Origin of the sequence: Yersinia kristensenii (assembly GCF_900460525.1) — a bacterium.
In the GTDB taxonomy this organism is placed as follows: Bacteria; Pseudomonadota; Gammaproteobacteria; order Enterobacterales; family Enterobacteriaceae; genus Yersinia; species Yersinia kristensenii.
This window is the reverse complement of record NZ_UHIY01000001.1, coordinates 3862197-3916369: the sequence shown is the minus strand read 5'-3', so window position 1 is coordinate 3916369 and position 54173 is coordinate 3862197. Positions and strand designations below refer to the sequence as shown.

Below are 54173 nucleotides of genomic sequence, written 5' to 3'. Positions count from 1 at the left end.
TAGGTCTTGCTAAGCACTTTTTCGTCACCAGCATAGGCGTGGATCTGCATACCATTTTCGTGCAGTGGCAAGTTATCACTGCGGAATACCATCCCGCCCTCGCGTGGGAAGTCAACTTCATGCAAGCCGTTGGCTAACATCAATTTTTGACGTAATTCTACATCCCGAATAAACGCGGGGATACTGTCGATATCCACGGTATCTGGCATGTTACCCGCTAACCCCATAATAATGGCGATATCAGTGTGGTGGCCTTTCCCGGTCAGTGACAGTGAGCCATAAACATCGACGGCTACTCGCGTGATCGACGGCATTAACCCTTTAGTGACCAGCAAATCAGCAAACTCTTTGCCAGCTTTCATTGGCCCAACAGTATGAGAACTGGAGGGGCCGATACCAATCTTGAACATATCAAAAACGCTAATCACGCTAAACTCCTTAACAAAGCTTTTTGTTATTCCCGGTGCATATGAATGTGGCCGAGAATATTTGTATTAAGTATAAGAACCCTGTAGATAGCTGCAGGCTACTTCGTATTAAGTATTGCTATCACCGAGCCCAATCAATGGGGGGCCTACTGGTGTTGGCGGTATCAATTTGATATCGCAACCATGACATTTCGCTACCAATGAATCATTATCACTATCAGCTTTTAACCTTACATTTTTAGTGGTTTATAGTGATGAAAGATATTTTACAGATATTTCATAACGCTGACAGGTCAGTTTACAGTTTTTTTAAAATGGTTGTGCAGGAAAAGTAGAGTAAAAATCGAGATGATGGGGTGATAGGGATCGCTTTATGCTGTAATTCAGCTTTTTTAACCGTCATGCTGTGAAGTGGGTCACTCATTAACCATGCTATTTATATGTCTATTGGTGTCAAATACTAACCTGTTGCGCCAGACGGCGAATAATCGCCGCGGTCAGGCCCCAGATAAATTGGCTTTCATACCACGAAAGATAGACCCGGTGATTGATTCCCCCGCGATGGATATCCAGCGAATAGTAGCGCGAGAGTCTGAGAGCTTCACATAAGGGAATTTCAAACAGCCCAGCGACTTCATCTTCATTAGCCAGAAAGGCGATATTGGCGGGAACCAAGCCGACGACCGGTGTGACCTGATAACCGCTGGAACTGTCGAGCGGAGCCAGTTGCCCTAATACATGTACCGCGGAGGTAGGGATCGCCACTTCCTCCTCAGCTTCGCGCAGCGCGGTATCAATCAGTGAAAAATCTTGCGGATCGGCTTTACCGCCGGGGAAGGCGACTTGACCGGCATGTTTGCGTAAATGATCGGAGCGCCGGGTTAGCAATAATGTGGGTTCTGGTCGACAAACAATAGGAATGAGTACCGCAGCATGGCGGCCATTGGCAGAAATACTACCAGGTTGAGGTCGTTGCAGCTGGAATCGGCTAATAAATTCCGACAAAGTTCGCCCCGATTGGCTGACAAATTTGTCATTTACAAACACATTACTCACAAAATCCACTCACTCATCAATTAACTCTTTCCCAGCAGGGGTAATATTCGGGCGATTTTATCAAATGTCTCTTGATATTCAGCTTGTTCCTGACTGTCAGCCACAATTCCTCCGCCAGCAGAGCAATATATCTTACCGTTTTCAGTTAATAGGGTGCGGATGGTGATATTGGTATCCATCGTGCCACAGCAACTAATATAGCCAATGTTGCCACAATAGGCGTTGCGGCGCTGGGGTTCCAGTTGCTCGATGATCTCCATGGCCCGAATTTTTGGTGCACCCGTGATGGAGCCACCGGGGAAACAGGCGCGCAATAATGCGGTCGGTGTTGATTCGGCGGGCAGAATCGCGGTAATGGTGCTGACCAAATGATGCACCGCCGGGAAAGGCTCGACCACAAACAGCTCCGGCACCCGCACGCTGCCCGGCTGTGCAACCCGGCCAATATCATTGCGCAGCAGGTCAACAATCATCAGGTTTTCAGCGCGATCTTTAGTGGAATTAGCTAATCGCTCCGCTTGCAAACTGTCCTGTTCGGGGTCATCCAGTCGCGGTAAAGTGCCTTTAATCGGGCGGGTTTGAATATGGCGATTTTCCAACCATAAAAAGCGTTCCGGTGACACACTCAAAATTGCGTTTTTTTCTAAGCGAATAAAAGCGGAAAAGGGCGCTCGATTACTGCGGCTCAATGACAGAAAAGCTTGCCATTCATCACCTTGATACTCCGCGCTGAATCTTTGGGCCAAATTAATCTGATAACAGTCGCCACTGTGTAGATATTCCTGAATTTGTCGGAATTTTTCACCATATTGCTCACGCGACATATTGGCCTGCCACGGGCCAGTTAACTTAAATGGCGTGACAGCTTGAGAGCACTGTTGCTGCTGTAACCAAAGCCAGCGCTGTTCAGCATCGCCATGGCATACCAGTGTCAGTTTTTGCAAATGATGATCGGCAATCAAGGCCCAGTCATACAGGCCGACCGCCATGTCCGGTAAAGCGATATCCTGCTCGGCCAGTACCGGTAATATCTCAACCCGCCGCCCCAAATCATAACCAAATAGCCCTAATGCACCGCCTAAAAAAGGCAGGTCAGGGTGGGGCGAGACCGGGGGAGAAAATTTATCCAATTGCTGTTGCAATAAAGAGAATGGGTCTTCGAGGGAGAGTTCCTGACCTTGCGCACTGATAATCTCGGTTTGCTCGCCCCGAGTAGTGAGGGTGACTTGCGGGTCGGCGACCAGAATATCAAAGCGGTTATGGGTGTGTTCAGCAAATCCGGAGTGCAGCAGCATGGCCCAAGGTTGCTGGGCAAGGGGGGCGAATTGCTGGAGCAGGGCATCTGGTTGATAAGGCAAGGTTTTGAAAGTCAGGGATTTCACACTCATGAGTCGCTATTCTTTTCTTTCGGCTGGACATATTAGGCGGCGTAAGGCTATTTTCACCACCAAAGTTGGGGAAGATTAGCATAAATTACCCGGTATTTGGGGGCTGTTCACCCGACGCGGTCAATTCACCGTAAATAGCGATTCACTTTAAATAACAATAAACAGGTATACTGAATCAATTATATGCAGGAGATAAATCAATGTTAGCGGGTATGCCTTCACTTTCTCATGAGGAACAGCAAGAAGCTGTCGAACGTATTCACCAATTCATGTCGGAAGGAATGAGCAGTGGCGAGGCGATTGCTTTGGTTGCCGCAGAGATTCGCGAGCGGCACCAGAATGATCCACAAGCCATGCCTATCTTTGAAGATTCTGACTTTGATGACAATGATGAGTCTGATTATCGTCGTGATAATGAGCAGGATGCGGACGAAATAGAAGATCCTTACGAGGGGTAAGTTCTCGTTTTTTGCTGTCCAATGCCAATAAACCCGTCGCGAAGGCGGGTTTATTGGCTGTTACGCATGACTGACCTGTTACCGCTATTTACCGGTCACGACCACCGCATCTGCGGCCCGTTTTGCCACTTCAATCGCGGTATCAATATCATCCGCTACCGCCAGCGCCACACCCAACCGCCGTTTACCTGCAATGTCGGGTTTACCAAATAAACGAATTTGTGTGTCACCGACCAGGGCGGTTTCCAACCCATGGTAAGCAATATTATGGCTGGTTAATTCGGGCAAAATAACCGCCGACGCGGCTGCGCCATACTGACGAATGGTGCCAATTGGCAAGCCGAGAAATGCGCGCACATGCAAGGCAAACTCAGACATATTCTGCGAAATCAAGGTCACCATGCCGGTATCGTGAGGGCGCGGTGAAACTTCACTGAAAATAACGTCATCACCGCAGACAAATAACTCCACACCAAATAGCCCATAGCCACCGAGCGCGGTGACCACTTGTGATGCAATCTCTTTCGCCCGCGCCAGCGCAATATCACTCATCATTTGTGGCTGCCAGGACTCACGGTAATCGCCATCCTCCTGACGGTGACCAATAGGCGCACAAAAATGGATGCCATCAACTGCGCTGATGGTCAGCAAGGTGATTTCAAAATCAAAGTGTACCAATCCCTCGACAATCACTTTGCCGCCGCCTGCCCGGCCACCTTGTTGCGCGTAATCCCATGCGGTTTGAAGTTGCTGTTCATTGCGAATCAAACTTTGGCCTTTACCGGAAGAACTCATCACCGGTTTGACAATGCACGGATAACCCATCTCACTCACTGCCTGACGGAATGCGTTCTCGGTAGCGGCAAAGCGGTAACTGGAGGTCGGCAATTGCAGTGTTTCAGCAGCCAGACGGCGAATTCCTTCGCGGTTCATGGTCAAGCGAGTCGCTTCGGCGCAGGGCACAACTTTGTGGCCCATATTCTCTAACTCAACCAGCATATCAGTGGCGATAGCTTCAATTTCCGGCACAATATAGTGCGGTTTTTCCTGCTCGACCAACTGCTTGAGCGCTGCGGCATCCAGCATGTTAATCACATGGCTACGATGAGCAACATGCATTGCAGGCGCATCCGCATAGCGATCAACCGCAATCACTTCCAGCCCCAGCCTTTGGCATTCAATCGCCACTTCTTTGCCTAGCTCGCCTGCGCCAAGCAACATGACACGGGTGGCGTTTGGGCGCAGTGCGGTTCCAATAGTCAGCATAGTTAGATACCTACATCAGTGGAAAAGTTACACAATAATTTGATACGCGATGAATTTTACGGGCATGAGTATACGGCAAAATAGCAACGAAAACGATTGCGTATCGGTGTCTACGCAGAGAATCACGGCATTTTGCCGGTATTGATGCAGTATAGTTCCGGCAATAGCCCTATATCTGGTATTATCGCGCCAAAATCTTGCGCTCGCCTTCAGGCCATCGCTGCCATTCCATTCCGTTATAAGAGTTACTGCCGTGAGCACAACGTCCTTTTCTTCCCTGACACTGCCTGCTGAGCAGTTGTCCAATCTTAATGAACTTGGTTATACCGAGATGACACCGGTACAGGCCGCAGCATTACCGGCCATCCTCAATGGGCAGGATGTTCGGGCAAAAGCCAAAACCGGCAGTGGTAAAACTGCGGCCTTCGGCATTGGTTTGCTGGACAAAATTGCTGTGGGTGAGTTTGTGACTCAAGCTTTGGTGCTGTGTCCCACTCGTGAACTGGCTGATCAGGTCAGCAAAGAGTTGCGCCGGTTAGCGCGCTTTACTCAGAATATTAAAATTCTGACCTTGTGTGGCGGCCAGCCGATGGGCCATCAGTTGGATTCCCTGGTGCATGCCCCGCATATCGTCGTCGGCACGCCGGGCCGTATTCAGGAGCATTTGCGCAAGAAAACCCTGGTGCTGGATGACCTCAAAATTCTGGTGCTGGATGAAGCCGATCGCATGTTGGACATGGGTTTTACCGATGCCATTGATGATGTGATTGCTTATACCCCGCCACAGCGCCAGACGTTGCTGTTCTCTGCGACTTATCCGGCAGGTATTGAACAGATCAGTGCACGGGTTCAGCGCCAGCCAGTCAATGTTGAAGTTGATGATGGTGATGAAGCTCCCGCGATTGAACAGGTATTTTTCGAAACCACGCGCGAAAAACGGTTGCCGCTGTTGATCTCGGCCCTCAGTTATTATCAGCCGGCCTCTTGTGTGGTGTTTTGTAACACCAAAAAAGATTGCCAGAGTGTCTATGAGGCGTTGGAGTCCCGTGGCATCAGCGTGTTGGCTTTGCACGGCGATTTAGAACAGCGCGATCGTGATCAAGTGCTGGTGCGTTTTGCCAACCGCAGTTGCCGGGTGTTAGTTGCAACAGATGTTGCTGCCCGTGGTCTGGACATTAAAGACTTGGAACTGGTGGTCAATTTCGAACTGGCGTTTGATCCGGAAATTCATGTGCACCGCATTGGCCGTACCGGGCGGGCAGGGATGAGCGGTCTGGCAGTCAGCCTGTGTACTCCACAGGAAATGACCCGTGCCCATGCCATTGAAGATTATATGCAAATGAAACTGAAATGGACGCCAGCCGAGCAGGTAAGCCGCAGTGCCAACACGATGCTGGAACCTGAAATGGTTACCTTATGCATTGATGGTGGGCGCAAAGCTAAAATTCGTCCTGGCGACATTCTGGGGGCCTTAACCGGTGAAGCCGGTCTGACCGCCGCAGATGTAGGTAAAATCGATATGTTCCCGGTCCATGCTTATGTTGCTATTCGCAAGGCGAGCGCCAAACGTGCTCTACAGCAGTTACAGCAAGGCAAGATCAAAGGCAAAAACTGCAAAGCCCGTTTATTAAAATAATCACAGTAAAGGGCGATGGTGGTTGCATCGCCCCAATAAATCACATTATACTGTGATTATGTACAGTAATCTGTAAGTGAAGAGGACGCGTATCAATGGCCGTTGAAATAAAATTCGTCGTGGTAAGACAGGGTGAGGAAAAAATGACTTTCACAACCAAAAAAGAAGCCGATGCCTACGATAAAATGCTGGATTTGGCTGACAATTTGTCTGAATGGTTGTCACAGTCACCTTTAACACTGGAAGAAGATCAACGCGAGGCCTTGAGTTTCTTCCTTGCAGAGAACAAAGACGCATTAGGGCAAATTCTGCGTGGTGCCCATCCAACGGCATCCGCCGAGGGGCAGCCGAAAGCGAAAGTTGAAAAGATCGCGCCAGAGAAAAAATCCAAACCTGAAGCAGATCAAGCCGCTTAATCTGCCTGATTTCGGCAGGAAGTGAAAAAGGCATCTAAAATGAATCGTGAAATCACCTTCTTTCGCCGGTTTGAGGCGGATATTCTGGCTGATCGCAAAACGATCACCATTCGGGATAGCAGTGAATCCGACTTTTGCCCAGGGGAAACCCTGCGCGTATGTCGCAATGAAGACGGCGTGTTTTTCTGCAATATTTTGGTTAAATCCGTCACTCCAGTCACCTTGGATGCACTGACGCAACGCCATGCCGAGCAAGAAAATATGTCGCTGGATGAACTGAAAAAAGTGATTAAGGAGATCTATCCGGGGTTGGAGCAGTTTTACGTGATTGAATTTACTCGGTGTTAATTAAATAGCGTTAATACTTTGATTCTGTAACGCTATTCACTCTGTAAGCCCCTTTCAATCATTGTTCCAACCAGAGGATAGAAATAAAAATATCTGGAGGAATGATGAGAAAGACAGGACTCGCCTTAATAGTGGCTGCGGCTTTGGTCGGTGTCATCAGTAGTGTACAGGCTCAGGAACCGCGGGTAGCAAAAGTCCCTACTTGCATGGGGTTAAATCAATCCCAGATTGCCACCCAAGTTAAACGGGATTTTCTACAAAATCGTATAACCCGTTGGGAAGCAGATAAAAAACTGTTGGGTACTGATAGCCCGGTGGCTTGGGTTAGCGCAGTAGACATTACTGGCAAAGATGATATCTGGCAGGTTCCATTGACCGCTCGTGGTAAAAAAGGCGATAAAACCTACCAAGTGGTGCTTGATTGTAAAGCTGGCACCATTACCTATACCTTGAGTACTTGAGCCGCAACAGTAGAATTAAGCTAATCACGTACCAAACAGGTGCTGGCGCAAATCTATCCTGCACCTGTTTATCATGTTGTTTATCATGTTGTTTATCATTGAATTATCCTCCTTCAACTCAAATTTAAGCAGATGCTGCCGCTTGGCATCAACAGGTATTCGTGTCACTCTCGGGATAACGAACACAGATGGATACTTCAACTAATGACCACACCTCCAAAGGCAGATAAACGCCCTTATCCGATGACGATGCATGGTGATATCCGTACAGATGACTATTATTGGCTACGTGATGATGAGCGCACTGATGCTGATGTTCTGAACTATCTGCAAGCTGAAAATGAGTTCACCGAGTCGGTGTTGAAACCGCAGCAACCGCTTCGCGAAACGTTGTATCAGGAAATGGTTTCCCGTATTCCACCCCAAGAAGAGTCCGTCCCCTATATTCGCAATGGTTACCGCTATCAAACACGTTTTGAACCAGGTAATGAATATGCCATTTACGTGCGCCAACCGGTTTGGGCTGATAGTAGTTGGGAAACATTACTCGATGGTAATCAACGTGCTGCGAAAAGCGAGTTCTACACTTTGGGGGGCTTGGATGTTAGCCCAGATAATCAACTACTGGCAGTGGCTGAAGATTTCTTATCACGGCGCCAATATGATATCCGGGTAAAACATTTACAAAGTGATAGCTGGCACGAGGAAGTGATCAGCAATACGTCGGGTAGCTTTGAGTGGGCCAATGATTCAAAAACATTGTATTACGTGCGTAAGCATGAAAAAACGTTGCTACCTTATCAAGTCTATCGTCATGTCGTGGGTACTGATCCGGCATCGGACCAGCTGATTTATCAGGAAGCGGACGATACATTCTATGTTGGTTTAGAAAAAACCACGTCTGAGCGCTTTATTGTCATCCATCTCAGTAGCACCACAACATCTGAAATTTTACTATTAGATGCTGATCAGCACGAGCCGCTGCCGCAAATGTTCGCGCCACGCCGCAAAGACCATGAATATGGTTTAGATCACTATAAGCAGCATTTTTATTTACGTTCGAATAAAGATGGCAAAAATTTCGGCCTATATAAAATCACCGATACAGCTAAAGTGCCGGTTGATTTCGCTGATGAATCTCAGTGGGTACCATTAATTGCGCCAAGAACAGATGTTATGTTGGAGGGGTTCAGCCTCTTTCGTGATTGGCTGGTGGTGGAAGAGCGGAGTGAAGGATTGACGCATTTGCGGCAAATTCACTGGCTTACCGATGAACAGAAATCGGTGACTTTTGATGACCCCACCTATGTCACTTGGTTGGCGTATAACCCAGAGCCAGAAACTGAACTCTTGCGCTATGGGTATTCCTCCCTGACCACGCCAAGTTCCATGTATGAGCTTAATATGGACACGGGTGCTCGTCAGTTGCTCAAGCAGCAGGAAGTTAAGAATTTCACGCCAGAAAAGTACCGTAGTGAGCGGATTTGGGTTACCGCATCAGATGGTGTCAAAGTACCCGTTTCATTGGTTTATCACCGTGATTACTTTACCCCGGGCAGTAATCCGCTGTTGGTCTATGGCTACGGGTCATATGGCAGCAGCATGGATCCTGTATTCAGTGGTAGCCGTTTAAGTCTGTTAGATCGCGGTTTTGTCTTCGCACTGGCACATATTCGAGGGGGCGGTGAACTGGGGCAGCAATGGTATGAAGATGGTAAGTTGCTCAAAAAATTAAATACATTCAATGACTTTATCGATGTTACCAAAACATTGGTTACCAAAGGCTATGGTGATGCTAACCGTGTTTTCGCTATGGGCGGCAGTGCAGGCGGCTTGTTGGTGGGGGCTGTTATTAATCAGGCGCCTGAACTCTACAAAGGTGTTGTAGCGCAGGTGCCATTTGTTGATGTGGTTACCACTATGCTGGATGAATCTATCCCTCTGACCACTGGCGAATATGATGAGTGGGGCAATCCAAACGATAAGGCCTATTACGATTACATCAAGCAATATAGCCCATACGATCAGGTTAAAGCCCAAGATTACCCGCACATGCTGGTGACTACCGGGTTGCATGACTCCCAAGTTCAATATTGGGAACCTGCAAAATGGGTCGCGAAACTGCGGGAAATGAAGACGGATGACCACCAATTATTGCTTTATACCGATATGGATTCGGGCCATGGGGGGAAATCAGGGCGTTTCAAAGCTTATGAAGATATTGCTTTGGAATATGCTTTTATTCTCTCTTTAGCTTGATTCACAAAATCGGTTACGCCAGATAATGTGTCAGGGTATGGCGCATATCGGGTGTAAGGTCTGCAATTGAGGTCAGCATCCAGCGCAGGTAGTCCGGATCTTGCCGGGCTATCTGTTCAATACTTTTTCCACGATATTTCCCGAACTTAAATGTTTGTAATAACAGCGGTTGTTGCGTTACTTCCACCATTTGCTCAGCATTCCATCCTGAGTCTCGCATGATGCGCTGCAACAGCGCGGCGGTGACATAACAATCATACAAAGCTCGATGTGGATAAAGATTATCTGGCACTGAAACATTCAGGCGCAAAGCGTAACGCAGATATTGATTACTGTGTTTAATATCAGGGTAGAGCATACGAGCAAGCTTTAACGTGCAAATCCATTGGCCACCCATTTCCGGCAACACACCGCGGTCAAAGGGGGCATTATGAGCGACGTAATAAGGGCTCCCTTGATATTTTCTAACCGCAACGGCAATTCGTGGTTTACCTTCCACCATTTCTTCCGTGATATGGTGAATTATCATGGCATCGAGACTGATTGGTCTATCTGGGCTAACCAGGTCACTCATAGGGTTGATTACGACCCCATTAACGACATCAACAGATGCGATTTCAACAATACCGCCCTCAAAGCCGCAAGTTTCAGTATCGATGACACGAAAACACATATTTATTCTCCCCCGCAATGCTTGAATATTAGCAACAAAAAACCCGCCTATCGTGGCGGGTTGACTGACGAGACGAAAAATCCGTTATTCTGCGCTAGTGGAAGATGACTTTTTAGCGCGTTTCTCAGCCTTTTTCTCAGCTGGCGTTTTTAGTGGTTTTTTCTTCGCGTTCTTTTTGCTGTCCATTCCCTTACTCATGGCTTGCCTCTCTTTACCTTCGGTTAGGTTGGTACGCCCACCTATTAACCACCTAATAGGGGTGAGTTGCAAGGAAAGAAAGTATGAATATACTTAATATATTGTTTAATAAAGATATTATTAAATATTAATATCTCTTGTTACGTTCTAATACACGCAATGTTTTGGGGTAAGACATGAAAATTAATTAAGTTATGGTGTATTTATCACCTGTTGATGGAATTAATGTGCTGATTGGCGTAAATGTAATGTTTTATCGTTGACCCTGCGGGCTGTATAGGCTTTGATAACTTGAGTGTCTTAACAAACATGGAAAAATAATGGAACAATTACGTGGGCTTTATCCAGCGTATGAGCCTTACGACAGTGGCTTACTAGACACGGGTGATGGTCACCAGATTTACTGGGAACTCTGTGGTAACCCTGAGGGTAAACCCGCGGTATTTATTCATGGTGGCCCTGGTGGCGGGATAGCACCTTATCATCGACAACTTTTCAACCCAAAGAAATACAAAGTATTACTGTTTGATCAACGCGGGTGCGGGCGATCGACTCCCCATGCCAGCTTGGATAACAACACGACCTGGCATTTAGTCGATGATATTGAACGGCTGCGTGAGATGGCCGGTGTAGATAATTGGTTGATATTTGGCGGTTCTTGGGGGTCAACACTGGCGTTGGCTTATGGTGAAACCTATCCCGAACGGGTTAGTGAAATGGTTTTACGCGGGATATTCACTCTGCGCAAAAAAGAGTTGGATTGGTACTATCAGGACGGGGCTTCCCGCTTCTTCCCAGATAAATGGCAGCGCGTGTTATCCCTGTTAGCACCAGAAGAGCAGGGCGATGTCACTGCTGCTTACCGCAAACGGCTAACCTCACCTGACAAAGCGGTACAATTGGAGGCCGCAAAAATTTGGAGCCTGTGGGAGGGCGAAACAGTCACTTTACTGCCAGCCAAAAGCGCAGCTTCTTTCGGTGAAGATAACTTTGCTCTGGCATTTGCTCGCATTGAAAATCACTATTTTACCCACTTGGGCTTTTTGGATAGTGATAACCAACTGCTTGATAACGTTACGCGTATTCGCCATATTCCTGCGGTAATTATTCATGGCAGATATGATATGGCTTGTCAGCCACAGAATGCGTGGGATTTAGCCAAAGCATGGCCGGAGGCTGAATTGCATATTGTTGAAGGTGCCGGACATTCCTTTGATGAACCCGGGATCTTGCACCAACTGATTCTTGCTACCGACAAGTTTGCCCGAAAATCCTAGCGATTCTCACCGCTAAACTCCCGCAGAACCTTGTGCGGGAGTCTCTTACTCAGGACTTCATTTTTGGCTCATACGGCAAGCGAGAGAATTTATTTGATTCACTACGGTAGTGTGCTAGCCGCTGTAAAAAGTATTCACGTAACTCATCCGGCTGTTCTCGAGCAACCATTTCAGGGATCACCGGCATATTGTAGCGCTCTTTAAATGCCACCCCAGAAGCGGCCAGATCGACATTCATTTTTGCTGTTTCTTCATCAGAAAGCTCAGCCAGATTATATCCCATTTTTTTTCTCCTTCATGGCGTGTCGGCGAGTATTGCGCAAAAGGTAATGCAGCTGGCAGATATTGGCAAGGGGCTAATGTGAACGAATAATGTCTAATTAAGTGTTTTAGCAGTGAGATAATATGACCTCAAAGTCATAAGGTTATTATTTATTGAAATAAATCTCAAATAAGAATCATTCTTTTTAGTATTCTGGTGTTAATGTGAATGATTCTTATAATAATTAATACCATATTTTATTTTAAAAATACCGATTATAATCAACAAGTTAAATTATTTAATGTTTTTATTAAATATTAATGTGAATAGGGTGTTCTTATTTTGTTTTTAACTTGGCATAATACGCCAAGTTAATCGTTGCTTACCTGCATTATAAAAATTAGGGAATTATTATGTTGAAAACAGAAATGGCTCAGAAGCTTAATGAACAGCTGAATCTGGAATTTTACTCTGCCAATCTTTATCTGCAGATGAGTGCCTGGTGCAGTGATAAAGGCTTTGAAGGCGCGGCAGCATTTTTAAAAGAGCATTCTCAAGAAGAGATGCAACATATGCAGCGTTTATTTGAATACTTGAGCGGAACGGGCGCTATGCCGGTATTGGGTACAATCAGTGCGCCGCCGACAGATTTCGCATCATTGGCTGATGTCTTCAAACTGACTTATGAGCATGAGCAACTTATTACAACTCAAATTAATGAGCTAGCCCATGTTGCAATGACCACTCACGATTACTCTACATTCAATTTCCTGCAATGGTATGTGTCTGAACAGCATGAAGAAGAAAAACTGTTCAAATCTATTCTGGACAAATTGGCACTGGTGGGTAACAGCGGTAGTTCATTGTTCTTTGTCGATAAAGATCTGAAAACCATGGCAGCACAGAACCACGTTCAGGCTTAATTTTTTTGGCTTGATTTGAACTCGCCGCAGTTTCTATTCACTCTTAGTGGAAATAGAAATTGCGGTTTTTTTATTGTTTCTTTTGCCATACTCGTCTGCCTTTTTTCGCCTTAATTTTATTGTTTCGTGCTAACAACATGTTGTTTAGCTATGGTTTCTCGACTTGTTATATTGAAATCGTTATCATTTTCTACCAAGCTAAAAGCGCTAACTGAGCTTAATTGCTGCTCAACTATTGGTTATATTTCAAGCGCCACTCATAATTTGGCGTTTTATTTTGTGCCCTACCTCACAGGTAGTGCAATTGACTGGAAGTGATAGGGGTTCGCGCTGCCAATATAGGATATGGTTGGTAGCAGACAGATTCTTCTCCCCATCGATTAAGGGATATTATGTTTATTCGCAAAGTACGTTCTTCTTGCCGCATGCTTTCGGCACTTATTGTGTTATTTGTTGGGCTATCCAGCCAACAAGCCTTGGCTCACGCCCACCTGAAACTTGAATCTCCTGCTGCTGATGCGACCATCGGTTCAGCGCCAGAGGCCGTAACACTTGGCTTTTCTGAAGGGATTGAATTGAATTTCAGTGGTGTGAAAGTGACTGGCCCAGACAATAATATTGTCAAAACCGGCGAGCTTAAATTGGATCCAGTTAATAACACACAATTAATCTTGCCGATCGATAGTGCATTGAAAGCTGGGAAATACGATGTTTCATGGCATGTAGTGTCTGTTGATGGTCATAAAACCAAAGGCACTTACAGCTTCACAGTGAAATAATATGTCTCTGGCGACTCTATTCGTTCTGTGTCGCTTTCTGCATTTTTTGGCGGTGATGTTGATGTTTGGCATCAGTGTTTTCACCGCCTTATTAGCACCGGACCGTTTCTCTTCAACACTCAAAAAACGCTTATCACCTCTCCTTATTTTCAGTACATTCTTGGGGTTAGCCTCCGCTATCGGGCTTCTGGCTATCCAGGCCGGCTTGATGGGCGATGGTTGGGCTGATACCTATAAACTAAATGTATGGTGGGCGGTATTAGGCACCCGTTTTGGTCAGATATGGCAATGGCATCTCGGTTTATCCATCTTGAGCATGTGGATAGTTTTGCTCAGCCCAACCCGTGTTTACTATCGGCTAGTGGTGGGCTGTTCAACGTTGTTATTAGCAAGCCTGGCCTTTATCGGTCACGCGGCGATGCACGAGGGTGTACTGGGATGGATTCATCAGATCAATCAAGTGATACATCTGCTCAGTGCAGGTTATTGGATAGGATGCTTGCCCGCATTACTGGTTTGCCTTGCATATACCCGCCATGGTGATGCTAAACGCGAAGCTATCACTACGTTAATTAGGTTTTCAAGTTGGGGCCATTTGGCAGTCGCACTGGTATTGGCCACCGGAATTATTAATAGCATTATTATACTGCGTGAGACTTCTTTAACGCTGACATCTGTCTATCAGATGCTATTACTCAGTAAAGTAATATTGGTACTGTTGATGATTGTCATTGCTGTGATCAACCGCTACCTGATTGTTCCTATGCTTCGGAAATTGCCGAAAAAAGCTCATTATTGGTTGGTTGTAAATAGCTGCGCAGAAATTATTGTTGGTGCGGCGGTACTCTTTTTGGTGAGTATTTTTGCGACGATAGCGCCAGTATAGTGTGAAATAATACCTGGCACATAGTGCCTGTAAGCTTGCATCGACGTCACGGTATACGCGAAAATCAAGGCAATCAGTTAATTGAGGATAATTTAAATGAAGGGTTTTGTGCTGACATTATCATTACTGATGTTATCGGTAAACGCTATTGCTGCCGGGAAGATAGTGACCGTCAGTAAGTTTGAGTTTGGCAAACAATGGGCATTTAATCGAGAAGAGGTGATGTTAGAGTGCCGCTCTGGCGGGGCTTTATTTGTGATAAACCCAAGTACATTAGCCCAATATCCACTCAATGATGTTGCGAATGAACAGATGAAAGCGGGGCATGTCCTGGCAAAGCCGTTAGATATTTTATTATTGGATGACAGTGAGAAGCCGGGCCAAAAGATGAGTTTGGAACCTTTCCTGCAGCGTGCCACGACTTTATGTCAAAAGTAAACTCGAAAATTTTGGTGGACACAGATATTTGTCTCTATCTAACAGACAATTACCTTGTTCAGTTTATGAGCTGATTTTTACTATCCCAAATAGTTTGCAACCGTGATTGATTAATTCTGTTGCTAAGTTGGCGAAACACATGTACTCGACTATTCTTAGAGAGTACGGCTGAACAAGCCTACGTTAATGCCAACTTTTAGCGCACGGCTCTCTCCCAAGAGCCATTTCCCTAGACCGAATATAGGAATCGTATTCGGTCTTTTTTTAATTTCATTTTAAATCAATTACTTAAGTGGACGATGTCCGAAAATGTCCGAAATTTGTCCGAAATTTCATATTCGGTCTTTTTGGCGAGGGGATAGCCCCGTCTTAAAAACGGGGGAAATGTTATAGCATCACGTATTCTTTGCCCCGTGTATCAAGGTATTTATCGGTCATTTTTTCTGATTTATGTCCCAGCAACTTTCGCGTAAATTCTTTCCCATATTCTTTTTCATACAAACGTCCCGACAGGCTTCGTATCTCATGAAATGATGGCGGAGAGTGGGAGAAAGATAATCCAGAATATCGCCTCGCTTTGACAAACCCCTTGGTCAATCCATCGGGATGAATAGAGCCGTCAGGACTGTTTTTTCTAATACCAGAACTGATGAGAAAATCTGTTCGGCTTACTTGTCGGCAGCGGTCAATAATGTTTGAAAGGCTTAAACCGACAGATTTCAGCGTCAGAGTCAGTGGAATAGCGATCATTGCCCCTGTTTTAGTTTGCTCTATGTATAGTCGGTTATCACGTACATCGATAAACTTCATTTTCACCACATCTTCACGGCGTTGGCCGGTGACGAGTGCTAAATCCATCGATAATGCAAACCACGCAGGTTGCTGTTCGGCAGCATTGCGGATAGCAATATATTGCTCGTATTCAAGACGTTCTCTCATGACGGTAATTTTAGGCGCTCTTGTTGGCGTTACCGGATTGACTTCTATTCGTCCGGCAACGATAGCTTCACGAAAGACATCAGAGAGAACAGAGCGTAATGTACCTGCCATTGCTGCCTTTCCTTGCTCAACCCATGACTCCAGAAATTCAGCAATATCAAGTGTTGTGATTTTACTAAGAACTTTATCGGCGAATTTATCTCTGATCGTATTGATATGACCTGCCCGCACCTTGTAAGTGTTGGCGGCTAGTTTTCTACGTTGCAGGATAATTTCATATCGCTCTAACCAGTTATCCATGGTGTATTCATGGACGCCTTTGAGCTGTTCCAGTAGAGCAATTGGCGAGTAATTTTTCTCAATATAATGATTTGCCTCTATAGCTTGAGCAATCGCATCTCTCCGGGATATTTGGCCTAATGCTATCTCTTTCCCGTTTAGAGGATTGCGCCAGTAGAACGATTTCCGTGATTTTCGGTAGGTTAGGTTGCGCGGCAGGTTGGCATCATATTTTGCCGGCCTTTTCTTCATCGATTATTTTCTCCACTAACGGGCAAGGTTTGGTTTTTATCTTGGTCGCTGGTCGAGTGGGGGCTGTTTTGCTGAATTTGTTGGGTTTGATATAGATTGCATCAGGGGAGACTTGATATTGCCTGCCATGAATTTCTGGAGGGGGATAAATATTCCCATTTCTGGCCCAACGTCTTAGGGTAGTGAGCGGTGGTGGGGCAGAGTAATGCAAGTCTGCCCATTCAGTTAGTGATATAGATTTCATCAAAAAAATCCTTAATTAACTTAATATGCTATTGCTTAGATATTGATTGTGGGGGAATCGAGTGTAAAAGATTAGTCGCCAAACCCACCGCGACCAGAAGTATTGCTGGTGCGGATGTATGATTGCCTGTTACTTTCGGGCAGTGATGCGAAATAGGCAGATATTGCTTTCCTGCGGGATGATTCTCTTTCCTCAGTCATCCATTTAGGTAGGGGCGGATTCATTGATGCAATGGTATTGATTCTGCGCAGCATCCCAGCATAAACATATCCGTGTTTATATATTCTGGGGTGCGATTGGCCTCGTTTGGCGCAGTCAAAAGCCTTCAAAGCATCAAGAGCAATTTCCTTAAGTATTCGTTCTCTTTCGGTCATTGTCACTTTGCCTTTGTCGGGGTCATGCCACTTTTTTCAATTCAGAAGCACGGAGCTTGTATACATCGATACATTTCTGTTGGTGTTCTGCTGACGATGCCATAGCATTCCACGCTGCTTTATAGATGGACTGCAATTCACTAACGTTTTGGCAGTCAGCAGCCTGAGCGGTGAAATCGGCCAGTATCTCGTCGCAAGTTCTTGGTGCTGGGTGGTGTGTTTCTGCGTCAGGGTCTGCTGCGGTTTCCTCCGTTGGAATACAGAATGTCTGAAACGCTGCGTATTTATAGGCTATCGACATAGCTTTGTTTGTTGCCTTGTCCCCTGAGTCCATAGCCTCGCCAAATGTTGTTACTGTATGAGTGCTACCGTCTTCCGTTGCGACAAAATCAAACTCAGCTTTAACAACAACGTAAAAAAGTGATGCGCCCTTTAATGTTGTTCGTTCTGAAACTGTTCGCTCAACAATACGCGGAAGGATCACCAATCTATTGCGAACCAGTGCAGGGGACAGGGCGTTGTAAACCGCATCTATACCTCTAAATTGAAATCCTTGCTGAGCATTCCGACTGTTCTTTGCGATACCGCTTTCTGATAAATCTTTTGCTACAGCAGCAATTGCTTTGTAAACCGCTTTAGTTTGCATAGTTCCCCCTAAAATGGTTGTTCACCCAAGAAATAGCGCTGGTTTAATCGCTCCAGCTTCGCCAGACTCAAGCACGACTGTTTTGCTTTTCTTAGTCCCTTTCTGCGGTAATACAAGGCATCCAGAATGTGTTCTTTTCGGTTTTCAATGCTTTCTTTTACTGTTCTTCCAATACTCATGATGGAAGTCTCCGACTTACGGCCTTAGCTACGCGTGCTCATACTTTTAAAGCCAAATGTTTGCTAGAGATCATGTATTTCACTGTTGAGAATTTGATATTTTTTATGGTAAAAGCTGAATTAATCGCGGGGCTTGAACATGATGTAATATCCTTAATATATTTAAAATTGATAAAGTTGCGTTTGTTATATATTTAGTGGTTAGAATATGAAGTTGATGAATATTGCTCTTCGTTTAATTAGTATTGTTGTTATTGTTCTTACGACTATTTCGTTAATGATTGCTGCGTGGATAATTAGTTAAGTTTTTTACTTTAGACTTCTAATACGGTCTAATTTTACCATTTTCATATATTTATGGTTCTAATCTCCGGTTAATTAATTCAATAAATTGTTGCCACAAGGTTTTAGAGGGCGGTGGTCTAAAGTTGTTTGAGGTCAAACAATTAGAAGGATGATGCTGGATATAAAGCAGATAGTTTTTTGAGGTAGCACCCATAGAGGTGCCACCCCTGATTGAAATAATCATGGGTGACTCCTGTTGCTATGAATTAGTAAGCTATTTTTTTCAGATCGTCGGGATTAATGACGAGCAGGCCTTTTCGTTTGAAAACTTCAATAAAAGTTTCTATAGGGCCGATGAAATAATTATCAGGTAGACGTTGAGAGCTAATAAGTTGCTCTCCATAAAATCGGAGAAGGACTTTGCTATGTTTGGATTGTTCGGTGGATGTTGCTAGTTGGCGCAGTTTCTTTTCACACTCTATAAAATATCGGCGTATTTGACGACCTTTTTCGTTGCGCTCAACCATCGCCAGTTCTTTAGCTGTATCGAGGGTGAGGTGGTAGTCAATGCTTGGACGCCCTCTACCTATTTTTTCCCGATTTTGGGAAAAAATCACATAGTCCTGATTTTCAACAAATTCATATTCAGGGATGCGCTCTGTAATCCATGAGGCAAAGCGTTTACCTACACCAAGGAAAGAATGTAAACAACACTCTATGCTATTCGACGCTGTTAGCGTCTGTTGCCTGCTTTTATCCACATCAGGCGAGGTGGCACCCGTCATACCCCTACAACGAGATTTTGTGATAGCATTTTGATACCCCTACAGTTTGCGAGTTTCAAAATGCCCGAATGGATCTCAGTCTGGATTGCCAAGATTTTTGGCAGCGAGCCAGTGGTGAAAGTCATGTATGTTCTTATCGGTTGGTGCCTTCTTATTCTATTTATGCCAGCAAGATTTACCGAGTCGATTTATGAGAAGTCGAACATTCCTTTTGCAGGGCAACTTTGTTTGTTCGCGCTGGCGTTCGTTATTGTTGATGCTGTTCAGCGGGGAATGAATAAGTGGAAGAAACATCAAGAAAAGATTGCCATGATTGATGAGAAGAATAAGCAAGCACAGCAAGCAAAGATTGCCATTATTCGCGATATTGAAAATCTAGATCCTATCGAAAGAAGCTTCTTGAAACATTTTGCTAACTCAAGTTCAGCGTGGTTATCGCCAGATAATGTGTCTGTCACAAGCTTATTAAGGAAGCGGTTTATCTCCTGCACCCATCATCGACGCCGCATTAAAGGGAGCTTGATAATGTCGTATGAAATCAATCAAAAATATGCAGCAGTGGTTAGAGAATATTTCAAGGAAGTTAACAAAAACTGATTTTTTGATGATGTACATCAGAAAGCAAAAAAAACCGAACTGGTGAGGAACGAGGGTTTTTGGTGCTCCATGCAAACTTATGACTGTTGACATCCTCCACGCCCTGAAGGACGGGGTTTTACGGCGCACCGGATAAATTTTTCAACAAAACATTCAGTGAATGACAACTTCGACAGCGCTAATTGGGTTATTTTGTTTTTTATTCAGACATTCAGTGCAGTTACATTCCTCTTCATCAGCTAATACTTCCAGTATCGCAGCGGCAGCAGAGGCTTTCTCAGCATTCTTAAGTTGCTTTTCCAAGAATTCTTTATTGGCTATGGCTTGTTTGAAGAGAAAAAAGAATGCTTTTGTGCGAAGGGACGCATTACCCATATTTTCACCAATTGTTTTGGCGGTCATTTCTGATTCGTGACCAGAACAAGTCAAAGTGATTTCGATTTTCATTGTTGGATTTTTCATGTTTATTTATCTCTGTAAATGCTATTTGAACGTTTATTGACTTCGCTTAAAATAAACCGAGTAAAGTCATCGTGGTCAGATATATAAGCACCGCCGATTGTGTTTTCGTCGAGGTTATTGTGTTTCACATATTTGCATTTCATATTAGCTATGAAAGTCATATAAGCAGCATTGCGCTCGGAATGAGAGCGCCAAACATTGTTGGTATTAATCCTCAGAAATGCGTCAAAACGTGGATTCATTGATTCCTCCAAATGAATTTAATAAAGCGCCTATACAGACGCTTGATAAATTCACTTTAAAGAACTCATTAGCCAGTCGATCCCTCTTCGGGGCTGGGAAGTGATTACGTCGCTCACTCCGTGGCGTAATACTTGTTGGTTTTTAGGTGTAGTAATCCCCTGCGCGAATTAATAAGAATTCACACATGTTTAATTGGGTAACTCACAGAGAAAGGCTCAGGGGTTAATACTGTACAAATTTATTCCACTGTTAATTGATGGAATCCTAAGCCTTTCTTTTTGAGTGCCTGACTTATTTATCCACCTCAGGCGGCGGTGGTCTTGTTATACCCCTACAACAAGTTCTGTGGTAATATATAAAAACCCCTTAACAAGTAATTTTTTATTTTATATGTTATCTAGTCTTACGATATTAGCTAAATCCTTTATTGAGAAATCATCTGAGCAATTTATGGTCACAGTTGTTATCTGGTCGGTAATATTGATTTTCGTCCCTGATAATTTCAGGGATTTAATCAATGCTAAAATCGGTATACCGTATGCTCTCCAAATTTGCAGTTTTGCTGTTGCATTCACCATCACGTTAATCCTGAAATACATATTCCAGATTGCTTTAGCGTTACTTCCTGATGTTTGTGACAGACACCGAGCTTCAGGAAAGGCAAAAAAGATTAACCGCGTTATTGATCAGCTCACTGATGAAGAGCGATACCTTCTTTCTTTTTGCCTTGCTCATTCCAACCGTCAGGTCATTAAAAAAATTAATAATCATGTAGCCAGAAGCCTTGTCAGCAAAGGCATATTGTTTCCTCCTGCCTTCATCCCCAAGGGGAATTCAGAGATTATCTTTACTGTTTCTCTTGATTACTGGCCATATCTCCAAAAAAGATGGGATATTTTGGCTCAAAAACTGAAATAACCTTATTCGGCGAATCCACGATAACGTTCTTCGCTATCAAGGAGTGCTTTCCTGGCTAACCAAATGCGGGCCTCAGTGCCTGCATTGGGTTCAATTTGTTGTAGACGCTCAACATTCTCAAGAAGCAGGGTAATTACATGTTTTAACTCGTTGCTATCCATCTTTCTTTAACCTCTATTCACTACCGGCAAATCATCCAGCTATTCATACGCCGCTGGCGGCTACTTCGTGGGCGTCCTGCCTGTTTGCTGTTGCCCTTAACGCTGGGCTGCGTGCTGCTGTAGTTTGTGATCAGATGTATTTCTGTGATGGTTATAGTAAACACCATTTTGATTTTGTTGTCAACAAAATGTTTATTTTCGTTCTTTTAAAAATACACTTTGTGTTGATTTTTAAAGAGGGAGGAGAGACTAAAACGATGAAAAAACCCTGCCTAGAAGCAGGGTTTGGTATTCGAATATATATCGTTACGACTAGATCGCCATTACTGACCAGTGAATAACTCGACCTATGATTTTTACTGATTTTAGATCTGCTTCTTCATCAGGATATTCGTCCCTGTTATAACTTCGTATGCTTAGGCGGTGACCAGGTAAACGGTAAAGAAGTTTTAGGCGATATAACTCATCTTGTTCTATGGCGTAGATAGCGCCATCTTTGATTATTTTATTACCCATATCGACCGTTACAGTCGCGCCGTTAGGGATTACAGGATCCATGCTTCCACCGTGGACACTAAATGCGACAACATTTTCTGCACATGCTCCTGCACGCCGTATAGTTGATTTAGAAAAGCGCAATTTAAAGCCATTGTAATCTTCTGACATGCAACAACCATGCCCTGCGGCTAGTTCGATACTTTTAAAAAATGGTATTTCTACTTCATCGTCATCCAGAGGAGTAGAGCTGTCCCAGGGTGAAATTGGGAGCTTTTCTGGATGTAAATCCGAAGTTTTTTTCTTCTTAGGTTCTCCATCGCCTTTTAAGAGCCAATCAAGAGAGTAGCCAAATGTTTCGCTAATCTGATTCGCTGCTTCACGGCTGATGGCATCCCTTTTTATCCAGTTATGGATTGTTTGCGGACTTGCATGAAGTTTTTCTGCTAGATCTTTTTGTTTCAATCCTTCTTGCTTAAGTAAGTATTTGATTCTTTCTGAAATTCTACTCATGAGTGTACCCCTCTGACTATAAATCTAAACATTATGTTTAGATTTTCCAACCCCCATTTTGTTGATTTTTGTGTTGATTTAAATTAACGTTGTGTTTATTTTGTTTATTAAGCGTAGGGCGTTATGAAAGAAACACCAATGACGCCGTTAGAGAAAGCAGTTCAGGCAGTAGGGGGGAAACAAAAAACCCTTGCTCAACGGCTAGGAGTATCTGAACAGGCGATTACGCTGATGAAGCAGCGTGGAAAGGGGTATTTACCCCGGAAACGGATTGAAGATTTTGTTCGGGTGACTGGATTGAAGAAAGAGGATCTTTACCCGGATGTATTCACAGATATTTAGACATATCGACATGCCAACCGCGTTCTGTAAAGACGATGAGGCATGGATTAGAGAGCAACTGCTACAGCTGCCACCTTCGCTGAGGCGAAGAGTCGCAGTTAAGTATGCGGCTGTTTATCAAGAAACGTTTGATTCTGAGCCTGTTTCATTCAGACGTGAAAACAGGGCAAGACGAGAGGCGAATACAAGGCTTCGTCTGTTTGTGAAGAATCAGGGCAGAGCATTACAGGGGTATACCGTTCCACCGCCCCTGGCAGGAACACCACGTTCCTGAGGAACACGCTGATTGAAAGATATCAGGTGTCGGTGGAACACCTCCCAATGATACAGGGTTGTTATGTTTGTTAATTTTTATTTAACAATGCCTGAGAGGGGGGTTGGGGGGACGTGCCTGCGGGGTAGTGGGGTGCAACCCCGCTGGTAAAGCTCTACCAGACAACACAGATGGTTAAGTAGATCACTGTATAGGGGTATACCCAAAACACGCAGACATATAGACGTCTAAATATCCAGAATGCTAATTGTTTAACTGCTAATGGGAGAAATTATCATGTCACTCAAAGAGAACCTGATAGCTCTGGTACAAGGGGCATTCCTGCCAGACGAAATCGAAAACAAGATCACTTTCCTGTATCTCTTTGAATCAAAGATCCGAAATGCGGGCTATAGCCTGACACCGAATTATCCTGCACCGATGCCTGGGAGTCGCAGTGGTTTTGGTCGGGTCGATTATCTCATTACCTGTCAGGAGGGTGAGAAATGCGTGGTGGAGATTGATGGTAATGCTCCTCGTAAGCGTTCGATTCGGAAAGTGTGTGCTCTGGAGACTCGAGGAGTAAAGGGATTCATTCTGCTCCGTTCTGGCAGAGCTGTCAGGTTCAGCGCCTCCGGTGTTGATGTGGTATCGGCGACTAACGGCAAGTGAGAGAGGGAGTATGTTGAATATTACTCCAAATTTTGCGCAGGAACGGGCACTGAATATGCTCAGAAGCGGTTGGAAGGATAACCGCACGTTCATGGTGTACTCACCTACTGGAAGCGGTAAAACGGGATTATCTGCGTTTATCACCAAGGGTTTTATTGATCGCGGTATGCGGGTTTTATTTATTGCCCCGTTTACCATCCTGATTAACCAGACGTCACAGCGTTTCATTGAGTACGGGTTGCCGGAAGATGAGATCAGCTTCATCTGGCGTGATCACCCAAACCATGACCTGAGTCGCCTGATCCAGATTGCCAGTGCGGACACCCTTATTCGCAGGGATTTTCCCGATAACATCGACCTTATCATCATCGATGAGGCGCATATGAAGCGCAGAGCTATTCTGGAAGTGATTAGAGACTCAGAAATAAAAACCATTGGGTTGTCAGGAACGCCGTTTTCTGCGTGGCTGGGGCGCTATTACGAACGCTTAATCAAGCCAACCACCATTGGTGAATTAATCAAACGTGGTGACTTGAGTCACTACGAATTTTACGCGCCGACCAAACCAGATTTAACCGGGGTAAAAACGCAGGAGACAGTGGCTTACGGACGTGATTACAACGAGGCGCAGTTGGCTGAAATCATGAATGGTTCAGCGCTGGTCGGAGATATCGTTGATAACTGGTTACAGCACGGTAAAGACCTGCCAACGGTAGCTTTTTGTGTGAATGTGGCCCATGCCAATCATGTGACATTGCAGTTTCGTCAGGCGGGGATTAATGCCGAGGTGATGGTAGCCGAAACACCACATGATGAGCGTCAGTTGATGATCCGCCGTTTCGAGTCAGGGGCGACAAAAATCATTGTCAGTGTGGGTGTTCTGGTTGCTGGTTTTGATAGTGATGTTCGCTGCCTGATTTATGCCCGACCAACGAAAAGCGAGATCCGCTGGTTACAGGCAATTGGCCGTGGATTGAGGAAGGCGGAAGGCAAAGAGTCCTGCCTGATATTCGATCACAGTGGCACCGTTCATCGTCTCGGTTTTCCTGATGCAATTGAGTATGACGAACTCCCGGGCAAGAACGATGGCATGAAACCTTCGTCCAGTGCTCAGGCGAAAGAAAAGGCCGAAAAACTCCCGAAGGAGTGTCCTTCCTGCCATTTCATGAAACCTGCGGCTGTCTATGTTTGCCCTAAATGTGGGTTTAAGCCGCTGGCCGGTGAAGATGTTGATACGGATACAAACCGTGGACTGAATAAACTCAACAAGAAAGAGCGTGTATACACTCAGTCCCAAAAGCAGGCGTGGTGGTCACAGATTAAGTTTTATCAGCGTCAGCGCGAGGCGATGGGGAAACCTGTTTCAGATGGTTGGTGTGCTCATACCTACAAAGACAAGTTTGGTGTCTGGCCTCGTGGACTCAGTGATTTTCCAATGGAATTAACGCCGGAAGTGAGTAACTACATCAAACACAAACAGATTGCTTATGCCAAGTGGCGACAGAAACACGGCAAGATGAGTAACGCAGCATGAAGACACTGGAAGCCGCAAAAGGCCACTGGCCTAAAATTTTCGAATACTTTGGGTTGCCCCCAGTGACAGGGAAAAGACATTACAAGGGGGAGTGTCCGGTCTGTGGAAGTCAGGGAAAATTCCGCATAGACGACCGAAACGGTGAAGGAACATGGATTTGCTGTTGTGGCAGTGGCAATGGGATGAAACTGTTAATCCGAACACAGAACAAGCCATTTAGTGAACTGTGTGCGGAAATAGACAAACTGATTGGTAATGATTACCGACATGTTTGTGTTCCCAATAATGATGAGAGACAAAATCAACGCCAGAAAGTGATTAACCGATATGTAAATCTTTCCCGTTTAAGAGGAACAACCGGAGAAGGGTACTTAAGAAATCGCGGAATTAATGTTTTACCGACTGATGCCATTAAGTTTGACGATAATCAACTTCATGCCGGACGTGTTTATCAGACGCTTTATTCATTGGCGACAGATTGCTACGGTGAATTATGTTATTTACACAGAACATTGTTGGACGGAGATAAAAAAGCACAACTGGGAAATATCAGTACCAAACGAATGAAGGCGTTACAACAGGAAAATTATTTGGAATATACGCGCTCGGTTGCAATACGGATGTTTCCGGTATCGTCCACGCTGGGAATAGCAGAAGGTATTGAAACTGCATTATCTGCTTATCAGATTTATGGTGTAAATACATGGGCGACAATTAACAGTGGTTTTATGAGTAAGTTTATTGTTCCCGCAGGCGTTAAACATTTAATTATTTTTGCAGATAAGGATAAGAGTTCAGCAACAGGGCAATATGCGGCCTTTTCCTGTGCTCATGCTAACCTTCTGGCAAAGAATGATTTGATTGATGTCACAATACGTTATCCCGACGAAGGGGATTTTAATGACGTCTTAATGAAAGGTGAGTTGGTACGAGAAGAGAATTTTATAAAAAAAAGGCAAGCAGCTTAAATTTATTATTCCTTGCGATATAATATATCGGATTGATATATGGAAAAGATAGAGTTTTGTTTCCATGAAACCACACGGCTATCATTTTGGCAATTATTGAAAGAACTCGTCTCCACGAAGAAAAGATATCGGGTCGTCATTACCGAGTGGCGGGATAAAAGAAGTATAAGTCAAAATAGTCTTAGTCATTTGTGGTATTCAGAAATAAGCCATTACCTGAAAAAGAACGGGAATTCATTTGCCACGCCAGAATGGGTCAAGGACAGTATGAAGCATATGTTTCTCGGTTATGAAGAAAAGGAAATTATAGACCTTCGAACGGGGGAGGTGACGGTTATTTCTGTTTTGAAGAAAACCTCGAATTTAAATACGGGGGATATGCATTTCTATTTAAATCAGATTGAAGCTTGGGCATTTGGAATAGGTTGTCATTTGACTATTCCAGAGCGCTGCGAATATCAGAAACTCAAACAACAGCAGGTTGCGTAATGAAGCCTCGCAAACCCAAAAACTGCAAAATGTGCGGAGATGAATTTACTCCGTTACGCCCGTTTCAACATGTTTGCGGAGGAAAGTGTGCCATTGCTTTTGTTCGTAAAAATGAGGCTGAGAAAAAGGCCAAAGAAAGAGCGGATAAGTTGAAAATCCGTCGCAGGAATGCCCGGCCCTTATCACATTGGATTGCGTTAACTCAGCGAGTGGTGAACGACTTGCGACGGGAAACCTGTTTAGCCAATGGTGATGGCTGTATTTCATGTGGGACTCACAACGCCAGTTCATGGCATGCGGGACATTTCAGAACGACAGCATCAGCCAGTCATTTACGGTTCACCCACGACAATATCTGGCTTCAATGTTCCTCCTGTAACGTCTACAAATCAGGAAATATCGGACGTTATCGGCGCAATCTCGTTAGAAAAATTGGTGAGGAACGGGTTTTAGCATTAGAGAACGATAATCGAACCCACAGATGGACAGTTGAAGAGCTGGAACAGATAAGAAAACAGGCCAGAGCAGATTTGAGAGTTTTAAAAAAGGGCCAGATGAGTAAGGTGGCATAATGCGTGACATTCAAATGGTATTGGAACGTTGGGGGGCATGGGTTGCCAATAATCATGAAGATGTGGATTGGTCGCCAATTGCAGCAGGTTTTAAAGGACTTATTCCTTCTAAGGTCAAATCACGGCCAGCATGTTGTGATGATGATGCGCTGGTTATTTGCGGCTGTATGGCTAGGTTGAACAAGAATAATTCAGACCTCCATGATTTGCTGATTGATTATTATGTGTTTGGCATGACCTTTATGTCACTGGCGCGTAAGCATGAAGTGTCGGACGGAACGATTGGTAAATGGCTCCAAAAAGCTGAAGGTGTCATACAGGGAATGTTATTAATGCTGGGTATTTCATTGGAGATGGACAGATATGTTCAGCGTGAGCCTGTAGCGATGAAATTAACGGGAACAGGGGAATAAAAAATGTATGGGATCGGGTTGATGGTTGGACTTGCCTCTGTAGTGGTTCTGGCTCTTTTGGTTTGGTTAATTGGGGATCGCTTTAAATACTGAGGCATAAGAATTTACCAGGTTGTATAAATAACAAAACACTTATATAAATATAAGTGTTTATTGACATGAAAGTCTTTATTGCTTATATTATATGTATCTGGAACGGAATGCTTTTTAATTCAGGGGAAATAATGGTCAAAGTGGTTTGGTCGAAGATCGCAGCCAAACAGCTTATCCGAATTGATACGCGATACCAAAAAGTGATAAAGCAGAAGGTTGAATTGTTGGTTAACTTCCCGCTAGTTGATTTGGATATTAAAAGGCTGACAGGCAGTGATAAAAAGTACCGAATGAGAGTGGGTGATTATCGGATAATTTTTGATATCACGGATGGTGAGCCAAAGGTTTTGGAAGTGAAAGAGGTTAGGCGTCGCCAAACTAACACTTATTGACTATAGAAGTGGAGGAAGACTGTTCACCTTTTTCCCTGAAAGAGCACCGTTAAATCACTGGAGGCTTATAATATGGCTGATATTCAATTCATTACTGATGCGAGCGGTAATAAGCAGGCGGTAATTCTTTCTATCGAAGAATATAACGCATTGCTTGAAGCAGCTGATCGGGATGAGGACTACGTATCAATCCCTTACATCCAGGGGCCAAGCGATGATGAGACAATTCCTCATGAAGTGATATCTATTATGGTAGATGAGGGAGTCACCCTACAGGCAGCATGGCGTATTTATCGTAGGTTGTCACAGGTTGAAGTCGCTCAACAGCTGGGTATGTCGCAGGCTGCTGTATCCCAGATGGAGAAGTCAGGAAAACCGCGCACAGCAACACTTGAAAAGCTGGCTGAACTTTATGGTTGCCGCTCTACTCAGCTTTTGCTCGATTGAATTCACTTTGAAAATTACTTTACGTACGTAAAATCCTGCATATCATGTTAAGAGTGGTTACAAAGCCACACCGCTTAATGTCAACGAACCCGCCACTGTGCGGGTTTTTGCTTTTTAAGTATCGAACAATAACCTCTGAAGTAAAAAGAAACAAAATCTAACTTTTTGTTATTAATTAGATTGTTGAATATTTTTTACGGTTGAGTAATATTCCTGCCGCTGTAGTAATAGCTGTAAGGGGGTAGGACACTTGCAGTATTGGTCATCGTTATTACTACAGCATTGGAGCATTGGCTCTTTCCGTACTAGCCAGCGTATGTGATTTACTTCTACCCGATCACAAACTTGGGCTTGTCTGAAAGAGCCACCGAGCGGTCATCGTATAATGGCTATTACCTCAGCTTTCCAAGCTAAAGATGCGGGTTCGAGCGAGTGATTTAAAGATTGAGTTATTTTTCAGGAGAGATGTTTGATTAAACAATTATTGACTGTGATGGTTTTGTCTATGGGAATGCTGTCGAACTACGCTAGTAGCGCTAAAACGATGATAGGTGTTCTACAATCGCCTGCTTCAGGTGTCGTTTGTGATGTATATGTTTGTGCTGATGCAAAAGGAATTTCTGTCGAATTAACAAGTCAGTATTTAGGTAAAATCAGGGGCGAACAGTTAACTTCTCTAGGCGATTTCGATTATTCTGCGTTTACTTTTGCTAATGGGATTTTTTGCGATACTAGAGAGAGGTTATGTCGTAAAGATCGGTATTTTGGACCGGATGGTAAACGTAGCGGTGCAGTAGACGAACAATATACTCAGTTATTGTTCGAACATAATACATTGCAGCGCAACTGATTTGAGATGTAGCTTATTAATTAGCGATGAAGGGATAGCCCGGAGCGTTTGGCGTGCTGAACAATTGCCATAGGTGCTGGGTTGTCCCATATCTTCTACCCTGTTGTTTTAAAAGGGGGAATCCGGCACCTATGTGAATTGTGATACAACAATCGCATGGGTCATTGCTAAGGGAAATCAGTACCTCAGGCAACGATAGTGATGGCCCAGCCGATTGTGGTGTCAGCGTAACTGCGCGGGTAATGCTGGAGATTTTCATCATGTCACCTGAGATTGGCCCGATGTCAGGTTAACCAGCGCCTGAACATCTTCGGGATAAGTATCGAGCACCACATCATATTTTTTCCGCTAGTTGGCGGTTTATACTCTGTAATGTATCGCCCCACTTTGGTGGGGCTTTTTTTTGCCACTCTTCTGTCTATTTTCATTTCGGATAAATCATGTACGAACCATTAACGCTGTCAGCGGGTGTGACTGCTGCTTCGGCGGGGGTGACTTTTGCGGCGATGTTCCCGGAGGCAACCCCTGCCGTGGTGGTTTGCTCCCTTGCTGGCGCGGCACTCTATGTGCTTTCCAGTCACCCACATCGTTTATGGAGGCAGGTGTTATTTGCACTGATTTCATTTATTGGCGGAATTTACTGTGCTGACACGGCATCAGAGATTATTGCCGCCTTGATTAATGCCGGACTGAATCAACTTAGTCCACCTGTCACCATTCGTGTAACGCCAGCCATTGGTGCTTTGGTGGCGTCCACTATCTGTGTCAGCGTCTTACTTCGGGTGATGTCTAAGTATCACATCAATTCCGACTCAAATGGGAAGGAGGAGGATTGATGGAATGGCAAACATGGATATTGGCCGCTAATGCTCTGGTCTGTCTGCTCATCGTTGTTCGTTTGATGTTCTATCAGAAAACAGGACGTTATCGCTTTTTCTATTCTGTGTTGGCTTATCTGGTGATATTGGCTGCGGGGTGGATAGTTATCCGTATCTGCTACGGCCAATATTCCGGTGCTGACCCGGCAGAGTTGCTCTTGAATTTGTCATTTTGTCTGGCGATATGGGGCGCAGGTGGAAATATTGCAAAGGTGACATATTGGCGGGAGGACGCATCTCATGACAAAAAATGACATCTTTGAAGCTATTCTCGGCAAAGAAGGGGAATACGTAAACCACCCCGACGATAAAGGCGGCCCGACTCGCTGGGGTATTACTCAAAAGGTGGCTCGTGCGCACGGTTATACGGGCGATATGCGTAATCTGCCAAGAGAAACAGCGCTGGCTATTCTTGAGGCTGATTACTGGACAGGGCCACGCTTTGACCAGATAGCAGAGTTATCATCAGACATTGCCACCGAGCTGTGTGATACCGGAGTGAACATGGGGCCATCAGTCCCCACACGAATGCTTCAGCGTTGGCTGAATGTGTTCAACCAGCGCGGAAAACTTTACCCTGATATGGATGTTGATGGCCGTATTGGCCCACGGACCTTAATCGCCCTGAAAGCATTTTTGCGTCACCGGGGCAAAGAAGGCGAGTCTGTTTTACTAAAAGGTTTGAACTGTACGCAGGGTGAGCGTTATCTGGAACTGGCCGAGAGTCGAGAGGCTAACGAATCGTTTGTTTATGGCTGGATGAAAGAGCGCGTAACGATTTAACTCATAGTGATAGATGAAAAGCAAAAACCCCAGCTGCGCGAACAGTCTGGGGTTTTCTATTTCTACACCTTGATGTAGCAAGAGAGAGCGAGAATTTTAGTGGTTCCGGAGAAAATCCTCGAGGGAAAGTATAAAAGATTCTTTTTGAGGTTGTCTATGAAAAATGGTCTGGAAATTGACGCTCCAGTAAGTGTCGAACTCATGCGGGCCGTCATTTTTGCAATCAAAGTCATGGCCGTTGGAGCTGTATCTGTGCCTGCAATGTATGGCATTGCCAGATTAATTCTGGCTGTACGCTGGTGGTGATATGAGCCGTCTCACTTTAGGTTTTGTCGTGATGTCAATGATGGGATTAATAGCCTTGGGTTGGACTACCGACCACTACCGCAGCAAATATCTACAGGCTGAAAGGCTTGCCAGTGAACGCCAGTCCACCATTGAGGATATGACAAAGCGCCAGCAAATAAATGCTGCTTTAGATGCCAAATATACGCAGGAACTCGCCGATGCAAAATCTCAGATTGAAGCTTTACGCGCTGATGTTGCCGCTGGTCGTCGGCGGTTGTGGCTCAACGCGCAATGTGTGTCCACCGCCAGTGCCCAAACCGACACCGCCAGCATGGATGATGCTGCCGCCCCCCGACTTACTGACGCCGCTCAGCGGGATTATCTCCGTCTCAGAGAGCGCATCGACATTGCCACAAAGCAAATAACGGGCTTGCAGGAGTACATCAATAAAGTGTGTCTCGGTAATTGAATTGCAACGTTGGGGCGTCTTTATGTACAGGATTGAGTCCCTAAAGTAACCAAGGCATAATTCTGTCGCTAACGTTTTGTGATTATTCATATTTGAGCATATACAGAATTTATGTTTGAAATGACTGATTTACCGCGTCCCGGCAAGCGATACCAAGATGAGCATGGCGCGCTTGTAACCATAACTGGTATTGAAGAAAATCGGGTTGTTTTCATGCGAGATGGGTATCCATATCCATGTATGCGACCGTTGAACAATTTTTTGAATAGATTCCAGAAAGTGTCGAATAGACAGAGCGAATAGTTCCCCCATTAGCCTCGCAATCGCGGGGCTTTTTTATGTCTGATTTTCCTGCACCATGCCCGGTGCTTATTAACCACAGAGCCTTACAGAAATGAGCTTCGGAGGAACACCGTATAAGCGGCGGCTTCTCTGTGGGCGGTGTTTCTGGGCGACGAGGCTCATTTTGATAAGGAGAACGTGATGATCTCAGCATTAACGTTTAGAAACCATGAGGTTATTCCCTTCAATAATGGCGATGGAAAAATCTGGTTTACCAGTGAGCAGTTGGCAAATCTGCTTGAGTATACCGATAGCAAGAAGGTGGCTAATTTATATAACCGTCACAAAGATGAATTTACTGAATGTATGTCTACAGTAGCCAAACTGAGGACCAGTAAAGAAAACAATGAGTTACAGTGTATTCAAATGAGGATTTTTTCAGTTCGTGGGGCGCATCTCATCGGCATGTTATCGAGAACTAAAGTAGCAAAAGCTTTACGTCGTTGGTTGCTTGATTTAGCAGATAAGGAACAGGAGCCAAATCTGGCCTATCTGGATTTACCCCAAATGAAGGATATGACAATTGAAGAGATGCAGAATCGGGTGACTGCGGCAAACAAATGGTCTCTTGAAAATTTTGGTCGAGCGGGTAGTCAGATGATGAATCTACGTCGTCGTCATTTGAAGAAAATACGAAAGGCAGAAAAAGCTCTGATGGAAATGTCGCAAATTCAAATACCAGACTTGGGTGAGTTTGCTGTGGGAGAGTCAGCATGAATCCAACTCAGTTCATCCATACAAATGTCAAAAATGAGCTGGTAAAGCAGGGATATGACGCCACTGTAGCGCTGATGGGGGCTGATATGGCGGTAGAGCATTACCGCCGTTGCTCTCAAGCCAGCAGAAAGGGAGCGATATTCGATGACTGTCTAAATATGGGTAAGGCATGGGCAGATAAGTATAAAAAGAGTGCCAAGTGATGGGCATTACAGGTGGTATTCACTGAGTGCCACCGATAATGCGCAGGCAAAGTCATTAACTGCTCCCGCCGCTCACCCTGAGCATGGTCGTTGATGGCTTTTATTTTGGGAAAGATGGGCGACCGCCGACAGTTCGCACCTGTTGGCGGTCATCATACCCATGTCACAGGTCATGAGTACAACCAAGGCCCACCCGCTCTCGAGAGCGGTGGCATCATATAAAACCTTGAATGCCATGACTAGTAGAAAAATAGAGATCACTTATCGGGATAAAAAGGCACTAAAAGCCTATGTGCAAAACGTCATCAAACACCCGGAAAAGCAAGTTGAGCAGATCGCGGACAGCATAAAAACGTTCGGTTGGACGAACCCTGTTCTCATTGACGAGAAAAACGAGATCATCGCCGGACACGGTCGTTTGTTGGCTGCTGATGTACTGGGTATTGAGCAGATCCCCTGTGTCATTCTGGAAGGATTATCCGAGGCAGAAAAACGCGCTTATCGTATTGCTGATAATAAAATTCCGCTGAATGGTTCCTGGGATCAGGACATGCTGGCGCTTGAGTTATCAGAGCTGCAAGATCTGGACATCGATCTGTCAGTTACCGGATTTAGCGATACTGAGCTGGAGGATTTACTAAGCGACGGTGTTGCAGAAATTCATGACGATGATGATCGCTACACGTCTAAAGTCGAAACACCGATTTATGAGCCATCTGAGACTCAGCCGCAAATATCCGAGCTGTATGACGAAGAAAAAACGCAGGCGTTGAAGCAAAACATCAAGGCTGCCCAGCTTCCGGATGACATTGAAAAATTTCTGATGAGTGCGGCAGGGCGTCATACGGTTTTTAATTTTTCCCGGATTGCGGATTATTACGCTCATGCACCGGCAGAGGTTCAGACACTGTTTGAACAGTCTGCTTTAGTCATCATTGATTATCAGCAGGCCATTGAGCAGGGGCTTGTTCACATGACAAAGAGCATCGTTGATGCCGTATTTGAATGTGAGGAGGGCGATGATGCGTAATGATTTTTGCGTGTTTATTCTGACTCACGGACGCCCTGAAAAAGTCTATACGTGGGATCTGCTTGTCCGTTCTGGCTATACGGGGAAAACCTACATCGTGGTTGATGATGAGGATAAAACCCGTCAGCAGTATATCGAGCGCTTTGGTGACAAAGTACTGGTGTTCTCAAAAGCAGAGATAGCGAGCCGATTTGATGAGGCGGATAACTTCGGTGACAGACGGTCAATTTTTTACGCCCGTAATGCCTGTTTTGAGCTGGCCGTGCAAGTTGGGTGCAAATACTTCATCCAGTTTGATGATGATTATGTTGCTTTCCAGCTTCGCGTTGATCGGGAGTTTAACCCCAGCTACAGGCTGATAAAGAATTTCGATGCAGTGCTTGAGGCTATGCTCGCGTTCTACGAAACCATCCCAGCCAAATCTATTGCAATGGCACAAGGTGGTGATTTTCTCGGTGATAGCCGAAAAAGTGGAAAACCTGCATGGATTAAGCGTAAAGCAATGAACAGCTTTATTTGCTCAACCGAGCGGCCATTCCGTTTTATGGGGCGCATTAATGAGGACGTAAACACGTACACCACGCTTGGACGGTGCGGTGAACTGTTTATGACCATTGGTGCAGTGCAATTGCTACAGAAACGGACGCAAAGTAACGCCGGTGGCATGACGGAGTTATATCTGGACTCTGGCACTTACGTTAAGAGTTTTTACTCGGTGATGTTTTCCCCCTCATGCGTGAAGATTTCCCTGATGGGCAGCACCCACAAACGTATTCACCATAAGGTGATTTGGGAGAACGCCGTCGTCAAAGTAATTAGCGAAGAACATAAAAAGCGTGGGGGTGAAACATGTTCCCCACTTTAAAAGTTGAAGCGCTGGCGGCTCGCCGAATGACTGAGCAACAAATCGCTGATGTGTTGGATATTGACTTGAAGAATATGGCGCGTGAACAGCTCCGTTTATTCCGGGAATCGATAAGAAAAGGGCGAGCCAAGGGAGAGGCAGAGTTACGCGATGCGTTGTACAAGCAAGCAAAAGCGGGTGATCGCTCGGCATACATTGAACTGATGAAGCGAGAAAGAAATACAAGGTACTGATGTATGAGTAACTGGAACGAGGAGGAGGTCAAGGTTGATTACTGTGCTGGCATTCTCACGCTCCGGAAAATCGTAGAAAAGCACGGGATAGCAAAATCCACGCTAATTGATTTGGCCAACCGACGTGGCTGGGTACGAAAAAAATTCCCGACCAAATCAGCGACCAAGAATCCGACCAATCCGACCAAAAAAGCCGACCAAAAAAAATCTGGTCGGACGGAGGGTCGGGGGCAGGTAATTAGCGCAGGACTTGGGATAACTAAAAATTCAGGTAGAGGCTCATCCTCAGAAACGAAACGGAAAAACCGGAGTGGAAACCCCAATCCAAAAAATCAGTTCTCCATACGTAATACAGCCTCTCTTAAACACGGCGGGTATGCTCGCCGTATGCTTTTCTCCGACAGTATCGTTGAAGATGCACAGGCGTTGAGTCTTGAGGATGAGCTATTCCTGTTAAGAGCACGAAACCTGTATACAGCTGAAAATATCGGTCGTTGGCGCACTCAATTAGATGATTACGGCGGTGAAAACAAAGACCTGCAAGACAAAATCTCAGCCGCTGAGAACGCCATGATGCGTAACACCACCCGTATTGAATCCATTGAGGGGACATTAGCGAGCATCCGCAAGATACATGCTGATGCTGATTATCGCGAAGTAGCGACGGAGAAATTATTGCGTGAGTCTGACCGAGAGAGGAATGAGCTTGAATTAGAAGGCCTACGCCTGCGTAACGAAAAGCTGCGAACTGAAAACGAGCATCTTAAAAAAGGGGCCGGTGGTGGTACGAATGAGGTGATCATTCATAACTCTTTATCTATGCCGAGTGGAGGCGGCAATGTCGATTGAAATATATCTGCCTAAACCACATGAGGGGCAGATAGAAGCATGGAATGCCGCGATAGAGGAGCGATTTCACGCTGTATGCTGTGGCCGCCGTTGGGGGAAAACGGTGATGCTAGTGAATATAGCTACCAGTTATGCTACACGGCGTTTTCCCGTACCCATAACGGGAGAAATGATTGCTGGGAGAGTGGGGATTTTTACTGCGCAGTATCGTCAGTATCAGGAAATCTGGGATGAGATTTCGGCAGTACTTCACCCGCTAATTGCCAGTCAGTCAAAAAATGAAAAGCGAATCATCCTCCGAAATGGGGGGCGTATTGATTTCTGGGTGACGGACAACAACAAACTGGCAGGGCGTGGGCGTAAATATCACGCTGTGCTGATTGATGAGGCCGCATTTACTAAATCACCAGAAATGCTTGAGGAAATATGGCCGCGAGCAATACGCCCTACGTTAGTTGACTATCGTGGTCGTGCCTGGGTTTTCTCTACGCCTAACGGTATTGATGAAAGCAATTTTTTCTATGCAATTTGTCATGATGAGTCGTTGGGATTTGTGAAACATCATGCACCAACATCATCGAACCCGTTTATCCCGAAAGATGAACTGGAAGAGACTGAGCGAAAATCTGACCCTCGTGTATGGCAGCAAGAATATCTGGCTGAATTTGTTGATTGGTCAAAAGATGCATTACTTGATATCGATAAGTTGCTGGTGGACGGACAACCTGTAGGCGTGCCTAAACATTGCGACGTGGTGTTTGCGGTGATGGATACGGCGCTGAAAGGCGGGACTGAGAACGACGGAACAGGTGTTGTCTATTTTGCTTATGAACGTACGTATTCAGAACCCCTTTTGACCATCGTTGATTGGGACGTCACACAGATTAAGGCGTCATTGCTACCTGAATATATGCCTGGCGTTTTTGCCAATCTCGAACGATTGGAAAAGCTGTGTGGTGCCCGTCTTGGTAGTCAGGGGGTTTATGTAGAAGATGCCGCAATGGGGGCAATTCTGGCACAGAAGGCTGAAACTGAAGGCTGGGATATGACGCCTATCAAATCAGCGCTGACCAGCAAAGGGAAAGATGAACGTGCAGTTTTAGCCTCTGGCCACCATTATCTTGGTAAGTGCAAAATAACCCGCGAAGCATATGACAAAACAGCTTCTTTCAAGCGTAGTACCGCTAACCATCTCATAAAACAAATTGCAGGTTTCCATCTGGCAGACCGTGATGCGCATAAACGCGCTGATGATCTTTTCGATTGCTACACATATGGGCTGATCATCACATTTGGCAACTACGAAGCACTGTAAGTAAACAGGAAACTCTCTAATGGCTGAGATTCAGATAAGTAACAGCCCCGGCGCGGTGCTGGCTGAGATTCTTGATTCTGAACTTATCCGACCCGGCGGTGATGTTAATTACAATCTGTGTAAATTGCTTTGGCAGTTTCACCCGCTAGGCGGAAAACTGGTTGAAAAACCAATCCTGATGGCAATGTGCAAACCGCGACAGTACAACGTTGAAACTGATCCTGATGATCGCGTTGTACGTCGATTCAGGGATGTATGGGAACGAATGGAGATTAACGAGAAGGTTAAGAACCTTTTCTTTCTTTCCCGCTGCTATGGTGCTGCTGCAATTGGCGTTGGTACCGATAGTGTTTCATGCAGGGAACCGTTGCCCACTTTCGGGCTCACAGAAGATGATGTGTATATTAATGCATGGGATCCGCTGAATGCTGCTGGCTCGATGGTGACAGACCAGAACCCCAATAGCCCTTATTTTCAGAGTGCTAACCAAACACTGAAAATCAACGGTAAAAGCTGGCATCCGTCGCGGACACTGAAAATTTTCAACGGCACACCGATTTATCTTGAGTTCCAGAATTCCACCTTTGGTTTTACTGGCCGCAGCGTGTTTCAGCGTGTGCTTTATCCCCTGAAATCCTACATCAACACGATGGAGGCTAACGACTTAGTTAGCCAGAAAGCCGGGGTGCTGGTGGCGAAAGTCGTACAGTCCGGCTCAAAAGTGGATGGCATTATGGCAGCCGCAACGGGTAAGAAGCGGGAAAACGTCAAAATTGCCAAAAATGGTGGGGTGATTAGTGTTGGTGAAAAAGACGATATTCAATCGTTGAACCTGCAAAATATTGACGGTGCGCTGAATGCTGTGCGCGATAACATTATTTCAGATATTGCCTCAGGCAGTGATGTTCCGGCGATCCTCATTAAAGAAGAAGCCTTCTCAAAAGGCTGGTCTGAAGGCTCTGAGGATTCAAAGGCTGTCAGTCAGTATATCGATGGTGTTCGCCAGCAGATTGAGCCTGTAATGGATTATTTCGAACGTTTGGTGCAGTACATCGCATGGAATGAGGATTTTTATCTTTCCCTGAAAAATGATTACCCCGACATCATAAAGGACGACTATAAAACCACTTTTTTCCAGTGGCGTCGCGAATTCACGGCGACCTGGCAAGAGCTGGTGGAAGAGTCACCTGATAAACGCCGGGAGAGCGACAGTAAAGTACTCCAACAGGCCTGTACTCTATATACCGCTGTTGTTCCTCAGATTGATCCCGAAAACCGGGCTGCCGTAACCGAATGGCTGGCAAGCCTTGTCAATTCCACTCAGACATACGGAGAAGCGCCTCTCATCATTGATGTGGATGCGCTGGCGAACTACGAACCACCGAAGCAGGAGACGCTTGATGGCAACTTCCAGCCGAGCGGGGAGGAAGCGGAGTAGGACGTTGTATGAAGTCCTGACAGATGCCGTTAACTACTACATCAATCATGGTTGGGATACCGAAAAATCTTTGCTCGACTGGTGCCGAAAATTACGTGTGGCAGCCAGCAGAGAGACACCAGACGATGATGTGGCACGTAAACACCTTACCGCAATTTATAGCCGCCTCGTTATTCACGGCGGGGCATTACGAGAACAACCCTCAGATGGCCCGAAAAAGGTCACCCTCGATAAATTGAAACCAGAGTTTCGCAAAGAACTCGACAAGCGAATTTTCGCCAGTGCCAGCCTGATAAAACTCAACCGCGAACAAGCCATTGAGAAAACTCTTCAGCGTTTTCAGGGATGGGTGACATCTATACCTCCAGATGGTGTGAGCGACGTTGATCGGAAAGCCAGAAAAGCGGAATTTCAAAAATCTATCAGGGACATGGATTTTATCAGTCGCCGTGTAGCAATTGACCAGGGCCATAAGCTCGCCAGCAACGTCAAGTATCTGCTTGCGGTACAGAGCGGCGCTATTGCTTTTCGTTGGCACTCTAACTGGCGGCGTACGGGTTATGACTACCGTGCCGATCATAAAGAGCGCGACGAGGTGATTTATCTGGTGCGAGGGACGTGGGCGGATGAACAGGAACTGATAAAGCCTGTAAATGGTTATTACGATGAAATTACGGCGGCGGGTGAAGAGGTTTTTTGTAGTTGTCAGGTATTCCCCATCTACGCCCCGCAGAAATTGCCAGAGGAGTTTCTAACGGAGAAAGGAAAACGTGAGTTTAACCGAGTTTGAAGTAGCGGAGCGGATCAGGGACGGGACTGTGCCGTCTCCGGTGAAGTTTTCAAATATGTGGCTGGTGAATTTGCGCATAACGGGAACAGGTCTGGCATATCGCGCTGGTTTGAAAGAACACGTCTGGCGCGATCCGAAACTCTACCTGAATGATGAGTTTCTTCGTCGTTGTAATGGCTTACCCGTCATCGTTAATCATCCAGATAAGGCCACCCTGACGGAGGAAGATTTTAAAAACCGCATCGTCGGCAGCGTCATGCTGCCCTATGTTCGTGGTGATGAAGTATGGGCGGTGTGCCGTATTTATCTCAAAAATATTGTTGATGAAATTATCGAGGGTGAAGTGTCCACCAGTCCTTCGGTAGTTTTCAACCGCTCGTCAGGGAACGTAGAGGTGCAGGAGGGAGATACCAATTTTCTTATCGAAGGTGTGCCGTATCTCATTGACCACATTGCTGTGGTGACGAAAGAACGTGGATCTCTGGGCGTATGGGATAAAGACCGGATCCCCGTAGGAGTTGAAGTAACAAATACAGGTGATATTCAGATGGAAAAAGAAGAACTGCAAGCCCTTTTGACGGGCGTGGTGAATGACGCCCTAAAAGGGGTAAACGAAAAAATGGATGGTGTAGTCGCCCGCATGGATTCTCTTGAACAGCGTGATAAAGCGCGGGCTGATGCTGAGGCGCAGGCCAGAGAAGCCGAGGAGCAACGAAAGGCTGATGAGGCAGCGGAAGAACAACGCAAAGCCGATGAAGCCGCAGAAGAACAGCAAAAGGCCGATGAAGCTGCTGCTGAGGAACAGAGAAAAGCTGACGAAGAAGCCGAAGAGCAACGTAAAGCCGATGAGGCCGAAGAAAAAGAACGTAACGACGCTTTGTTGGCTGATGCGCAGGCTAAAGCTGATTCTGCCTTCAGTGCCTGCGGTAAACATGCCCCTGCGCCGTTCTCTGGTGAAAATGCGCTGGATTATCGCAAGCGGGCGCTGATGACTATGCAAAAGCACTCTCCGGCACATAAAGACGTAAATATTCGTGCGATTGCTGATTCTGCAACGCTTTCTGTGTTGGAGGATGCGATTTTCTCTGCGGCTCGCCAATCTATTGAAAAAGAAATGAATTGTACTCAGGGACAACTCCATAAGCGGGTACGCAATGATGATGCCGGACGCCGTATCATTGAATATCAGGGCGATCCAAATGTATGGCTTGCCGCTTTCAAAACCCCAGGTCGCCGATTAGCAAAATTTAATACTCAAGGGAGCATGAGCCATGCCTGATATTAATTTCAACCCGTTCAAAACACGCGGTGCCTTCAGTGGCCTTTTTAACGTTGAATCACAAGGTTTGACTCAGGGGGATGCACAAGATGATCCGGCGATCCGTATGCAGCTTTGCTCTGGTCTGTTGGATAGCAACATCACTGATCCTGTTTGGGGCGGTGTAGGGATGGTCGAATGTATCGCGCCGTCGAAAAATAGTGTGTGTGGTTCCATCCTCAAAAAGGCAACGGACACCGAATGCAACGCTTTTACTGTGTTCAATCAGGCATTTCACGGGATCACTACTCACGAAAATCCTGTGCCTCTGTATCTGGCGGGTGGTTCTGTCCATTACTACCGTATTGGTTCTGGGGCTCGTATCCCATTACCGATTAGTGCTGCCGTCGCTGCTTTGGCAGATGGGGCTAACTCGGTAGGCACAGGTGATTTTGTTTGGGATATGACAAACAACATTGTGGATGTGTCTACCGGTTCTGGGGGCGGAAATCCGAAGATAAATATTAAATTGCTGATGGTTTCAGTGGGAGGAAACCTGACGGTAAAAAAAGAAGATAACGGTAACGTGGTCTGGGAATACAGCAAGCCATGTGGTCTGTTTTTGATTTAAGGAGTGATAAATGAGCGCTTTTGCACCTGCGATTACAACCGTATCGCCGTCCATGATCCAGCCAGAAATCATCATGCAGTACAGTATGGCGTCTGGTGCTTTTGAAATTTTACCGGGTGGCGCACCGTCAGTGAAGATTAGCTCCAGTGACCTCGCGGTGTATCAAAAATATTTACGTGCAACCTCACAGGTTCACGTAGGCCAATCTTTGCCGGGGCAGCTACCATCTTCAAGTATTTCAGGTGGGTACGATGTGATGAAAACATATCGTATTTCTTCCCGTTCACAGTACAGCTATCTCGATACTGATGCTACCAGCCGCTGGGGATATTCGCTGGTAGAAGGATTGCGATTGGCGAACCGTCAGGGACACGCTCAACAACTGCGTAATATGTTGTTGTATGGCGTTGAGGCGGCGAATAACGAGGGGATCGTTAACTCCCCCAATGCGACGACACTCAATCTGGGGAATGACAGCAAGGGAAATGACGCTTACACCACATGGGATTCGGGTGAATTAGCGAAGTTTATGCTTGGCCTGATTGCCGACCAAAAAACTCGCATGATGTTGTTAGGACAGTCATTGACCACTGTTGTGTTATGTCCTCAGCGCTTCATGAAGGCGTTGGAATGGACGGGTGTTGTGGAGTTAACGAGTTATCAGCGTACTGGTGCAGGTACAGCTACTGTGGGAACGATGGTGAAAGACATTGCCAAGGACGCCAGTGGCGATGAAATCATTTTCTGTCAGGATGATACGTTGATCGGGAAAGGTGCTGGGGGCAATGATCTGATTATTATTACTAATCCAACGCTGGAAGTCCCCGAGGCTCGTCAGGACATTAATACCAATATTTTTGCGACCTTGGTACCCAACCAGCAGGCAGTTAACGTGATGTTCTGTGATATGGCTGCACCAACAGAAATCCCGTCTCCCATGCCAGATGGGGGATTGACCACCTTGTATACGCTGCGTTCGACACCGGGCTGGAACTTCCGACCAGAAGGTGTGACGTTGCTGTCCGCCAAGTATTCGTAATCATGTTTAGGCCGCTGGGGAGCAAATGCTCCCCATTTTTTTGAGGAAAATTCATGAAACTGTTTATTGCTAACTGCTCACGTCAGGCTCATATCTTCAACTACAAACTGCCAGAAAAAGCACAATCTTTCGGTGTCACTATCCGCTCTGGTGATCAGCATATGATCGAAAATCAATCTGACGTGATTACTCACATTATTCAGCAGCATGCGCCATATGGTTTCCAGCCAGCTGACAAGGTGGATAAACATTTTTCTGGTATTTGCTATTCCATTGACAAGCCCGTAACGGTTGGACGTATTGAAGAAGGGGCGGAGCAAAAAACGGAGAACTTGAAAAACATGTCAGAAGAGATTTTAAAGGCAAGTGCTGTCTCTCTGAATAATGCGGTTGATCAGGCCGTCATCCAAAGCGGCAAAAAACCGAAAGACGGTGGCGTGGAGATCGAAATTACAGGGGAACCTGTAAGCGCTGAGCAGGATGCTGTATCGAGTACACGCCGTACCGTTAAGGTGCAGAAATGATAATACCGCGCCCGACGTATGACGGTTTTATCCGTTTTGTTCGTGGTGTGATGGAGGTGCCTGAATATGCCATCGATGATGATGACCCTACGCTTGAATGTTGTTATCAGGCGGCAATGGAGCTTATTCCTCATCATCTGGGGTTGGAACGGCTGCCGCTTATCTACACGAACACGGTATACAACGCAGCTGCATCTTTGTTGCTGAATTACGCAAACGGAGACTGGTTTATTGGGCTGAGAAAAAAACTGGGGCTGGGGAAACTCGTTACAGGGCTTGTGAGTTCGGCAGCCGATCAGGGGACATCTGGCTCAATCACTATCAGTGATGCACTGAGCAACCTCACATTGATGGACTTGCATATGTTGCAAGATCCGTATGGAAGACAGGTTGTTGAGGTACTAATGCAGATGGGGCCATTGTGGGGGTACACGCCATGAGAGTTTGCTTGGGCGTTATCGATATGCCGTATGACTACGGAGACACTCCCGGAAAAACGACTTTTGAGGTTGCTCAGGATTTACAGGAGGAATATCAAATTTTCTCACATTTCTGGGCGGCACATCGGGACGAAATTATCCGTGATGCTGGCACTGAGCTGGCTTATCAACTGATCAATCATCTAAAACACAAAGCGCCGATGACGGGTATTACGTTACTCGAGGGAACCGAGAAAGCCTTTCATGTTTTTCTTGAAAAAGAAGAAATGGCCGGACTTTCGGTTGAAGGCGTACCTACCTTAGCGGCGTTACAAGGGCGTAATTCTCGTTTGAAAAAAGAACGAGGGGAACGACGCCCGTCTTTTATCGATGGTGGTCTCTTCAAATCTTCTTTTGTTGCATGGATAGATAACGATGCCGAGCCTTGAGGAGTTAGCTGAACAGCATAGCTCGCAACTCTCTTCCGTTCTCAACTCCGCAGTAGAAACACTCTCATCAGGTCAGGAAATTACATTCAGGTTGTATGTCCGGCAGGTGCTACCGCTGGATGGTTTCGTGTATTGGGTAAATGCGGACATCGTGAGTTGCAATGAGCTATGTCGCTTAAATATTGAGTCAGAACATCGGCTCAAAATTAAAGGGAGTCTCCATCGCCAGATTGTGGCCGTTCAGGATGAGTCGGTGTCGAGGGATGTCAATAACATCATTTTTACACCGATTGAAAAGGTCGATGATTTTAATGTTGAAAACCCCGACGCTATTTATCTGGGGGAGTATGGCGGTGTTCAATTCGCTTTTTCCCGCATGGAAAGTCGGTATTCGCAATCAGGCATTTATCACTATCGGGGCATGGCGATTTTACCCACGATGCGCTCCCAAATTATCGATTGCCCGGATGATATCAGCGATGAACAGATTATCTCCAACAGCATTCCTTTGTGGTTAGCACTGAAAGACTTTGCGACGGTTTACCCGTCCTACCTTGTACCGCAAAACCTTCGGCCACCCTATATCGCCGTTGATGTGCGAACCAGTACGCCTTTGCAGGTTGCCCCTGTGGTGCGTGACGGGCAGCGCTACCAGTTTGTGCAGGATTCGGTACGCCTGACGCTCTACGGATTTACCAACAACATGGCATTGGATTTCGTTGATTTCGTAGTGAATAAAGCTCAAGAGGAAGAGACGTTCGGTATCACTAATATGCCGATCCCGCAGGATGCCAAATCGGGTCAGGTCGAAATCAATGCACTGGCGAAGAAAAAGACGGTCGATTTTGAGGTGAACTATTACCAGGCTACCACGCGGGAAATATCTCAACAGTTAATCAACACCGTTATTGTGAATTATGAGGTCAAATAATGGGATTTAATATCGTTACCGTTAATGTCTCTCAGACTATAGGGGCGATCCCCTCAAACCTTCAGCAAATGTCGGCTGTTCTCTCGTTTGGCTCCACCTTACAGGAGGCCAGCAAGCCTGTTTTGCTCACCAGAAATCAGGATATTAACGATCTGGTGAAAAATGCCATCGGTTCTTTGAGTGCAGTATCTACTGCTAAATCCACTTCGGCTAATGTAACGCTGACATTACCTGAGGGGGTGACTATAGGGCGTGATAATAATACTGAAGTGGAGATCACGATATCTGGATGTTCTCCCGATGTGTGGAATGGCACTTATACCGCGACAGTGAGCGGCAACAATACGCTGACATGGACAATCCCGGATGCTCAAGTGAATGGCTCACCAACGGTGCTGGGACAATTTACCCTGACCGGTAGTGATGAGTTGGTCACAGCCGTAAATGGTTTTTTTGCGCAGGGTAATTCGATAGGCGTGTATCTGTTGGAATTGGGGCATCAGATGTCGGTTGCGACACAGGTTTCAGCGCTAAAAGCGTATATGGACGACCCGCTGAGGCGTTTTTATGCCTATCTGGTGCCACAATCGTGGGACGGTAAAGCCGAGTTCATTAACCTGACGAAGCAGTATACGGCGAACGAAGCGATGCAGTATTTCTTTGTGATTACTGCCACGCCTAAAGATACTAATTACGTTTCACCGTACTCCGGCATTAAGTCTGTGATTGCTCAAGCGGATGACTCTTTCCCGACGACCAATGCTGCTGCAGCGGCAATGTGGAATTTTGTCTCAGCATCCCCGTCAGAAATCAATAAAGTGCCGCCGATGGCTTTTCGATACCTTCAGGCTGTAAATGCACACAAGGGTAAGCAATCCATTCTGAGCACGATGACAAAACAGAATATCAACTATGTGGATACGGGTGCTGAGGGCGGTATTTCCAACACTATTCTGGTGAAAGGCGTGACCAGTGACGGTAACGATATGACCTACTGGTATTCCGTAGACTGGGTACAGATTAACGTGGATATGCAACTGGCTAACACGGTGATCAACGGCAGTAATAATCCTATCAACCCCCTCTATTACAATCAGGATGGTATTGATCGTCTCCAGCAGGTTGCACAAGGGGTATTCAATACGGGTGTTTCCTATGGTTTGGTGAACGGGCAGCCGGTTGTTAATGCGGTGCCTTTCAGAACCTATATCAAAAATAATCCCAATGATTACGGTATCGGGCGTTATGCCGGTCTGTCTGCCGTCTATACGCCAATGCGTGGTTTCGTGGAAATCATCTTCAATATCAACGTGACAATGCAGCTTTCGTGAGGGAGTGAACTGTGCCAAATCCTATGATCCCCGTTGGCGTTCTTAACCGGGTTCGCGCCAGCGTGAAGTTTACTGACCATGCCGAATTGAATGTGTCGGCATCTTATCTGGCAAAAGAGGGCGTGGAGCTTTCATTTCAGGGAAATATTACCGAGTTTTTACCTGCAATGACGGGCGTGGTTCAGTCACCACAGCCCTACATGATTTTACAGGCGCGGGTGCATCTTCTGCGAAGCCAGGCACTGGCAAAACAGTACAAAGCGCAGTGGGAGAAAAACGCCACTATTGGTGACGCTAAGGTTTACAGCGATAGCACCGTATTTGGTGATTTTGAGATACAGAACACCGCTATTACCAATGTACAGGATATGACTTTCGCTGGTGGTGAACCTGGCGTGACCATCACCATTACTGGAACTTATTACATCAACTCAGAAATGTGGGATGCAGTATGAAAATTTCTCGTAGCTTGAACCTGATTATTCCCGTTAAAACAGAAAAGGGAAGTGCTTATATCCACGCTACGCCGATTTCCAAAGAAGTGTTTAAAGAGCATTTTTTCATCCTGAGTAAAACCTTTTCGGCCATATTTTCCGAGGGGTTAGGTGTGGTTGCTGGGCCGCGTGTGGCTTACCTGATGTTGGAACGTATCGCCGCCGATATGAAGATATGGGACGGTGAGAAAGGTGTTCGTAATACCTTGGTTAACGAGATTATCCGCCTGTCGAATCTGGTTTATCCCGTTGAGGGCAAAGGCTGGGACACACAACCGTTAGATGTGGCAATAGAGCGCGACATTGTGGAACTGGACGATGTTATAGGTGAACTGGTTTTTTTTACATGTGTCTCGTCGATAAACACACCGGAACAGGTGAAAGAGATGATGCTGGCCGTCAGTGGAATGTGGAGCAGTCTGGCCTCGTCCTTGAGTCTTACGGAATGGATTGCTTCATTGCCGACGTCGAAGTCTGCCGTCAGTTCTGGCGCGACGGTGAGCACATCATCAGCGAAATCCTCGACTACAGTGCCGGAGCCGGATTTAGTGACATCTGGGCAGATTCCGGTCTGAACATTAAAACAGCGGCTCAGTTGCGTGAGCTGCTGAAACTCAGGAATAGCGGAGGAGTATTTTAATGTCAGGTAACCAGATGCCTGTGCTGACGCTGGATGTCAATGATGAGCATCTAAAGCGGCTTGAGGCAATTTTTGAGAAGTATCAGAATGGGTTAAATATCGGTCCCAGCGGATTGCCCTTGAAACCTCCCTCAAATATAGGTGCTGGGAGAGAGATGACACCTCCTGCTTCCGGGGCAGGTGAAGTTAATCAAGCCCCCAGAAAACCGTCTGTTCCGGCAACAGCAGCACCAGCTCCAGTCGCGTCCTCTGATGGACGTTTCATCGGAAGCGGTAAAAACTCGGATCCGTTCGTGAGCAACTACAAAGGCCGTGGCGAAACGATGTTTGATAAGTACCTGAGTAGCCTCGGTAAAAATGCGCAATCGACGCTGAAAACGTACAAACAGATCAATCGCACGTTAGGCCAAACCAACGCCAGGCTCAAAACATTGTTCAAAACCACGGTTTCGTGGGGAACAAAACTTGCGGCTCTGGGGGCTGTTGGGCCATTGGGTTATGGCTATATGGCGAGTAAGGTCGCAGCGCAATATAGAAATGCACAGGAATTAGGGATGACGACAGCCCAGATGCAGGCTGCCAAAAGCACTTATTCCCCGTATTTTTCCGGCACTGAAAATTTGGTTCAGGTGCTGGCAAATGCTCAGGAGAATCCGAACGATCCGAACTATTCTGGTCTGATGGCTCTGGGGATAAATCCGAAAGACGGTGCAGCGACAAACCTTCCCAAAGTGCTTAATGCGATAGCTTCGCTGGTGAAGGAGTACAAAGGCTCCGGGCTTACCCAGAGCGTGATGCAGGGGCGGGGACTGGGCTGGGTTGATGCTGCGTTTGCCAATCAGGTTGGCGCAAATCTGGATAAGATCCCGTTTCTTAATGAGATATTTGCGCAGAACACAAAATTACTTGGTGCTTACCTGACTCCGGCTATGCAGTCTGATTATCAGAGTACGGTCAGTAACTTTTTGGTGAACGGCAACCGGATTTCTAATGCCTGGCAAGCCGCTATAGCCCGATACAACCCACAAATTCGAGGAGTATCAAATAGCCTTGTTTCCAATATTGAGGGTTTTTTAACGGGTGGGAACTTTGAAAAAATCCTGACAGAAGTGGAAGGGGGGCTAGATAAATTAGGGAAATGGCTAAACAGTGAGCAGTTTAAAAATGACCTGGATGATTTCACTAAAAAGGTCAGTGCAATTTGTTCTGCTATAGGTCGGGCTGTGACTTTTATATATAACCTCGTGGGTGAAGAAAAGGGAGAAGATAATAATACTATCAATAAAACCAATAATTTTGTTGGGAATATAGGGGAGCGTTCAGGAAGGACGGTTCGTGATTGGCTACGAGGGAAAGGGTTTGAGCTTGGGTGGTGGACTTTTGAGGATGAGCGTAATCAAGCGAATATACAAGAAGTTGAGCAGTTCGCACAGTCAGCTCGTAGGACTCATAAGGATAATAGCGTTACTGAACAGTACCGCGCGACATATAGCCTTCCTCGTGGTTTAAGAAATAACAATCCCGGAAATTTAAACTTTGCTGGTCAGCGTGGAGCGACATTAGAAGATGGCCCCAATGCCCGTTTCGCTCGATTTCCTTCAATGGTTGAGGGCATTGCTGCGCTTGATCGGCAAGTGATGCTGTATTTAAAGCGCGATAAAAACACTATCGATAAAATTATTGATATATATGCCCCATCATCTGATGGAAATAATACATCTGCTTATAAGAGTTACCTTTCACGATATACGGGACTTGGACTCAATGAAAAAATCAATAGCTCAAATATCTATACGATACAAAAACTGATTCAAGGAATTATCAACCATGAGAATGGTCTTGCTGCTGGTGTGATAAGTGGTGAGGATATTCTCAAAGCTATGGCGATGAATAGAGGCGGAGGGGGGCCAATTTCAAATAATCCTGCATCGCAAGTCGTTAAATTGGAGGTGTCTCAAAAACCGGGTTCAGATATTTTGGCGCTGCTTGCAGGACAGATGCAAATTCCGGGGTAAATCATGTCATTAAATTATTTCGGGCAGGCATTCAAACTCGCGTTTGAAGTGTCCCCTATTTTATTGGTTGATGGTATTGCAGCGGATATTCCCGGTGGTGTGATGCCAATAGCTGTATTAACAGAAGGACTGAGTATTGCTAATGGGTTACTGCATGGAGAAATAAGCAACCGTTCAATGGCTGCATTTACGCCAATGGCAGGAACAACATTGGTGCAGCAAGATATTAGTAACCTGAATTTTTATAATCAGGTTACTGCCGCGAATTCCGTTGTTAGAAAACCTAACCGTATCGTGATGCAGATGGTTCGACCTGCCTCCACGCAAGATGGCGGTTACTCCACCAAAGGGATGACCTTTACCGCACTAAAGATGGCGCTCGATATGCATAACCAAAGTGGCGGCTGTTACACGGTTATGACGCCATCATTCATCTATACACGCTGCCTTATGCGTTCATTCATCGACACATCGGGATTTTCAGAGCAGAACAAACAGGTTCAGCATACCTGGCAGATTGAATTTGAGCAGCCGCTTTCGTCGATTGAACAAACGGAGTCAGTGCTGGGAAGTTTGCTTGATAAATTCGATAAAGGGGTGCCGCCAGACGGAGTGCTTTCTTGGTCTGGTATCGGGCGACAGTTCACGCAGGAGTTTGGGATATGACAACGTTGATCCCTTTTAAACCCAACGGACGAGAACCCTTTCAGTTTACTGTCACGCTTGGCTCAATAACGTTATTTGCCACAGTTCTTTATAACCTTTACTCCAATCGATATTACATCCAACTGAAAGACAGTTCTGGTGACGTAGTGGTGTACTGTCCGTTGATCGGTTCGCCGGATGAATACGATATCAATTTGGCATTGTCCTATGCCCCCAGAAAACTCGTTTATCGCGAGAGTAGTAATCAGTTCGAGGTTTCGTAATGCGATATTACAGACTTGAAATTGTTGACCCCAAAACAGGGAAACCACCGGTGGATTCAAAGGGCAGGGCGATTGGGCCATTTGATACCAGCAGGACGCCCGGATACGGGTTACACATCGAATTTGATGTAGTTATTACTGGTTTGGATACAGTCAGTTCAGGGACTTTGTTAACGATTTATGGTTTGCCAATCGAAATGCTACAGCAAAGCGTTAATTTACAAGGATGTCTGGTCAAAATGTTTGCGGGGTTTACTGCCGGTTTGCCGTTGGCAAAGCCAGATCAGCAGGGAGAGATAATTTACGGTGAGATTTATATTGCGTATGCCAATTGGATCGGCATGAATCAGACCTTAAACCTTGTGATAAACCCGATACCTCGGAAGACAGATGACGGTAAACCTGTTGCGCTCAAGGGGGAGGGGCGAATGGGAGAGAAATTAGGGGATGTGCTAGTACGTGCATTGCGGGAGGCATACCCCCGAAAAATAATAGAGTGTTCGGTGAGTGATAATCTTGTGTTACCTGAACCATGGACGGGGACGTATACAGATATTGGCTCGTTAGCGATCCTTGTCAGGAATGCTTCAATTGTCATGATGCGCAAGGCTAATTACAGCGGCGTTGATATAACCATGTTGTCAGACCGGATACGTATTTATGACAGCGCATCGACAAATTGGGACAAACCTAAAAAAATTGAACGTAATGAACTCATTGGGCAGCCAACTTGGATCAAGCCTTTTACTGTGAGCTTCAAATGCCCGTTACGGGGTGATATTAGATGCAGTGATGTTGTTGAACTTCCCCAAGGATTGTATTCAGGAGCATCATCAATTTTGATGACAAACACGACAGCGCCCAGTGTTATTTCCAGAAATGCGACGACCTTTTCGGGTAAGTTTCTGATCAGGTCTGTTCGACATATAGGTGCTTACCTTACCGCTGATGGTGATGCATGGGTGACGGTGTTTGAGGCTTATTCTGAAAACCTGTCAAGGTAATGAGGGACGATGTCTAATTCTCAGAAATTACCGTTTATCAGAGCGCTCTCGGAGATGATGGCGGAGTCAGAGAGAACGCAAGCGCAACTCAAAGGCCGGGAGCTACCTTGTCATGTCGTGGCAGTGAAGGGGCAGATTGTCACCGTTCAATTTGACATGCTCCCTGAGGGGATTAATTTTCCCCAGATAACAATTCCTGTCGCGACATTCCCATATATCCGTTATCCGATTCAGGTTGGAGACAAAGGTGTAACCATTGCTGCTGATGTTTCCCTACGTGGCGTATCTGGTCTGGGGACCGGTATGGCGAGCTTGTCGTATTCGATGTCGCTTACACCGCTGTTTTTTGTACCAGTAGCGAATGCGAGCTGGTCAGAAGAGGAATCACGAAAAATCGTCCTGTATGGACCTGATGGCGGTATCTTGAAAACGGAAGATGGCAGTAGTTCTGTGACTGTCGCGGCGAAGGAAATACGCCAAAAATCTAACGCTATCTACCTCAATGCTGAGGATATTTACCTTACCGGAAAAATACACCTGAATGGGACGATTGTTCAGGACGCTGACCAGATGAGCAACACGACAGCATCGCTAATTGGCCCGCTTAATGTGCAGAATGACGCTGTCATTAAAGGTGTAAGCGTCAGTGGTCACAATCATGATGTGACCGGTGTTCAAAGTGGTGGCAGTACCGTTACATCACAGAGTCCGAATCCGGTGTGATATCGGTTAACTTTTAATTCATTTCAAAAATCAAAACCCCGGCTGGGCCAACAGTCGGGGTTTTCTGTTTCTAACCTTGATAAGGCAAGGAGAAAGCGTGTTTGATTTTAGCAAACTGATTCGGGAGATTCGAGTTATGGCTGAAAAATTGTCCACCTGGAAGTTTTTGCTTATCTGGTTGCTCTTTCTGATCCTGGCTTCAGGATATTTTATCGGGCAGATTCGCTGGTGGTGAGGGTACGATGAGAACATGGGGACGTATCACCGATCAGAAAGGTAATAAAAGATGGGTAGTTGTTGAGTCAGACGTGAATGGAGATTTCTCCTACGGTTGGCTAACAACACTGATCCAAACGCTCAAATTGGGATTGGGGGAGTCGCCGTTTTACGCCAATTACGGTATTCCCGCGCAACAGTGCATTGTCCAGCAGATTTACCCCGACTATTACGTGAACATGGTTCAACAGCAGTTTGCCGGGTACTTTGCTTCACTGACTATTACGAAAGTTGATGGGGCTGATAACCCCACATATAACATAGATGTGGTTTTTTATAACGGCACCAGCTACCGCACACAGGTTCCTGTGTGAAAGATGCCTAGCATCAGTTGAGCTAGTGGAGGCTTGAATCTGTATTTTGGATGAATAAAATTTAATCTCCTGTTTTTGAAGGAGATTATGGATGATTAAGCTTAGAACTTTTTTATTTTCTTTCTTTTTGTTGCAAGTGGGCATTTCGCATGCAGATTCATTAGAGGTGGAGGTTAAGCGAGAAGGGGGGGTATATCAATCTATCCGCGAGGGAAGACGAAAGTTCTAGATATTGTAATATTTATACTGGTGCATTAAGAATTACATCTTTGCAATATGGAAATAGTGATCGACCAAATAAGATCGAGTTTACCTCCGCTTCAGGGGATATATTGGTTTTTGATTTCAACACAGACAAAATGAATATATGGTCATTAAGCAATGCTGAGAGGAACACTCTATATTATTTTCCAGAAAAAAATATGAATTATTTTATAAAATTCCAGCAATGCTCTGGCGGAAATGGCGGGGAGATGGAGCGACACCTTTTAGAAATGTATAAATTGAATTGAATATAATCTCAGATATTCATACCCGCTTCGGCTGGTTTTTTATGGGGTAATTATGTCAGAAATACCAATTATTATGACCAACGCGGGAGCACAACCAACCCCCCCCGCAAACCTTGCTTGCAAATCTTATCACCAGAGTTTCTGAAAAAGTACCCGGATATACGGCCAACCTGCCAGCTGGATTGATAACAGACTTAGCCAGTACAGCGATTGGGGCGCTGGCATTAATAGATCAAGCTCGTGTTGATCTTATTAATTCGGTCAGTCCTTACGGTGCAAATATTCCGCTATTGATGCAGCTTGGTAATATATATGGCGCACAGCGTGGAGTGAGTACAAATACATCTGTTTATGTCGTGTTCTCCGGGCTTCCGGGATTTGCGATCCCCAAGGGGTTTACCGTTTCTGACGGGAACTATCAGTATGTTGTTACTCGTGATACAGCTATTCCAGATAGTGGACAAACGGAGCCTGTTTATTGCTTAGCGACGATTTCAGGATCTTGGGCTGTTCCAGAAGGAACGGTGACACAAGTCATCACTTCCGTACCCAAAGAACAGCCAGTCACCTGTACAAATATTACTGCCGGATTACCGGGGAGGGAAGACCAATCCTGGGCTTCGTATCGCGCTCAGGTTATGGCATCAGGGATGTTAGGGGTACAGGGCACACCAGATTGCCTGAGAGCATTGCTAAAATCTGTCAGCGGTGTTCAGGAAAATCTCATTTCATATCGACAGTCATCACTGGGGAAATGGGTTGTTGTTGTCGGTGGTGGTGATCCCTACGAAGTGGCCTATACCATCTATAAATCGGTGCCGGATATTTCAGTTTTGACTAATGATGTCAGTAACCCCTCTGGGGCATCGGTAGAGAAAAAAACGGTATCACTGACGGTTTCCCCTGACGTTTACCAAATTCCTTATGTTATTCCG

At 45.7% G+C, this 54173-nt stretch carries 72 protein-coding genes (2 of these 72 cut by a window edge); 57 read left to right on the top strand and 15 right to left on the bottom strand.

What is annotated here, in order from left to right; all coding sequences use genetic code 11:
* From DX162_RS18085 to pabB, 3 genes are all read right to left on the bottom strand, one after another.
* A protein-coding gene (locus DX162_RS18085; protein WP_004389906.1) for an L-serine ammonia-lyase crosses the window boundary here: on the bottom strand, nucleotides 1-428 show its start. 937 nt of this gene lie to the left of the window's left edge; 428 of the gene's 1365 nt are visible here — the first part of the coding sequence; the start codon lies at nucleotides 426-428; its stop codon lies beyond the left edge, outside the window.
* A gap of 453 nt (nucleotides 429-881) precedes the next feature.
* On the bottom strand, nucleotides 882-1475 hold the full coding sequence (locus DX162_RS18080) for a CoA pyrophosphatase (protein WP_032819553.1): 594 nt from the start codon (nucleotides 1473-1475) through the stop codon (nucleotides 882-884).
* 29 nt (nucleotides 1476-1504) lie between these two features.
* Nucleotides 1505-2872: an aminodeoxychorismate synthase component 1 gene (pabB, locus tag DX162_RS18075; protein WP_004389909.1), complete on the bottom strand. Its 1368-nt coding sequence runs from the start codon at nucleotides 2870-2872 to the stop codon at nucleotides 1505-1507.
* 200 nt (nucleotides 2873-3072) lie between these two features.
* On the opposite strand from pabB, the gene DX162_RS18070 reads away from it, so the two are divergent.
* Nucleotides 3073-3330, top strand: a complete 258-nt coding sequence (locus tag DX162_RS18070; protein WP_004389910.1) for a YoaH family protein — start codon at nucleotides 3073-3075, stop codon at nucleotides 3328-3330.
* Nucleotides 3331-3414: 84 nt separating this feature from the next.
* Here the strand turns inward: DX162_RS18070 and purT are convergent, their stop codons facing one another.
* A complete protein-coding gene (purT, locus tag DX162_RS18065) occupies nucleotides 3415-4596 on the bottom strand; it encodes a formate-dependent phosphoribosylglycinamide formyltransferase (RefSeq protein WP_004389911.1) in 1182 nt (393 codons plus the stop codon).
* Between the two features lie 253 nt (nucleotides 4597-4849).
* Between purT and dbpA the strand changes: the two genes are divergently transcribed.
* The 5 genes from dbpA to DX162_RS18040 all read left to right on the top strand — a co-directional run bounded on the left by dbpA (nucleotide 4850) and on the right by DX162_RS18040 (nucleotide 9716).
* Entirely contained in the window at nucleotides 4850-6232 is a 1383-nt protein-coding gene (dbpA, locus tag DX162_RS18060; protein ID WP_004389912.1) for an ATP-dependent RNA helicase DbpA, read from the top strand.
* A 95-nt stretch (nucleotides 6233-6327) separates the two neighbouring features.
* On the top strand, nucleotides 6328-6648 hold the full coding sequence (locus DX162_RS18055) for a YebG family protein (protein ID WP_004389913.1): 321 nt from the start codon (nucleotides 6328-6330) through the stop codon (nucleotides 6646-6648).
* A 39-nt stretch (nucleotides 6649-6687) separates the two neighbouring features.
* On the top strand, nucleotides 6688-6996 hold the full coding sequence (gene yqfB, locus DX162_RS18050; protein WP_004389914.1) for a N(4)-acetylcytidine aminohydrolase: 309 nt from the start codon (nucleotides 6688-6690) through the stop codon (nucleotides 6994-6996).
* A gap of 104 nt (nucleotides 6997-7100) precedes the next feature.
* Nucleotides 7101-7457, top strand: coding sequence for a protein YebF (yebF, locus tag DX162_RS18045; protein ID WP_032819542.1), 357 nt, complete (start codon nucleotides 7101-7103; stop codon nucleotides 7455-7457).
* Between the two features lie 204 nt (nucleotides 7458-7661).
* Entirely contained in the window at nucleotides 7662-9716 is a 2055-nt protein-coding gene (locus DX162_RS18040) for a S9 family peptidase (protein ID WP_004389916.1), read from the top strand.
* Nucleotides 9717-9729: 13 nt separating this feature from the next.
* Here DX162_RS18040 and exoX read toward each other — a convergent pair whose 3' ends face one another.
* The gene (exoX, locus tag DX162_RS18035; RefSeq protein WP_004389917.1) at nucleotides 9730-10389 is read right to left on the bottom strand and encodes an exodeoxyribonuclease X; all 660 of its coding nucleotides are present in this window, start codon (nucleotides 10387-10389) and stop codon (nucleotides 9730-9732) included.
* A 518-nt stretch (nucleotides 10390-10907) separates the two neighbouring features.
* On the opposite strand from exoX, the gene pip reads away from it, so the two are divergent.
* Entirely contained in the window at nucleotides 10908-11864 is a 957-nt protein-coding gene (gene pip / locus DX162_RS18030; protein WP_004389926.1) for a prolyl aminopeptidase, read from the top strand.
* A gap of 49 nt (nucleotides 11865-11913) precedes the next feature.
* Here pip and DX162_RS18025 read toward each other — a convergent pair whose 3' ends face one another.
* Entirely contained in the window at nucleotides 11914-12147 is a 234-nt protein-coding gene (locus DX162_RS18025) for a DNA polymerase III subunit theta (RefSeq protein ID WP_004389928.1), read from the bottom strand.
* Nucleotides 12148-12539: 392 nt separating this feature from the next.
* Between DX162_RS18025 and ftnA the strand changes: the two genes are divergently transcribed.
* The 4 genes from ftnA to DX162_RS18005 all read left to right on the top strand — a co-directional run bounded on the left by ftnA (nucleotide 12540) and on the right by DX162_RS18005 (nucleotide 15152).
* The gene (gene ftnA / locus DX162_RS18020; RefSeq protein WP_004389930.1) at nucleotides 12540-13049 is read left to right on the top strand and encodes a non-heme ferritin; all 510 of its coding nucleotides are present in this window, start codon (nucleotides 12540-12542) and stop codon (nucleotides 13047-13049) included.
* A 392-nt stretch (nucleotides 13050-13441) separates the two neighbouring features.
* Nucleotides 13442-13828 carry a CopC domain-containing protein YobA gene (gene yobA / locus DX162_RS18015; protein ID WP_032819543.1) on the top strand — a complete coding sequence of 129 codons (387 nt, stop codon included), beginning with the start codon at nucleotides 13442-13444 and terminating at the stop codon, nucleotides 13826-13828.
* Between the two features lies 1 nt (nucleotide 13829).
* Nucleotides 13830-14714: a copper homeostasis membrane protein CopD gene (copD, locus tag DX162_RS18010; RefSeq protein WP_004389932.1), complete on the top strand. Its 885-nt coding sequence runs from the start codon at nucleotides 13830-13832 to the stop codon at nucleotides 14712-14714.
* 96 nt (nucleotides 14715-14810) lie between these two features.
* Nucleotides 14811-15152: a YebY family protein gene (locus tag DX162_RS18005; RefSeq protein ID WP_004389933.1), complete on the top strand. Its 342-nt coding sequence runs from the start codon at nucleotides 14811-14813 to the stop codon at nucleotides 15150-15152.
* 387 nt (nucleotides 15153-15539) lie between these two features.
* On the opposite strand, the gene DX162_RS18000 is transcribed toward DX162_RS18005, so the two are convergent.
* The 6 genes from DX162_RS18000 to DX162_RS17980 form a co-directional block, all read right to left on the bottom strand.
* Complete coding sequence (locus DX162_RS18000) at nucleotides 15540-16622, bottom strand: tyrosine-type recombinase/integrase (RefSeq protein ID WP_004389934.1); 1083 nt, start codon at nucleotides 16620-16622, stop codon at nucleotides 15540-15542.
* On the bottom strand, nucleotides 16597-16866 hold the full coding sequence (locus tag DX162_RS17995) for an excisionase (protein WP_032819545.1): 270 nt from the start codon (nucleotides 16864-16866) through the stop codon (nucleotides 16597-16599). Before DX162_RS17995 ends, DX162_RS18000 begins: the two co-directional genes overlap by 26 nt.
* A 71-nt stretch (nucleotides 16867-16937) precedes the next feature.
* Nucleotides 16938-17240 carry a hypothetical protein gene (locus DX162_RS17990; RefSeq protein ID WP_032819547.1) on the bottom strand — a complete coding sequence of 101 codons (303 nt, stop codon included), beginning with the start codon at nucleotides 17238-17240 and terminating at the stop codon, nucleotides 16938-16940.
* 22 nt (nucleotides 17241-17262) lie between these two features.
* Nucleotides 17263-17886: an ERF family protein gene (locus tag DX162_RS17985; RefSeq protein WP_004389935.1), complete on the bottom strand. Its 624-nt coding sequence runs from the start codon at nucleotides 17884-17886 to the stop codon at nucleotides 17263-17265.
* A gap of 8 nt (nucleotides 17887-17894) precedes the next feature.
* Nucleotides 17895-18065: a hypothetical protein gene (locus DX162_RS22350; protein ID WP_004389936.1), complete on the bottom strand. Its 171-nt coding sequence runs from the start codon at nucleotides 18063-18065 to the stop codon at nucleotides 17895-17897.
* 551 nt (nucleotides 18066-18616) lie between these two features.
* Nucleotides 18617-19135, bottom strand: coding sequence for an antA/AntB antirepressor family protein (locus DX162_RS17980; RefSeq protein ID WP_080548257.1), 519 nt, complete (start codon nucleotides 19133-19135; stop codon nucleotides 18617-18619).
* A 60-nt stretch (nucleotides 19136-19195) separates the two neighbouring features.
* Here DX162_RS17980 and DX162_RS17975 point away from each other — a divergent pair, with 60 nt between their 5' ends.
* Nucleotides 19196-19732, top strand: a complete 537-nt coding sequence (locus tag DX162_RS17975) for a super-infection exclusion protein B (RefSeq protein ID WP_004389938.1) — start codon at nucleotides 19196-19198, stop codon at nucleotides 19730-19732.
* Between the two features lie 153 nt (nucleotides 19733-19885).
* On the opposite strand, the gene DX162_RS17970 is transcribed toward DX162_RS17975, so the two are convergent.
* Nucleotides 19886-20194, bottom strand: coding sequence for a hypothetical protein (locus DX162_RS17970; protein WP_098080860.1), 309 nt, complete (start codon nucleotides 20192-20194; stop codon nucleotides 19886-19888).
* Between the two features lie 693 nt (nucleotides 20195-20887).
* On the opposite strand from DX162_RS17970, the gene DX162_RS17960 reads away from it, so the two are divergent.
* Nucleotides 20888-21355: a super-infection exclusion protein B gene (locus tag DX162_RS17960; protein ID WP_032821320.1), complete on the top strand. Its 468-nt coding sequence runs from the start codon at nucleotides 20888-20890 to the stop codon at nucleotides 21353-21355.
* A gap of 2 nt (nucleotides 21356-21357) precedes the next feature.
* On the opposite strand, the gene DX162_RS22345 is transcribed toward DX162_RS17960, so the two are convergent.
* Nucleotides 21358-21516 carry a hypothetical protein gene (locus DX162_RS22345; RefSeq protein ID WP_004393638.1) on the bottom strand — a complete coding sequence of 53 codons (159 nt, stop codon included), beginning with the start codon at nucleotides 21514-21516 and terminating at the stop codon, nucleotides 21358-21360.
* A 312-nt stretch (nucleotides 21517-21828) separates the two neighbouring features.
* A complete protein-coding gene (locus DX162_RS17955; RefSeq protein ID WP_004393639.1) occupies nucleotides 21829-22524 on the bottom strand; it encodes a S24 family peptidase in 696 nt (231 codons plus the stop codon).
* A gap of 123 nt (nucleotides 22525-22647) precedes the next feature.
* On the opposite strand from DX162_RS17955, the gene DX162_RS17950 reads away from it, so the two are divergent.
* The 44 genes from DX162_RS17950 to DX162_RS17735 form a co-directional block, all read left to right on the top strand.
* Nucleotides 22648-22866 (top strand): YdaS family helix-turn-helix protein, encoded by a 219-nt coding sequence (locus DX162_RS17950; protein ID WP_004393640.1) that lies wholly within the window; start codon nucleotides 22648-22650, stop codon nucleotides 22864-22866.
* On the top strand, nucleotides 22847-23140 hold the full coding sequence (locus tag DX162_RS22650) for a hypothetical protein (RefSeq protein WP_098080857.1): 294 nt from the start codon (nucleotides 22847-22849) through the stop codon (nucleotides 23138-23140). Before DX162_RS17950 ends, DX162_RS22650 begins: the two co-directional genes overlap by 20 nt.
* A gap of 276 nt (nucleotides 23141-23416) precedes the next feature.
* Nucleotides 23417-23791 carry a hypothetical protein gene (locus DX162_RS17940; protein ID WP_032821335.1) on the top strand — a complete coding sequence of 125 codons (375 nt, stop codon included), beginning with the start codon at nucleotides 23417-23419 and terminating at the stop codon, nucleotides 23789-23791.
* 10 nt (nucleotides 23792-23801) lie between these two features.
* Nucleotides 23802-25325 carry a DEAD/DEAH box helicase gene (locus DX162_RS17935; protein WP_098080854.1) on the top strand — a complete coding sequence of 508 codons (1524 nt, stop codon included), beginning with the start codon at nucleotides 23802-23804 and terminating at the stop codon, nucleotides 25323-25325.
* The gene (locus tag DX162_RS17930) at nucleotides 25322-26293 is read left to right on the top strand and encodes a toprim domain-containing protein (protein WP_098080852.1); all 972 of its coding nucleotides are present in this window, start codon (nucleotides 25322-25324) and stop codon (nucleotides 26291-26293) included. Before DX162_RS17935 ends, DX162_RS17930 begins: the two co-directional genes overlap by 4 nt.
* Before the next feature lie 39 nt (nucleotides 26294-26332).
* Nucleotides 26333-26782 (top strand): YbcN family protein, encoded by a 450-nt coding sequence (locus DX162_RS17925; RefSeq protein WP_098080851.1) that lies wholly within the window; start codon nucleotides 26333-26335, stop codon nucleotides 26780-26782.
* Nucleotides 26782-27354 (top strand): recombination protein NinG, encoded by a 573-nt coding sequence (locus DX162_RS17920; RefSeq protein WP_098080850.1) that lies wholly within the window; start codon nucleotides 26782-26784, stop codon nucleotides 27352-27354. The genes DX162_RS17925 and DX162_RS17920 overlap by 1 nt, the downstream gene beginning before the upstream one ends.
* On the top strand, nucleotides 27354-27767 hold the full coding sequence (locus DX162_RS17915; RefSeq protein ID WP_004393660.1) for an antiterminator Q family protein: 414 nt from the start codon (nucleotides 27354-27356) through the stop codon (nucleotides 27765-27767). The genes DX162_RS17920 and DX162_RS17915 overlap by 1 nt, the downstream gene beginning before the upstream one ends.
* Before the next feature lie 224 nt (nucleotides 27768-27991).
* Nucleotides 27992-28252 carry a type II toxin-antitoxin system RelE family toxin gene (locus DX162_RS17910; RefSeq protein ID WP_032821338.1) on the top strand — a complete coding sequence of 87 codons (261 nt, stop codon included), beginning with the start codon at nucleotides 27992-27994 and terminating at the stop codon, nucleotides 28250-28252.
* Between the two features lie 72 nt (nucleotides 28253-28324).
* Nucleotides 28325-28699 (top strand): helix-turn-helix domain-containing protein, encoded by a 375-nt coding sequence (locus tag DX162_RS17905; protein ID WP_004393662.1) that lies wholly within the window; start codon nucleotides 28325-28327, stop codon nucleotides 28697-28699.
* Nucleotides 28700-29204: 505 nt separating this feature from the next.
* Nucleotides 29205-29549, top strand: coding sequence for a YcgJ family protein (locus DX162_RS17900; protein WP_373368410.1), 345 nt, complete (start codon nucleotides 29205-29207; stop codon nucleotides 29547-29549).
* A gap of 440 nt (nucleotides 29550-29989) precedes the next feature.
* Nucleotides 29990-30385: a putative holin gene (locus DX162_RS17895; RefSeq protein ID WP_004393629.1), complete on the top strand. Its 396-nt coding sequence runs from the start codon at nucleotides 29990-29992 to the stop codon at nucleotides 30383-30385.
* Nucleotides 30385-30681: a phage holin family protein gene (locus DX162_RS17890; protein ID WP_032821311.1), complete on the top strand. Its 297-nt coding sequence runs from the start codon at nucleotides 30385-30387 to the stop codon at nucleotides 30679-30681. The genes DX162_RS17895 and DX162_RS17890 overlap by 1 nt, the downstream gene beginning before the upstream one ends.
* The gene (locus DX162_RS17885; protein WP_032821312.1) at nucleotides 30668-31210 is read left to right on the top strand and encodes a glycoside hydrolase family 108 protein; all 543 of its coding nucleotides are present in this window, start codon (nucleotides 30668-30670) and stop codon (nucleotides 31208-31210) included. The genes DX162_RS17890 and DX162_RS17885 overlap by 14 nt, the downstream gene beginning before the upstream one ends.
* A gap of 156 nt (nucleotides 31211-31366) precedes the next feature.
* Nucleotides 31367-31516 (top strand): hypothetical protein, encoded by a 150-nt coding sequence (locus tag DX162_RS22340; RefSeq protein WP_004393631.1) that lies wholly within the window; start codon nucleotides 31367-31369, stop codon nucleotides 31514-31516.
* 1 nt (nucleotide 31517) lies between these two features.
* A complete protein-coding gene (locus DX162_RS22785) occupies nucleotides 31518-31967 on the top strand; it encodes a lysis protein (RefSeq protein WP_115155883.1) in 450 nt (149 codons plus the stop codon).
* Nucleotides 31968-32078: 111 nt separating this feature from the next.
* Nucleotides 32079-32270, top strand: coding sequence for a DUF4222 domain-containing protein (locus DX162_RS17870; protein ID WP_071777732.1), 192 nt, complete (start codon nucleotides 32079-32081; stop codon nucleotides 32268-32270).
* A gap of 180 nt (nucleotides 32271-32450) precedes the next feature.
* Nucleotides 32451-33026 (top strand): BRO-N domain-containing protein, encoded by a 576-nt coding sequence (locus DX162_RS17865; protein WP_032821313.1) that lies wholly within the window; start codon nucleotides 32451-32453, stop codon nucleotides 33024-33026.
* Nucleotides 33023-33229 carry a hypothetical protein gene (locus tag DX162_RS17860; RefSeq protein WP_032821314.1) on the top strand — a complete coding sequence of 69 codons (207 nt, stop codon included), beginning with the start codon at nucleotides 33023-33025 and terminating at the stop codon, nucleotides 33227-33229. The genes DX162_RS17865 and DX162_RS17860 overlap by 4 nt, the downstream gene beginning before the upstream one ends.
* A gap of 235 nt (nucleotides 33230-33464) precedes the next feature.
* Nucleotides 33465-34259: a ParB/Srx family N-terminal domain-containing protein gene (locus DX162_RS17855; protein ID WP_115155911.1), complete on the top strand. Its 795-nt coding sequence runs from the start codon at nucleotides 33465-33467 to the stop codon at nucleotides 34257-34259.
* Nucleotides 34252-35124 (top strand): GREB1-related protein, encoded by an 873-nt coding sequence (locus tag DX162_RS17850; RefSeq protein ID WP_098080849.1) that lies wholly within the window; start codon nucleotides 34252-34254, stop codon nucleotides 35122-35124. Before DX162_RS17855 ends, DX162_RS17850 begins: the two co-directional genes overlap by 8 nt.
* Complete coding sequence (locus DX162_RS17845) at nucleotides 35109-35357, top strand: hypothetical protein (RefSeq protein WP_004393467.1); 249 nt, start codon at nucleotides 35109-35111, stop codon at nucleotides 35355-35357. Before DX162_RS17850 ends, DX162_RS17845 begins: the two co-directional genes overlap by 16 nt.
* Before the next feature lie 3 nt (nucleotides 35358-35360).
* Nucleotides 35361-36206, top strand: coding sequence for a hypothetical protein (locus DX162_RS22635; RefSeq protein ID WP_227744179.1), 846 nt, complete (start codon nucleotides 35361-35363; stop codon nucleotides 36204-36206).
* Nucleotides 36196-37521, top strand: a complete 1326-nt coding sequence (locus DX162_RS17835; protein WP_032821230.1) for a terminase large subunit domain-containing protein — start codon at nucleotides 36196-36198, stop codon at nucleotides 37519-37521. The genes DX162_RS22635 and DX162_RS17835 overlap by 11 nt, the downstream gene beginning before the upstream one ends.
* A 19-nt stretch (nucleotides 37522-37540) precedes the next feature.
* Nucleotides 37541-38959 carry an anti-CBASS protein Acb1 family protein gene (locus tag DX162_RS17830; protein WP_004393470.1) on the top strand — a complete coding sequence of 473 codons (1419 nt, stop codon included), beginning with the start codon at nucleotides 37541-37543 and terminating at the stop codon, nucleotides 38957-38959.
* On the top strand, nucleotides 38922-39749 hold the full coding sequence (locus DX162_RS17825; RefSeq protein ID WP_032821231.1) for a hypothetical protein: 828 nt from the start codon (nucleotides 38922-38924) through the stop codon (nucleotides 39747-39749). Before DX162_RS17830 ends, DX162_RS17825 begins: the two co-directional genes overlap by 38 nt.
* A complete protein-coding gene (locus DX162_RS17820; RefSeq protein ID WP_032821234.1) occupies nucleotides 39730-41028 on the top strand; it encodes a DUF2213 domain-containing protein in 1299 nt (432 codons plus the stop codon). Before DX162_RS17825 ends, DX162_RS17820 begins: the two co-directional genes overlap by 20 nt.
* Entirely contained in the window at nucleotides 41021-41638 is a 618-nt protein-coding gene (locus DX162_RS17815) for a hypothetical protein (protein WP_032821236.1), read from the top strand. The genes DX162_RS17820 and DX162_RS17815 overlap by 8 nt, the downstream gene beginning before the upstream one ends.
* A 10-nt stretch (nucleotides 41639-41648) precedes the next feature.
* On the top strand, nucleotides 41649-42677 hold the full coding sequence (locus DX162_RS17810) for a hypothetical protein (protein ID WP_098080848.1): 1029 nt from the start codon (nucleotides 41649-41651) through the stop codon (nucleotides 42675-42677).
* 53 nt (nucleotides 42678-42730) lie between these two features.
* A complete protein-coding gene (locus DX162_RS17805) occupies nucleotides 42731-43201 on the top strand; it encodes a hypothetical protein (protein WP_004393476.1) in 471 nt (156 codons plus the stop codon).
* Nucleotides 43198-43641, top strand: a complete 444-nt coding sequence (locus tag DX162_RS17800) for a hypothetical protein (RefSeq protein WP_032821238.1) — start codon at nucleotides 43198-43200, stop codon at nucleotides 43639-43641. The genes DX162_RS17805 and DX162_RS17800 overlap by 4 nt, the downstream gene beginning before the upstream one ends.
* Entirely contained in the window at nucleotides 43638-44069 is a 432-nt protein-coding gene (locus DX162_RS17795) for a hypothetical protein (RefSeq protein WP_032821239.1), read from the top strand. The genes DX162_RS17800 and DX162_RS17795 overlap by 4 nt, the downstream gene beginning before the upstream one ends.
* A complete protein-coding gene (locus DX162_RS17790) occupies nucleotides 44056-45000 on the top strand; it encodes a hypothetical protein (RefSeq protein ID WP_032821240.1) in 945 nt (314 codons plus the stop codon). The genes DX162_RS17795 and DX162_RS17790 overlap by 14 nt, the downstream gene beginning before the upstream one ends.
* The gene (locus DX162_RS17785) at nucleotides 45000-46331 is read left to right on the top strand and encodes a hypothetical protein (RefSeq protein ID WP_032821241.1); all 1332 of its coding nucleotides are present in this window, start codon (nucleotides 45000-45002) and stop codon (nucleotides 46329-46331) included. Before DX162_RS17790 ends, DX162_RS17785 begins: the two co-directional genes overlap by 1 nt.
* A gap of 23 nt (nucleotides 46332-46354) precedes the next feature.
* Nucleotides 46355-46786, top strand: a complete 432-nt coding sequence (locus tag DX162_RS17780) for a hypothetical protein (RefSeq protein ID WP_004393482.1) — start codon at nucleotides 46355-46357, stop codon at nucleotides 46784-46786.
* Nucleotides 46783-47400, top strand: a complete 618-nt coding sequence (locus tag DX162_RS17775; protein WP_032821243.1) for a hypothetical protein — start codon at nucleotides 46783-46785, stop codon at nucleotides 47398-47400. Before DX162_RS17780 ends, DX162_RS17775 begins: the two co-directional genes overlap by 4 nt.
* Before the next feature lie 64 nt (nucleotides 47401-47464).
* On the top strand, nucleotides 47465-49480 hold the full coding sequence (locus DX162_RS17770; RefSeq protein ID WP_032821244.1) for a hypothetical protein: 2016 nt from the start codon (nucleotides 47465-47467) through the stop codon (nucleotides 49478-49480).
* 3 nt (nucleotides 49481-49483) lie between these two features.
* Entirely contained in the window at nucleotides 49484-50146 is a 663-nt protein-coding gene (locus DX162_RS17765) for a hypothetical protein (protein ID WP_004393485.1), read from the top strand.
* Nucleotides 50143-50409, top strand: a complete 267-nt coding sequence (locus DX162_RS17760; protein WP_032821246.1) for a hypothetical protein — start codon at nucleotides 50143-50145, stop codon at nucleotides 50407-50409. Before DX162_RS17765 ends, DX162_RS17760 begins: the two co-directional genes overlap by 4 nt.
* The gene (locus tag DX162_RS17755; RefSeq protein WP_004393486.1) at nucleotides 50409-51413 is read left to right on the top strand and encodes a hypothetical protein; all 1005 of its coding nucleotides are present in this window, start codon (nucleotides 50409-50411) and stop codon (nucleotides 51411-51413) included. The genes DX162_RS17760 and DX162_RS17755 overlap by 1 nt, the downstream gene beginning before the upstream one ends.
* Nucleotides 51414-51422: 9 nt before the next feature.
* Complete coding sequence (locus DX162_RS17750) at nucleotides 51423-52136, top strand: hypothetical protein (RefSeq protein ID WP_004393487.1); 714 nt, start codon at nucleotides 51423-51425, stop codon at nucleotides 52134-52136.
* Nucleotides 52137-52233: 97 nt separating this feature from the next.
* Entirely contained in the window at nucleotides 52234-52371 is a 138-nt protein-coding gene (locus DX162_RS22335; RefSeq protein WP_004393489.1) for a hypothetical protein, read from the top strand.
* A gap of 7 nt (nucleotides 52372-52378) precedes the next feature.
* Complete coding sequence (locus DX162_RS17745; protein ID WP_032821247.1) at nucleotides 52379-52726, top strand: hypothetical protein; 348 nt, start codon at nucleotides 52379-52381, stop codon at nucleotides 52724-52726.
* A gap of 625 nt (nucleotides 52727-53351) precedes the next feature.
* Nucleotides 53352-54173, top strand: the 5' portion of a protein-coding gene (locus DX162_RS17735) for a baseplate J/gp47 family protein (protein ID WP_244916311.1). The gene runs 345 nt beyond the window's last position; 822 of the gene's 1167 nt are visible here — the first part of the coding sequence; the start codon lies at nucleotides 53352-53354; the stop codon falls past the right edge of the window.

Excerpts from the sequence above, each read along its gene's own strand:
- pabB (WP_004389909.1), bottom strand. The coding sequence starts at position 2,872 with ATGAGTGTGAAATCCCTGACTTTCAAAACCTTGCCTTATCAACCAGAT.
- DX162_RS18070 (WP_004389910.1), top strand. The coding sequence starts at position 3,073 with ATGTTAGCGGGTATGCCTTCACTTTCTCATGAGGAACAGCAAGAAGCT.
- purT (WP_004389911.1), bottom strand. The coding sequence starts at position 4,596 with ATGCTGACTATTGGAACCGCACTGCGCCCAAACGCCACCCGTGTCATG.
- DX162_RS18055 (WP_004389913.1), top strand. The coding sequence starts at position 6,328 with ATGGCCGTTGAAATAAAATTCGTCGTGGTAAGACAGGGTGAGGAAAAA.
- yqfB (WP_004389914.1), top strand. The coding sequence starts at position 6,688 with ATGAATCGTGAAATCACCTTCTTTCGCCGGTTTGAGGCGGATATTCTG.
- yebF (WP_032819542.1), top strand. The coding sequence starts at position 7,101 with ATGAGAAAGACAGGACTCGCCTTAATAGTGGCTGCGGCTTTGGTCGGT.
- DX162_RS18040 (WP_004389916.1), top strand. The coding sequence starts at position 7,662 with ATGACCACACCTCCAAAGGCAGATAAACGCCCTTATCCGATGACGATG.
- exoX (WP_004389917.1), bottom strand. The coding sequence starts at position 10,389 with ATGTGTTTTCGTGTCATCGATACTGAAACTTGCGGCTTTGAGGGCGGT.
- pip (WP_004389926.1), top strand. The coding sequence starts at position 10,908 with ATGGAACAATTACGTGGGCTTTATCCAGCGTATGAGCCTTACGACAGT.
- DX162_RS18025 (WP_004389928.1), bottom strand. The coding sequence starts at position 12,147 with ATGGGATATAATCTGGCTGAGCTTTCTGATGAAGAAACAGCAAAAATG.
- ftnA (WP_004389930.1), top strand. The coding sequence starts at position 12,540 with ATGTTGAAAACAGAAATGGCTCAGAAGCTTAATGAACAGCTGAATCTG.
- yobA (WP_032819543.1), top strand. The coding sequence starts at position 13,442 with ATGTTTATTCGCAAAGTACGTTCTTCTTGCCGCATGCTTTCGGCACTT.
- copD (WP_004389932.1), top strand. The coding sequence starts at position 13,830 with ATGTCTCTGGCGACTCTATTCGTTCTGTGTCGCTTTCTGCATTTTTTG.
- DX162_RS18005 (WP_004389933.1), top strand. The coding sequence starts at position 14,811 with ATGAAGGGTTTTGTGCTGACATTATCATTACTGATGTTATCGGTAAAC.
- DX162_RS18000 (WP_004389934.1), bottom strand. The coding sequence starts at position 16,622 with ATGAAGAAAAGGCCGGCAAAATATGATGCCAACCTGCCGCGCAACCTA.
- DX162_RS17995 (WP_032819545.1), bottom strand. The coding sequence starts at position 16,866 with ATGAAATCTATATCACTAACTGAATGGGCAGACTTGCATTACTCTGCC.
- DX162_RS17990 (WP_032819547.1), bottom strand. The coding sequence starts at position 17,240 with ATGACCGAAAGAGAACGAATACTTAAGGAAATTGCTCTTGATGCTTTG.
- DX162_RS17985 (WP_004389935.1), bottom strand. The coding sequence starts at position 17,886 with ATGCAAACTAAAGCGGTTTACAAAGCAATTGCTGCTGTAGCAAAAGAT.
- DX162_RS22350 (WP_004389936.1), bottom strand. The coding sequence starts at position 18,065 with ATGAGTATTGGAAGAACAGTAAAAGAAAGCATTGAAAACCGAAAAGAA.
- DX162_RS17980 (WP_080548257.1), bottom strand. The coding sequence starts at position 19,135 with ATGACGGGTGCCACCTCGCCTGATGTGGATAAAAGCAGGCAACAGACG.
- DX162_RS17975 (WP_004389938.1), top strand. The coding sequence starts at position 19,196 with ATGCCCGAATGGATCTCAGTCTGGATTGCCAAGATTTTTGGCAGCGAG.
- DX162_RS17970 (WP_098080860.1), bottom strand. The coding sequence starts at position 20,194 with ATGAAAAATCCAACAATGAAAATCGAAATCACTTTGACTTGTTCTGGT.
- DX162_RS17960 (WP_032821320.1), top strand. The coding sequence starts at position 20,888 with ATGGTCACAGTTGTTATCTGGTCGGTAATATTGATTTTCGTCCCTGAT.
- DX162_RS22345 (WP_004393638.1), bottom strand. The coding sequence starts at position 21,516 with ATGGATAGCAACGAGTTAAAACATGTAATTACCCTGCTTCTTGAGAAT.
- DX162_RS17955 (WP_004393639.1), bottom strand. The coding sequence starts at position 22,524 with ATGAGTAGAATTTCAGAAAGAATCAAATACTTACTTAAGCAAGAAGGA.
- DX162_RS17950 (WP_004393640.1), top strand. The coding sequence starts at position 22,648 with ATGAAAGAAACACCAATGACGCCGTTAGAGAAAGCAGTTCAGGCAGTA.
- DX162_RS22650 (WP_098080857.1), top strand. The coding sequence starts at position 22,847 with ATGTATTCACAGATATTTAGACATATCGACATGCCAACCGCGTTCTGT.
- DX162_RS17940 (WP_032821335.1), top strand. The coding sequence starts at position 23,417 with ATGTCACTCAAAGAGAACCTGATAGCTCTGGTACAAGGGGCATTCCTG.
- DX162_RS17935 (WP_098080854.1), top strand. The coding sequence starts at position 23,802 with ATGTTGAATATTACTCCAAATTTTGCGCAGGAACGGGCACTGAATATG.
- DX162_RS17930 (WP_098080852.1), top strand. The coding sequence starts at position 25,322 with ATGAAGACACTGGAAGCCGCAAAAGGCCACTGGCCTAAAATTTTCGAA.
- DX162_RS17925 (WP_098080851.1), top strand. The coding sequence starts at position 26,333 with ATGGAAAAGATAGAGTTTTGTTTCCATGAAACCACACGGCTATCATTT.
- DX162_RS17920 (WP_098080850.1), top strand. The coding sequence starts at position 26,782 with ATGAAGCCTCGCAAACCCAAAAACTGCAAAATGTGCGGAGATGAATTT.
- DX162_RS17915 (WP_004393660.1), top strand. The coding sequence starts at position 27,354 with ATGCGTGACATTCAAATGGTATTGGAACGTTGGGGGGCATGGGTTGCC.
- DX162_RS17910 (WP_032821338.1), top strand. The coding sequence starts at position 27,992 with ATGGTCAAAGTGGTTTGGTCGAAGATCGCAGCCAAACAGCTTATCCGA.
- DX162_RS17905 (WP_004393662.1), top strand. The coding sequence starts at position 28,325 with ATGGCTGATATTCAATTCATTACTGATGCGAGCGGTAATAAGCAGGCG.
- DX162_RS17900 (WP_373368410.1), top strand. The coding sequence starts at position 29,205 with ATGGGAATGCTGTCGAACTACGCTAGTAGCGCTAAAACGATGATAGGT.
- DX162_RS17895 (WP_004393629.1), top strand. The coding sequence starts at position 29,990 with ATGTACGAACCATTAACGCTGTCAGCGGGTGTGACTGCTGCTTCGGCG.
- DX162_RS17890 (WP_032821311.1), top strand. The coding sequence starts at position 30,385 with ATGGAATGGCAAACATGGATATTGGCCGCTAATGCTCTGGTCTGTCTG.
- DX162_RS17885 (WP_032821312.1), top strand. The coding sequence starts at position 30,668 with ATGACAAAAAATGACATCTTTGAAGCTATTCTCGGCAAAGAAGGGGAA.
- DX162_RS22340 (WP_004393631.1), top strand. The coding sequence starts at position 31,367 with ATGAAAAATGGTCTGGAAATTGACGCTCCAGTAAGTGTCGAACTCATG.
- DX162_RS22785 (WP_115155883.1), top strand. The coding sequence starts at position 31,518 with ATGAGCCGTCTCACTTTAGGTTTTGTCGTGATGTCAATGATGGGATTA.
- DX162_RS17870 (WP_071777732.1), top strand. The coding sequence starts at position 32,079 with ATGTTTGAAATGACTGATTTACCGCGTCCCGGCAAGCGATACCAAGAT.
- DX162_RS17865 (WP_032821313.1), top strand. The coding sequence starts at position 32,451 with ATGATCTCAGCATTAACGTTTAGAAACCATGAGGTTATTCCCTTCAAT.
- DX162_RS17860 (WP_032821314.1), top strand. The coding sequence starts at position 33,023 with ATGAATCCAACTCAGTTCATCCATACAAATGTCAAAAATGAGCTGGTA.
- DX162_RS17855 (WP_115155911.1), top strand. The coding sequence starts at position 33,465 with ATGACTAGTAGAAAAATAGAGATCACTTATCGGGATAAAAAGGCACTA.
- DX162_RS17850 (WP_098080849.1), top strand. The coding sequence starts at position 34,252 with ATGCGTAATGATTTTTGCGTGTTTATTCTGACTCACGGACGCCCTGAA.
- DX162_RS17845 (WP_004393467.1), top strand. The coding sequence starts at position 35,109 with ATGTTCCCCACTTTAAAAGTTGAAGCGCTGGCGGCTCGCCGAATGACT.
- DX162_RS22635 (WP_227744179.1), top strand. The coding sequence starts at position 35,361 with ATGAGTAACTGGAACGAGGAGGAGGTCAAGGTTGATTACTGTGCTGGC.
- DX162_RS17835 (WP_032821230.1), top strand. The coding sequence starts at position 36,196 with ATGTCGATTGAAATATATCTGCCTAAACCACATGAGGGGCAGATAGAA.
- DX162_RS17830 (WP_004393470.1), top strand. The coding sequence starts at position 37,541 with ATGGCTGAGATTCAGATAAGTAACAGCCCCGGCGCGGTGCTGGCTGAG.
- DX162_RS17825 (WP_032821231.1), top strand. The coding sequence starts at position 38,922 with ATGGCAACTTCCAGCCGAGCGGGGAGGAAGCGGAGTAGGACGTTGTAT.
- DX162_RS17815 (WP_032821236.1), top strand. The coding sequence starts at position 41,021 with ATGCCTGATATTAATTTCAACCCGTTCAAAACACGCGGTGCCTTCAGT.
- DX162_RS17810 (WP_098080848.1), top strand. The coding sequence starts at position 41,649 with ATGAGCGCTTTTGCACCTGCGATTACAACCGTATCGCCGTCCATGATC.
- DX162_RS17805 (WP_004393476.1), top strand. The coding sequence starts at position 42,731 with ATGAAACTGTTTATTGCTAACTGCTCACGTCAGGCTCATATCTTCAAC.
- DX162_RS17800 (WP_032821238.1), top strand. The coding sequence starts at position 43,198 with ATGATAATACCGCGCCCGACGTATGACGGTTTTATCCGTTTTGTTCGT.
- DX162_RS17795 (WP_032821239.1), top strand. The coding sequence starts at position 43,638 with ATGAGAGTTTGCTTGGGCGTTATCGATATGCCGTATGACTACGGAGAC.
- DX162_RS17790 (WP_032821240.1), top strand. The coding sequence starts at position 44,056 with ATGCCGAGCCTTGAGGAGTTAGCTGAACAGCATAGCTCGCAACTCTCT.
- DX162_RS17785 (WP_032821241.1), top strand. The coding sequence starts at position 45,000 with ATGGGATTTAATATCGTTACCGTTAATGTCTCTCAGACTATAGGGGCG.
- DX162_RS17780 (WP_004393482.1), top strand. The coding sequence starts at position 46,355 with ATGATCCCCGTTGGCGTTCTTAACCGGGTTCGCGCCAGCGTGAAGTTT.
- DX162_RS17775 (WP_032821243.1), top strand. The coding sequence starts at position 46,783 with ATGAAAATTTCTCGTAGCTTGAACCTGATTATTCCCGTTAAAACAGAA.
- DX162_RS17770 (WP_032821244.1), top strand. The coding sequence starts at position 47,465 with ATGTCAGGTAACCAGATGCCTGTGCTGACGCTGGATGTCAATGATGAG.
- DX162_RS17765 (WP_004393485.1), top strand. The coding sequence starts at position 49,484 with ATGTCATTAAATTATTTCGGGCAGGCATTCAAACTCGCGTTTGAAGTG.
- DX162_RS17760 (WP_032821246.1), top strand. The coding sequence starts at position 50,143 with ATGACAACGTTGATCCCTTTTAAACCCAACGGACGAGAACCCTTTCAG.
- DX162_RS17755 (WP_004393486.1), top strand. The coding sequence starts at position 50,409 with ATGCGATATTACAGACTTGAAATTGTTGACCCCAAAACAGGGAAACCA.
- DX162_RS17750 (WP_004393487.1), top strand. The coding sequence starts at position 51,423 with ATGTCTAATTCTCAGAAATTACCGTTTATCAGAGCGCTCTCGGAGATG.
- DX162_RS17745 (WP_032821247.1), top strand. The coding sequence starts at position 52,379 with ATGAGAACATGGGGACGTATCACCGATCAGAAAGGTAATAAAAGATGG.